The sequence below is a fragment of the Sulfuriferula sp. AH1 genome (assembly GCF_002162035.1).
Classification (GTDB): domain Bacteria; phylum Pseudomonadota; class Gammaproteobacteria; order Burkholderiales; family Sulfuriferulaceae; genus Sulfuriferula.
Window position 1 is genome coordinate 224,998 of the sequence record NZ_CP021138.1, and the last position, 56,230, is coordinate 281,227.

Annotated in this window: 58 protein-coding genes, 2 pseudogenes and 1 riboswitch (2 of these 61 running past the window's edge); of the genes and pseudogenes, 33 read left to right on the forward strand and 27 right to left on the reverse strand. The window is 55.5% G+C overall.

The features are described from left to right. On the reverse strand, positions 1-403 hold the 5' portion of the coding sequence (locus CAP31_RS01220; protein ID WP_087445868.1) for an NAD(P)H-dependent oxidoreductase. Its footprint begins 215 nt before the window's first position; only the first 403 of its 618 coding nucleotides appear in the window; it begins with the start codon at positions 401-403; its stop codon lies beyond the left edge, outside the window. Positions 404-629: 226 nt separating this feature from the next. Next, a riboswitch (S-adenosyl-L-homocysteine riboswitch) is annotated at positions 630-704 on the forward strand. 35 nt (positions 705-739) lie between these two features. Here CAP31_RS01220 and ahcY point away from each other — a divergent pair. Beyond that, on the forward strand, positions 740-2,155 hold the full coding sequence (gene ahcY, locus CAP31_RS01225; protein WP_087445869.1) for an adenosylhomocysteinase: 1,416 nt from the start codon (positions 740-742) through the stop codon (positions 2,153-2,155). 27 nt (positions 2,156-2,182) lie between these two features. Then, complete coding sequence (gene metF / locus CAP31_RS01230; RefSeq protein WP_087445870.1) at positions 2,183-3,013, forward strand: methylenetetrahydrofolate reductase [NAD(P)H]; 831 nt, start codon at positions 2,183-2,185, stop codon at positions 3,011-3,013. Between the two features lie 2 nt (positions 3,014-3,015). Here the strand turns inward: metF and ylqF are convergent, their stop codons facing one another. Further along, positions 3,016-3,942, reverse strand: a complete 927-nt coding sequence (ylqF, locus tag CAP31_RS01235; RefSeq protein ID WP_087445871.1) for a ribosome biogenesis GTPase YlqF — start codon at positions 3,940-3,942, stop codon at positions 3,016-3,018. Between the two features lie 137 nt (positions 3,943-4,079). On the opposite strand from ylqF, the gene CAP31_RS01240 reads away from it, so the two are divergent. From CAP31_RS01240 to CAP31_RS01275, 11 genes and pseudogenes are all read left to right on the forward strand, one after another. After that, on the forward strand, positions 4,080-5,609 hold the full coding sequence (locus tag CAP31_RS01240; protein ID WP_087445872.1) for a class I SAM-dependent DNA methyltransferase: 1,530 nt from the start codon (positions 4,080-4,082) through the stop codon (positions 5,607-5,609). Then, positions 5,606-6,838, forward strand: a complete 1,233-nt coding sequence (locus CAP31_RS01245) for a restriction endonuclease subunit S (protein ID WP_087445873.1) — start codon at positions 5,606-5,608, stop codon at positions 6,836-6,838. Before CAP31_RS01240 ends, CAP31_RS01245 begins: the two co-directional genes overlap by 4 nt. Positions 6,839-6,843: 5 nt before the next feature. Continuing rightward, positions 6,844-7,746: a DUF2971 domain-containing protein gene (locus CAP31_RS01250; protein ID WP_087445874.1), complete on the forward strand. Its 903-nt coding sequence runs from the start codon at positions 6,844-6,846 to the stop codon at positions 7,744-7,746. 2 nt (positions 7,747-7,748) lie between these two features. Then, complete coding sequence (locus CAP31_RS01255; RefSeq protein WP_087445875.1) at positions 7,749-7,928, forward strand: hypothetical protein; 180 nt, start codon at positions 7,749-7,751, stop codon at positions 7,926-7,928. 201 nt (positions 7,929-8,129) lie between these two features. Beyond that, on the forward strand, positions 8,130-9,272 hold the full coding sequence (locus CAP31_RS01260) for a Fic family protein (RefSeq protein WP_087445876.1): 1,143 nt from the start codon (positions 8,130-8,132) through the stop codon (positions 9,270-9,272). Positions 9,273-9,283: 11 nt separating this feature from the next. After that, positions 9,284-9,412 (forward strand): hypothetical protein, encoded by a 129-nt coding sequence (locus CAP31_RS15125; protein WP_255377121.1) that lies wholly within the window; start codon positions 9,284-9,286, stop codon positions 9,410-9,412. Further along, on the forward strand, positions 9,409-10,497 hold the full coding sequence (locus CAP31_RS14930; protein WP_223247318.1) for an ATP-binding protein: 1,089 nt from the start codon (positions 9,409-9,411) through the stop codon (positions 10,495-10,497). Before CAP31_RS15125 ends, CAP31_RS14930 begins: the two co-directional genes overlap by 4 nt. Continuing rightward, positions 10,490-11,077: a hypothetical protein gene (locus CAP31_RS14935; RefSeq protein ID WP_223247319.1), complete on the forward strand. Its 588-nt coding sequence runs from the start codon at positions 10,490-10,492 to the stop codon at positions 11,075-11,077. The genes CAP31_RS14930 and CAP31_RS14935 overlap by 8 nt, the downstream gene beginning before the upstream one ends. A gap of 197 nt (positions 11,078-11,274) precedes the next feature. Then, a pseudogene (locus CAP31_RS15265) lies at positions 11,275-11,841 on the forward strand (type I restriction endonuclease); the annotation flags it as partial. Next, positions 11,827-14,486: pseudogene (locus tag CAP31_RS15270) on the forward strand (type I restriction endonuclease subunit R). The pseudogenes CAP31_RS15265 and CAP31_RS15270, both read left to right, overlap by 15 nt. 74 nt (positions 14,487-14,560) lie before the next feature. Continuing rightward, complete coding sequence (locus CAP31_RS01275; RefSeq protein ID WP_087445877.1) at positions 14,561-16,159, forward strand: NAD(P)/FAD-dependent oxidoreductase; 1,599 nt, start codon at positions 14,561-14,563, stop codon at positions 16,157-16,159. 4 nt (positions 16,160-16,163) lie between these two features. On the opposite strand, the gene CAP31_RS01280 is transcribed toward CAP31_RS01275, so the two are convergent. The 3 genes from CAP31_RS01280 to argH all read right to left on the reverse strand — a co-directional run bounded on the left by CAP31_RS01280 (position 16,164) and on the right by argH (position 19,104). Further along, positions 16,164-17,087, reverse strand: a complete 924-nt coding sequence (locus tag CAP31_RS01280; RefSeq protein WP_087445878.1) for a hypothetical protein — start codon at positions 17,085-17,087, stop codon at positions 16,164-16,166. Between the two features lie 121 nt (positions 17,088-17,208). Further along, positions 17,209-17,706 (reverse strand): M48 family metallopeptidase, encoded by a 498-nt coding sequence (locus CAP31_RS01285; RefSeq protein ID WP_087445879.1) that lies wholly within the window; start codon positions 17,704-17,706, stop codon positions 17,209-17,211. Between the two features lie 6 nt (positions 17,707-17,712). Continuing rightward, positions 17,713-19,104, reverse strand: coding sequence for an argininosuccinate lyase (gene argH / locus CAP31_RS01290; protein ID WP_087445880.1), 1,392 nt, complete (start codon positions 19,102-19,104; stop codon positions 17,713-17,715). A gap of 48 nt (positions 19,105-19,152) precedes the next feature. Between argH and CAP31_RS01295 the strand changes: the two genes are divergently transcribed. The 3 genes from CAP31_RS01295 to CAP31_RS01305 all read left to right on the forward strand — a co-directional run bounded on the left by CAP31_RS01295 (position 19,153) and on the right by CAP31_RS01305 (position 24,089). Further along, the gene (locus CAP31_RS01295; RefSeq protein ID WP_087445881.1) at positions 19,153-20,166 is read left to right on the forward strand and encodes a sensor histidine kinase; all 1,014 of its coding nucleotides are present in this window, start codon (positions 19,153-19,155) and stop codon (positions 20,164-20,166) included. Then, entirely contained in the window at positions 20,163-20,915 is a 753-nt protein-coding gene (locus tag CAP31_RS01300; protein WP_369802425.1) for a LytR/AlgR family response regulator transcription factor, read from the forward strand. Before CAP31_RS01295 ends, CAP31_RS01300 begins: the two co-directional genes overlap by 4 nt. A gap of 201 nt (positions 20,916-21,116) precedes the next feature. Further along, complete coding sequence (locus CAP31_RS01305) at positions 21,117-24,089, forward strand: EAL domain-containing protein (RefSeq protein ID WP_087445883.1); 2,973 nt, start codon at positions 21,117-21,119, stop codon at positions 24,087-24,089. A gap of 295 nt (positions 24,090-24,384) precedes the next feature. Here CAP31_RS01305 and CAP31_RS01310 read toward each other — a convergent pair whose 3' ends face one another. After that, complete coding sequence (locus tag CAP31_RS01310; protein ID WP_087445884.1) at positions 24,385-24,693, reverse strand: hypothetical protein; 309 nt, start codon at positions 24,691-24,693, stop codon at positions 24,385-24,387. A gap of 32 nt (positions 24,694-24,725) precedes the next feature. Here CAP31_RS01310 and CAP31_RS01315 point away from each other — a divergent pair, with 32 nt between their 5' ends. Further along, positions 24,726-25,514, forward strand: a complete 789-nt coding sequence (locus tag CAP31_RS01315; protein ID WP_087445885.1) for a hypothetical protein — start codon at positions 24,726-24,728, stop codon at positions 25,512-25,514. 154 nt (positions 25,515-25,668) lie between these two features. Here the strand turns inward: CAP31_RS01315 and CAP31_RS01320 are convergent, their stop codons facing one another. The 9 genes from CAP31_RS01320 to CAP31_RS01360 form a co-directional block, all read right to left on the reverse strand. Further along, positions 25,669-26,022 (reverse strand): hypothetical protein, encoded by a 354-nt coding sequence (locus tag CAP31_RS01320; protein WP_157662622.1) that lies wholly within the window; start codon positions 26,020-26,022, stop codon positions 25,669-25,671. Positions 26,023-26,051: 29 nt separating this feature from the next. Further along, entirely contained in the window at positions 26,052-26,657 is a 606-nt protein-coding gene (locus CAP31_RS01325; RefSeq protein WP_087445887.1) for a phosphatase PAP2 family protein, read from the reverse strand. 16 nt (positions 26,658-26,673) lie between these two features. Beyond that, positions 26,674-27,240: a DUF4337 domain-containing protein gene (locus tag CAP31_RS01330; protein ID WP_087445888.1), complete on the reverse strand. Its 567-nt coding sequence runs from the start codon at positions 27,238-27,240 to the stop codon at positions 26,674-26,676. A 73-nt stretch (positions 27,241-27,313) separates the two neighbouring features. Then, entirely contained in the window at positions 27,314-28,156 is an 843-nt protein-coding gene (locus CAP31_RS01335) for a tetratricopeptide repeat protein (RefSeq protein WP_087445889.1), read from the reverse strand. 284 nt (positions 28,157-28,440) lie between these two features. Beyond that, positions 28,441-28,884 carry a cyanase gene (gene cynS, locus CAP31_RS01340; protein ID WP_087445890.1) on the reverse strand — a complete coding sequence of 148 codons (444 nt, stop codon included), beginning with the start codon at positions 28,882-28,884 and terminating at the stop codon, positions 28,441-28,443. Between the two features lie 31 nt (positions 28,885-28,915). Continuing rightward, positions 28,916-29,821, reverse strand: a complete 906-nt coding sequence (locus CAP31_RS01345; RefSeq protein ID WP_087445891.1) for an ABC transporter ATP-binding protein — start codon at positions 29,819-29,821, stop codon at positions 28,916-28,918. Between the two features lie 10 nt (positions 29,822-29,831). Next, positions 29,832-30,674, reverse strand: coding sequence for a nitrate ABC transporter permease (gene ntrB / locus CAP31_RS01350; RefSeq protein ID WP_223247320.1), 843 nt, complete (start codon positions 30,672-30,674; stop codon positions 29,832-29,834). Between the two features lie 2 nt (positions 30,675-30,676). Then, positions 30,677-32,026, reverse strand: coding sequence for a CmpA/NrtA family ABC transporter substrate-binding protein (locus CAP31_RS01355; protein WP_087445893.1), 1,350 nt, complete (start codon positions 32,024-32,026; stop codon positions 30,677-30,679). Between the two features lie 57 nt (positions 32,027-32,083). Then, the gene (locus CAP31_RS01360) at positions 32,084-32,941 is read right to left on the reverse strand and encodes a sulfurtransferase (RefSeq protein WP_087445894.1); all 858 of its coding nucleotides are present in this window, start codon (positions 32,939-32,941) and stop codon (positions 32,084-32,086) included. Positions 32,942-33,107: 166 nt separating this feature from the next. Between CAP31_RS01360 and CAP31_RS01365 the strand changes: the two genes are divergently transcribed. The 5 genes from CAP31_RS01365 (at position 33,108) to CAP31_RS01385 (ending at position 37,228) form a co-directional block, all read left to right on the forward strand. Beyond that, positions 33,108-34,691 (forward strand): sigma-54-dependent Fis family transcriptional regulator, encoded by a 1,584-nt coding sequence (locus CAP31_RS01365; RefSeq protein WP_087445895.1) that lies wholly within the window; start codon positions 33,108-33,110, stop codon positions 34,689-34,691. A 197-nt stretch (positions 34,692-34,888) separates the two neighbouring features. After that, positions 34,889-35,431 (forward strand): OsmC family protein, encoded by a 543-nt coding sequence (locus CAP31_RS01370; RefSeq protein WP_087445896.1) that lies wholly within the window; start codon positions 34,889-34,891, stop codon positions 35,429-35,431. A 51-nt stretch (positions 35,432-35,482) separates the two neighbouring features. After that, positions 35,483-36,634, forward strand: coding sequence for an acyl-CoA dehydrogenase family protein (locus tag CAP31_RS01375; protein ID WP_223247321.1), 1,152 nt, complete (start codon positions 35,483-35,485; stop codon positions 36,632-36,634). A 16-nt stretch (positions 36,635-36,650) separates the two neighbouring features. After that, positions 36,651-37,043 (forward strand): DUF302 domain-containing protein, encoded by a 393-nt coding sequence (locus CAP31_RS01380; RefSeq protein WP_087448200.1) that lies wholly within the window; start codon positions 36,651-36,653, stop codon positions 37,041-37,043. After that, complete coding sequence (locus tag CAP31_RS01385; protein ID WP_087445897.1) at positions 37,040-37,228, forward strand: rubredoxin; 189 nt, start codon at positions 37,040-37,042, stop codon at positions 37,226-37,228. The genes CAP31_RS01380 and CAP31_RS01385 overlap by 4 nt, the downstream gene beginning before the upstream one ends. Before the next feature lie 95 nt (positions 37,229-37,323). Here the strand turns inward: CAP31_RS01385 and CAP31_RS14715 are convergent, their stop codons facing one another. The 4 genes from CAP31_RS14715 to CAP31_RS01405 form a co-directional block, all read right to left on the reverse strand. Continuing rightward, positions 37,324-38,049 (reverse strand): hypothetical protein, encoded by a 726-nt coding sequence (locus CAP31_RS14715; RefSeq protein WP_157662623.1) that lies wholly within the window; start codon positions 38,047-38,049, stop codon positions 37,324-37,326. 192 nt (positions 38,050-38,241) lie between these two features. Next, a complete protein-coding gene (locus CAP31_RS01395) occupies positions 38,242-39,273 on the reverse strand; it encodes a hypothetical protein (RefSeq protein ID WP_087445899.1) in 1,032 nt (343 codons plus the stop codon). A 247-nt stretch (positions 39,274-39,520) separates the two neighbouring features. Continuing rightward, positions 39,521-39,748, reverse strand: coding sequence for a DUF6290 family protein (locus tag CAP31_RS01400; protein WP_087445900.1), 228 nt, complete (start codon positions 39,746-39,748; stop codon positions 39,521-39,523). A gap of 129 nt (positions 39,749-39,877) precedes the next feature. Continuing rightward, positions 39,878-40,366, reverse strand: a complete 489-nt coding sequence (locus CAP31_RS01405; RefSeq protein ID WP_087445901.1) for a thioredoxin family protein — start codon at positions 40,364-40,366, stop codon at positions 39,878-39,880. Between the two features lie 88 nt (positions 40,367-40,454). Here CAP31_RS01405 and hemC point away from each other — a divergent pair, with 88 nt between their 5' ends. The 4 genes from hemC to CAP31_RS01425 are packed head-to-tail and all read left to right on the forward strand — an operon-like array spanning position 40,455 to position 43,666. After that, positions 40,455-41,402: a hydroxymethylbilane synthase gene (gene hemC, locus CAP31_RS01410; protein WP_087445902.1), complete on the forward strand. Its 948-nt coding sequence runs from the start codon at positions 40,455-40,457 to the stop codon at positions 41,400-41,402. Continuing rightward, positions 41,399-42,175 carry a uroporphyrinogen-III synthase gene (locus CAP31_RS01415; protein ID WP_087445903.1) on the forward strand — a complete coding sequence of 259 codons (777 nt, stop codon included), beginning with the start codon at positions 41,399-41,401 and terminating at the stop codon, positions 42,173-42,175. The genes hemC and CAP31_RS01415 overlap by 4 nt, the downstream gene beginning before the upstream one ends. Continuing rightward, complete coding sequence (locus CAP31_RS01420) at positions 42,168-43,190, forward strand: uroporphyrinogen-III C-methyltransferase (RefSeq protein WP_087445904.1); 1,023 nt, start codon at positions 42,168-42,170, stop codon at positions 43,188-43,190. The genes CAP31_RS01415 and CAP31_RS01420 overlap by 8 nt, the downstream gene beginning before the upstream one ends. Next, a complete protein-coding gene (locus CAP31_RS01425; RefSeq protein ID WP_087445905.1) occupies positions 43,190-43,666 on the forward strand; it encodes a heme biosynthesis HemY N-terminal domain-containing protein in 477 nt (158 codons plus the stop codon). Before CAP31_RS01420 ends, CAP31_RS01425 begins: the two co-directional genes overlap by 1 nt. A gap of 13 nt (positions 43,667-43,679) precedes the next feature. Here the strand turns inward: CAP31_RS01425 and CAP31_RS01430 are convergent, their stop codons facing one another. Further along, complete coding sequence (locus CAP31_RS01430; protein ID WP_087445906.1) at positions 43,680-45,668, reverse strand: UvrD-helicase domain-containing protein; 1,989 nt, start codon at positions 45,666-45,668, stop codon at positions 43,680-43,682. A 36-nt stretch (positions 45,669-45,704) separates the two neighbouring features. Here CAP31_RS01430 and CAP31_RS01435 point away from each other — a divergent pair, with 36 nt between their 5' ends. Further along, positions 45,705-46,526 carry a symmetrical bis(5'-nucleosyl)-tetraphosphatase gene (locus tag CAP31_RS01435; RefSeq protein WP_087445907.1) on the forward strand — a complete coding sequence of 274 codons (822 nt, stop codon included), beginning with the start codon at positions 45,705-45,707 and terminating at the stop codon, positions 46,524-46,526. Here the strand turns inward: CAP31_RS01435 and CAP31_RS01440 are convergent. The 5 genes from CAP31_RS01440 to rsmI form a co-directional block, all read right to left on the reverse strand. Continuing rightward, positions 46,447-47,283, reverse strand: coding sequence for a 1-acyl-sn-glycerol-3-phosphate acyltransferase (locus CAP31_RS01440; RefSeq protein WP_087445908.1), 837 nt, complete (start codon positions 47,281-47,283; stop codon positions 46,447-46,449). The two genes, CAP31_RS01435 and CAP31_RS01440, sit on opposite strands and share 80 nt — an antisense overlap. Before the next feature lie 142 nt (positions 47,284-47,425). After that, complete coding sequence (locus tag CAP31_RS01445; protein ID WP_087445909.1) at positions 47,426-48,181, reverse strand: GNAT family N-acetyltransferase; 756 nt, start codon at positions 48,179-48,181, stop codon at positions 47,426-47,428. Positions 48,182-48,375: 194 nt separating this feature from the next. Continuing rightward, entirely contained in the window at positions 48,376-49,260 is an 885-nt protein-coding gene (locus CAP31_RS01450) for an NAD(P)H-hydrate dehydratase (RefSeq protein ID WP_369802462.1), read from the reverse strand. A 1-nt stretch (position 49,261) separates the two neighbouring features. Next, positions 49,262-50,299, reverse strand: a complete 1,038-nt coding sequence (pyrC, locus tag CAP31_RS01455) for a dihydroorotase (RefSeq protein ID WP_087445911.1) — start codon at positions 50,297-50,299, stop codon at positions 49,262-49,264. Continuing rightward, entirely contained in the window at positions 50,296-51,165 is an 870-nt protein-coding gene (rsmI, locus tag CAP31_RS01460; RefSeq protein ID WP_087445912.1) for a 16S rRNA (cytidine(1402)-2'-O)-methyltransferase, read from the reverse strand. Before rsmI ends, pyrC begins: the two co-directional genes overlap by 4 nt. A 27-nt stretch (positions 51,166-51,192) precedes the next feature. Here rsmI and CAP31_RS01465 point away from each other — a divergent pair, with 27 nt between their 5' ends. The 6 genes from CAP31_RS01465 to CAP31_RS01490 are packed head-to-tail and all read left to right on the forward strand — an operon-like array spanning position 51,193 to position 54,959. Further along, positions 51,193-51,528: a YraN family protein gene (locus CAP31_RS01465; RefSeq protein WP_087445913.1), complete on the forward strand. Its 336-nt coding sequence runs from the start codon at positions 51,193-51,195 to the stop codon at positions 51,526-51,528. 53 nt (positions 51,529-51,581) lie between these two features. Then, positions 51,582-52,172, forward strand: a complete 591-nt coding sequence (locus tag CAP31_RS01470; RefSeq protein ID WP_087445914.1) for a phosphoheptose isomerase — start codon at positions 51,582-51,584, stop codon at positions 52,170-52,172. Then, positions 52,169-52,765 carry a BON domain-containing protein gene (locus CAP31_RS01475; RefSeq protein WP_223247322.1) on the forward strand — a complete coding sequence of 199 codons (597 nt, stop codon included), beginning with the start codon at positions 52,169-52,171 and terminating at the stop codon, positions 52,763-52,765. Before CAP31_RS01470 ends, CAP31_RS01475 begins: the two co-directional genes overlap by 4 nt. A gap of 12 nt (positions 52,766-52,777) precedes the next feature. Beyond that, complete coding sequence (gene rfaE2, locus CAP31_RS01480; RefSeq protein ID WP_087445915.1) at positions 52,778-53,272, forward strand: D-glycero-beta-D-manno-heptose 1-phosphate adenylyltransferase; 495 nt, start codon at positions 52,778-52,780, stop codon at positions 53,270-53,272. Continuing rightward, positions 53,269-54,732 (forward strand): 4-hydroxy-3-polyprenylbenzoate decarboxylase, encoded by a 1,464-nt coding sequence (gene ubiD, locus CAP31_RS01485; RefSeq protein WP_087445916.1) that lies wholly within the window; start codon positions 53,269-53,271, stop codon positions 54,730-54,732. The genes rfaE2 and ubiD overlap by 4 nt, the downstream gene beginning before the upstream one ends. Before the next feature lie 29 nt (positions 54,733-54,761). After that, positions 54,762-54,959, forward strand: coding sequence for a DUF1289 domain-containing protein (locus CAP31_RS01490; protein ID WP_087445917.1), 198 nt, complete (start codon positions 54,762-54,764; stop codon positions 54,957-54,959). A gap of 39 nt (positions 54,960-54,998) precedes the next feature. Here the strand turns inward: CAP31_RS01490 and CAP31_RS01495 are convergent, their stop codons facing one another. Further along, the gene (locus CAP31_RS01495) at positions 54,999-55,298 is read right to left on the reverse strand and encodes a DUF971 domain-containing protein (protein WP_189836629.1); all 300 of its coding nucleotides are present in this window, start codon (positions 55,296-55,298) and stop codon (positions 54,999-55,001) included. Continuing rightward, on the reverse strand, positions 55,288-56,230 hold the 3' portion of the coding sequence (locus CAP31_RS01500; RefSeq protein WP_087445918.1) for an FAD-dependent oxidoreductase. 2,636 nt of this gene lie beyond the right edge of the window; only the last 943 of its 3,579 coding nucleotides appear in the window; its start codon lies beyond the right edge, outside the window — the gene reads right to left on this strand; the stop codon is at positions 55,288-55,290. The genes CAP31_RS01495 and CAP31_RS01500 overlap by 11 nt, the downstream gene beginning before the upstream one ends.

Genomic DNA, 56,230 nt, shown 5'->3' on the forward strand with positions numbered 1-56,230 from the left:
ACTGGGCGATACTCCAGGCAATGAGATCGGTATCGGAAATCAGCTCCCGGTAGAATTGATGAAGTTGCGCAGTTTGCTCGGGCGTTAACTGCAGGCGTTCGAACTGCGCCTTGACGTAACTGCTGGCAGGCTGCAAATCCGCTTTTCTGGCCAGGATGGCGATGACATCGCTGCTGGAGCCAATCTGCGGCTGGTCAGCGCAAGCGAGCTGCAGTGCCTGTTTCAATTGCGGGGTTTGCACGACGATGAATTTCCAGTGCTCCAGCCCCATCGAAGAAGGCGACAGCCGGCCAGCTTCCAGAATGAAATCCAGATCAGTCTGGGGAATCTTCTTGTCAGCATCGAACAGCTTGCAGGCATGACGAAAATTGAATGCATCCAATATGGCGTTTTTCGTGATCATGGTGTCTCCTGAAGTGGCTGTCGAGGGTACAAGGCCGATCCCGGTATATTTGCACCTGTCCTGGGTGCGCAGTCTGATTCAGTATAGAAGCTTCTGCACGAATATGTGGTGCGCTATCTAATACGTCTGGCTGCAGCCTGTGTTGTACGGCCTTTACGGCGTAGCGGCCGCCAACAATTTGTGCGTTAATCTGTACACCATCCAGCGACTCCGTTAAAATGATGCCTGGTTTGAGGAGCGCTGCGACGGGGATAGCCCTGCCAGGCTCGAACCGGTCTTATTGCAACGGCGCTCACGTCTTACTTTTTTGTCATTACTTACAGAAAGGAGGGCGTGATGAACGCCGTCACCTCTAGCTCTACCCCTGATTACGTTATCGCCGACCTGTCGCTGGCCGACTGGGGCCGCAAAGAACTCAACATCGCTGAAATCGAAATGCCGGGTCTGATGTCCATACGCGAAGAGTTTTCCGTATCGCAGCCGTTGAAAGGCGCGCGCATCACCGGCAGCCTGCACATGACCATCCAGACCGGCGTGCTGATCGAAACGCTGCAGGCGCTGGGCGCCGAAGTGCGCTGGGCCTCGTGCAACATTTTCTCCACCCAGGATCACGCCGCTGCGGCCATCGCTGCCACCGGCACCCCGGTGTTCGCGGTCAAGGGCGAGTCGCTGACCGAATACTGGGATTACACCCACCGTATTTTCGAATGGGCGGACGGCGGCTATTCCAACATGATTCTGGATGATGGCGGCGATGCGACCCTGTTGCTGCATCTGGGCGCGCGCGCCGAAGCCGATATCAGTGTGCTGTCACATCCGACCAGCGAAGAAGAGCGCGTGCTGTACGCCGCGATCAAGGCCAAGCTGGCCGTTGCGCCGAACTGGTATTCCGTCCGTCTCGCGCACATCAAGGGCGTGACCGAGGAAACCACTACCGGCGTGCATCGTTTGTACCAGATGCATGAGCGTGGCGAATTGAAATTCCCTGCGATCAACGTCAACGACTCGGTGACCAAATCCAAATTCGACAACCTGTACGGCTGCCGCGAATCGCTGGTTGACGGCATCAAGCGCGCCACCGACGTGATGGTGGCAGGCAAGATCGCCGTGGTGGCCGGTTATGGCGACGTCGGCAAGGGATCGGCGCAGGCGTTGCGCGCATTGTCGGCGCAGGTGTGGATTACCGAGATCGATCCGATCTGTGCGTTGCAGGCAGCGATGGAAGGTTACCGCGTGGTCACCATGGATTACGCTGCGGACAAGGCCGATATTTTCGTCACCGCGACCGGCAACTATCACGTCATTACCCATGATCACATGGCGAAGATGAAAAACCAGGCCATCGTCTGCAACATTGGCCACTTCGACAACGAAATTGACGTAGCCGGGATTGAAGAATATCAGTGGGAAGAGATCAAGCCGCAAGTCGATCACGTCATTTTCCCCGACGGCAAACGCATCATCCTGCTGGCCAAAGGCCGTCTGGTGAATCTGGGTTGCGCGACCGGCCACCCTTCCTACGTGATGAGCTCATCGTTTGCCAACCAGACCATCGCGCAAATCGAGTTGTTCACCCATACTGCGGATTATCCTGTGGGCGTCTATACCTTGCCCAAGCACCTCGATGAAAAGGTCGCGCGCCTGCAGCTGAAAACGCTGAATGCGCAATTGACCGAGTTGTCGGATCAGCAGGCTGCCTACATCGGCGTGGACAAGAACGGCCCTTACAAATCCAGCCACTACCGTTACTAAGCTTGTAATTACCTGGGGAGTATTTCGATGACTGCACGTACTTACAGTTTTGAGTTTTTTCCGCCTAAAACGCCTGACGGCATGGACAAGCTGCGCATCGTGCGCAGCCAGCTCGCCGAACTGCACCCCAAGTTTTTCTCGGTGACCTTCGGTGCCGGCGGGTCGACGCGTGATCATTCGCTGGCCGCGGTGCTCGACATCCAGCATGCGGGGCTGGAAGCCGCGCCGCACCTGTCCTGCATCGGTTCGACCCGCGACAATATCCGCGCGATACTGGAAGAATACAAGAGCCACAACATCCGTCATATCGTTGCGTTACGCGGTGATCTGCCGTCGGGCATGGCGAGTGCCGGCGAATTCCGTTATGCCAATGAACTGGTTGAATTCATCCGCAGCGAAACCGGCGACTGGTTCAATATCGAGGTGGCGGCGTATCCGGAAGTGCATCCGCAAGCCAGAAGCGCAGCTGACGACCTGACAAACTTCAAGCGCAAAGTCGATGCCGGCGCCAATGCCGCGATCACCCAGTATTTCTTTAACGCCGACGCCTATTTTGCGTTTGTTGATGACTGTCACAAGGTGGGCATTGCGGTGCCGGTGGTGCCGGGGATCATGCCTATCGGCAATTTCTCCCAGCTGGCGCGTTTTTCCGATGCCTGCGGCGCGGAGATCCCGCGCTGGATGCGCAAAAAACTGGAAGGTTACAACGACGACATCGACTCCATCCGCGCCTTCGGTCTGGATGTGGTGACGGATCTATGTCAGCGCTTGCTCGACAACGACGCGCCGGGCCTGCATTTCTACACCATGAATCAATCGGCAGCGACGATGGAAATCTGGCGCCGGCTGGGGTTGTAAATCTAGGTTGGTGATTGATCCAGGTGGTCAATCCCGCCGTCGCTCGTACCTAATGTCGTGGCCACATCAACTCCCGCCGCCAGCATCGCCTGGCGGCTGTCCGGGGTTTCCAGACTGATGCGGCCCAATGCGCCGCTGCGATAGTCCTGCAGCAGCGTCAGCCCGGCCTTTTCAAAATCGGCTTCTCCGCCCTTGATACGGAAACCGCGGCGCAGCGCGATCGCCTCAATTACCGCTACAGCATCCTTATTCTCGACCGGGAAGCCATAGCGCTGCACCAGCAGCTGCGGGTAATTCGCCAGCAAGTTCTCCGCCAGAAAAGTCGCGACTTCCTCGTCGATCACCGCATTGCGGCCGATGGCGTGGCTGGCCGCCAGCATCAGGCCGTCGCTGGGGTGGGCAATGCGCGGCCACATCATGCCGGGGGTGTCGACCAGCGTCATGTGGTCGTTCAGATCAAGTTTCTGCTGGCTTTTGGTGACGGCAGGTTCATCGCCCACCGCCGCCACGCGGCGCTTCAGCAACGCATTCATCAGTGTGGATTTGCCGACGTTGGGGATACCCATGATCATCATGCGCAGCGGCTTCAGGGTCGTGCCGCGATGCGGGGCGAGCTTCAGACACATGGCAGGAATCCTGGCGACGTCGCTGGGTTTCTTGCACGACAGCGCCACCGCCTTGACGCCCTTCTGGCTGTTGTAATACGCCAGCCAGGCTTTGGTCACGGCCGGGTCGGCCAGATCGGCCTTGTTCAGGATTTTCAGACACGGGCGCTGACGGAACGTGCGCAATTCCTCGATCATCGGATTGCTGCTGGCCTCGGGCAGGCGCGCGTCCAGCACCTCGATGACGATGTCGGTTAATGCCATGGTTTCGGCGGCTTTTTTGCGCGCCGAGGTCATGTGTCCGGGGTACCACTGGATTGCCATGTTGTTATCTGCTTTTAATTCAAAGACGTATTTTACATTAAAGCGGTAAGCTACATGATGCTGAATCAAGATGGCAAATGTCAGGTATTAGCGGTTAAACTGTCAGCACGAGAAATTTATCTGATCTGGAAATTTGCATGGCAAAAGAATTGAAAGCAGAGCCGCTGGAAAAGCAGCTCTGGAAAGCCGCAGACAAACTGCGCAAGAACATCGACGCCGCCGAATACAAGCACGTGGTGTTGGGGCTGATCTTCCTCAAATATATTTCTGATTCCTTCGATGAAATGTTCGCCAAGCTGCAACAGGGCGCAGATGACTATGCCGGGGCCGACCCGGAAGACAAGGACGAATACAAGGCCGAAAACATCTTCTTCGTACCGCCCGAAGCGCGCTGGTCATTTCTGCTGGTCAGGGCAAAACAGCCGGACATTGGCAGTGTTGTCGATGCGGCCATGGATGCCATCGAAAAAGAAAACCCCATCCTCAAGGGCGTGCTGCCCAAGGTGTTCGCGCGGCAAAACCTCGACCCCGCCAGTCTCGGCGGGCTGATCGACCTGGTGGGCAACATCGCGCTGGGCGATGCCAAGGCGCGCAGTGCCGACGTGCTGGGCCATGTGTTCGAATACTTCCTCGGTGAATTCGCGCTGGCCGAAGGCAAGCAGGGCGGGCAGTTCTACACGCCGCGCAGTATCGTCGAATTGCTGGTCGCCATGCTGGAGCCGTACAAGGGCCGCGTGTTCGACCCCTGCTGCGGCTCGGGCGGCATGTTCGTGCAATCGGAAAAGTTTGTCGAAGAACACCAGGGCCGTGTCAACGACATCTCCATCTACGGGCAGGAAAGCAACCAGACCACTTGGCGGCTGGCCAAGATGAACCTCGCCATACGCGGCATCGACGCCTCGCAAGTGAAGTGGAACAACGAAGGCTCCTTCCTCAACGACGCGCATAAAGACCTCAAGGCCGATTACATCATCGCCAACCCGCCGTTCAACGTCAGCGACTGGAGCGGCGAACTGCTGCGCAAAGATGGCCGCTGGCAATACGGCGCACCGCCTGCGGGCAACGCCAACTTCGCCTGGTTGCAGCACTTCATCTACCACCTCGCCCCCGCAGGCCGCGCAGGCGTGGTGCTCGCCAAAGGCGCGCTTACCAGCAAAACCAGTGGCGAAGGCGAAATTCGCAAGGCGCTCGTCGCGGATGGCAACCTCATCGACTGCATCGTCAACCTGCCCGCCAAGCTGTTCCTGAATACGCAGATACCGGCCGCGCTCTGGTTCATGAATCGCGCCAGAGCCAACGGCCACCCGCGCAAGGGCGAAATCCTTTTCATCGACGTGCGCAACCTCGGCCACCTCATCAACCGCCGCACCAAAGAGCTTTCGCATGAGGACATCCAGCGGATTACTGCCACGTACCATGCATGGCGTACAGGCGAAGCCGAATATGCAGACGAAAAAGGCTACTGTGCATCCGTGCCGCTGGAGCGTGTGGCAGAACTGGACTACGTGCTTACGCCGGGTCGCTATGTCGGCCTGCCGGACGAAGAGGACGACTTTAACTTTGCCGAACGTTTTGCTGCACTGAAGGTCGAATTCGAAGCGCAGTTGCTGGAAGAGGCGAAGCTGAACAAGGCGATTGCCGAGAATCTGGCGAAGGTGAAGTTATGAGCGCTTGGCAGGAAACTGAGTTTGGAAAAATACCTAGTCATTGGGATTATTTGCGAATTGAAAACACAGACCTGCAAATAGGTGATGGAAACTATTCATCAAAATATCCACGAGCGAGCGAGTTGCTTGCAGAAGGCATCCCTTTTATTTCATCAACTGATTTAAGCAATGGGAAAATATCAGCCGATAACCTCAGATACATATCAACTGAGCACCACAGCAGGCTGTTAAAAGGGCATATAAAGCAGGGTGACGTTTTAATCGTTGTAAGAGGTAATGGTGTCGGGCAGGTAGGTTTAGTAAGCGAAGAATATGAAGATGCGAACCTTAACGCTCAAATGGCTTATCTCGGACGTTCAAATAAAATAGATGGTGCATTCTTATTCTATTTATTATCGAAATATTACTCAGATGGTGTGACGGAAACAGTTGTCTCAGGCTCAGCCCAACCACAAATCACTGTTAGTAGCCTCAAACAATTAAGTTTAATAGTTCCGCCTGTCGATGAACAAAAAGCCATCGCCGCCGTCCTCAGTAGCCTCGACGACAAAATCGACCTGTTGCACCGCCAGAACAAAACCCTCGAAGACATGGCCGAAGCCCTGTTCCGCCAGTGGTTCGTGGAAGAGGCGCAGGAAGATTGGGCGGAAGTTGCCGTAGGTGATTATGTTGAGTTAAACCGAACAAGTATCGACAAAAAATATCCACATCAAACAATCGAATACTTGGATACGGGTTCACTCACAGAAGGCAAAATTGAAAGCATTCAGCCGTTCACCCTAGATGAGGCTCCAAGCAGAGCAAAGCGTCTCGTACAGCATAACGATGTTCTTATTTCAACCGTGCGGCCAGACCAAAAACATTATGGGATTATTAAAAATCCAGTTGATAATTTGGTGGTGTCCACAGGATTCTGTGTTTTAACGTGCACGAAAATTGACCCGCACTTTATCTATTTGCTATTAACCAATGATGAAATGACGGCGTATTTGCATACGCTTGCTGAAGGATCTACATCAACTTATCCATCCTTGAAGCCATCAGATATTGGTGCCATTGTTTTCCAATTGCCGCCAGATGAAAGGCTGAAAGAGTTTTCAGCTATTGCACACAATTTTTTGGAAAAAATCGAAAAGAATCATATTCAAATTCGCACCCTCGAAAAACTCCGTGACACCCTGCTGCCCAAGCTAATGAGCGGCGAGGTGCGGGTTGAAATAAATGGATAAGCAAAATGGCTGACGACTACACCAAGGATATATTGCTTCACTTCACCACACTGAAGTCGGCTGCGTTGATTGTTCATGAGGGTATCTTGAAGCCTGGGACGTTTAGCCGCAGTAATGATTTATACGAGAATTTGCGGCGATTGCATGCCCAGCCTTTTATTATGGAGGGAGTGTCGAAGGAAAATTATTGCGGCCACTCGAAGGAGAAGTCGTCACTGATCGATGGGCTTGGGAATGTTCGCTTCTTATCTTTCTGCAAGGCACAAGCATTTTTTGGTAATAAGTGCGATGGGGGTACTCATTGGTATGTCAGTAACGAGAAGTTGGCATTTCAAAAAATGTGGGGGCAGTACGCAGACAAATTTGGCGGTGTCTGTTTGATCTTTGATAAAGAAAAACTCACACAAGCCGGCGAGAATGGGTGCGCTAATTTTGAACGAAATGCAGCGAATTTTGGTGCGTTTGATGTTGAGTATAAGCAGAAAACGCCTGAAATTAGAACACTCGATCAATTAAGGGCGCTCTCAAATTTTGAAGAATTGCAAAGGTATTTCTCAATCAAACACGCTGACTGGGAGGACGAGCAGGAGTTTCGATTCTTGTTTAGCTCTCCTTCCGATGAAAAATACGTTCCGCCGATTTCTCTTCATGAGAGCTTGATTGGTGTATTGCTGGGCGAAAAGAATGCCCCCAATTTAAGGGAAGATGCCTATGAGTCCGCTGAGCTTGGTTTTGTGAATCTGCTGATTGATAAAATTCAGGCAGATTTACAAAGAGATTTTGCCAATTTCTCTGGACTTGACGCGTATCATTTCCCGGATGGCAGCGCCTACCCTTTGCAATTTAAAGAGTTGAAAAGAGATGGCATGAAAGCCAAGTTGGCTGAGGTTGCACAAGAAGAGGAATAATTTTGACCAAGCTCACCAAATCCGCCATCGAAGACTTCGCCATCAAGCTGTTCAAGCGCCTGGGTTATGACTGCATCCATGTGCCTGACATTGCCCCCCGTTCCAAGTTCCAGGCAATGTCGGGTGACTCATGCGCCTGCTGCAAGCAAATCCGTCACCTCAGGTCCAGAAAAATGTCATGATGTTGCTGCATTTCTGAGCATGGCAAGGGGTGAGCATTCGGCCATGTGATGTTGTTGGCCATTTCCGTACCAGCGGCAGGAAATCGGCACTTTTTCAGAAAGGCTGGATAACTCAAGGTAACATATAAAAACCATTATTTTACTTTTGTCGATAAAAGTAATATAAATGTTTTTGTGTGTTACTTTCCATGTGCAAATAATATGTCGATACAACTTGAACAATATCAATCCGGTCGGTATGAAAAAGGTTATGAATACCGTTATTTTTTGCCATCCGATATCAATGACGAGTGGGTATGGCAAGCGCCGCAGGTAAATCTGTTACTGGAGAAAGCAGCTGTCAGGTTGGGTGAGCTTAACTCGTTTGCCCGGCTGGTTCCGAATATAGATTTGTTCATACAGTTGCATGTGACAAAAGAAGCAGTAGTTTCAAGTCGTATTGAAGGTACGCAAACCAATATGCAGGAGGCGGTGTTGTCTGAGGCTGAAATTCTGCCCGAGCATCGCAATGATTGGCGCGAGGTCCAAAATTATATTCGCGCTCTGAATTCGGCTATTGATGAGTTGAAGACACTGCCTTTGTCTTCCAGGCTTTTGAAACAAACGCACGCTATTTTGCTGCAAGGCGTACGCGGCGAGCATAAGTTGCCGGGTGAGTTTCGCTCCAGTCAGAATTGGATAGGCGGACACAGTCTGGCAGACGCGACCTTTATTCCGCCACATCATCAGCATGTTAATGATTTGATGAGTGATCTTGAGCATTTTTTGCACAATAGCGATATTCACGTTCCAACATTGGTTAGAATTGCGATTGCCCATTATCAATTTGAAACCATACACCCGTTTCTGGATGGTAATGGCCGTATCGGTCGCTTGCTGATCCCGCTGTTTTTGGTGAGTGAGGGGGTGCTGGATAAACCTCTGCTGTATCTTTCCAGTTATTTCGAGAAGAACAAGGGGCTGTATTACGACAATTTGATGGTGGTACGCGATAAAAGTGATATGTTGCAATGGCTTAAGTATTTTTTGGTCGGAATCGAGCAAACGGCTGCTTTGGCGGTGAACACCTTATCCAGCATCATTGCATTGAAAGCAAATCTTGAGAAGGATTTGCAGCTGAAATTCGGGCGCAGGGCTGCGAGTGCACAACGCTTGCTTACTGCGCTGTTCATGCACCCGGCAACCAGCGTTGAAGATGTCCAAAGAATATGCGGTACCAGCTATAAGGCGGCGAATGATCTTGTTGCCTTGATGTGTCAGCATGGGATTTTGCGTGAAATCACAGGGCAGTCCCGGAATCGGATGTTTATTTTTGCCGAGTATTTGACAATTTTTAACGACTGAAAATGTGAATAATGATCAGGCTGACCGAATCCGCTATCGAAGACTTCGCCATCAAGCTGTTCGAGCGTTTGGGCTATACGCGGGTCGTTACATACGATGTGAATAGTGTTTGCTGTAACGAAGAGCGAGTGGCTACATGAAAGGTCATTATATGGATGTTGCGGCGAAACTTGATGCGCTGCTTGGGTTGCCTGCCGAGAACGAGGTGGTGGAGTTCAAGGAGGCGAAGAATGGGTACGATTTCACAAAGCTGGGCAAATATTTTTCCGCATTGAGCAATGAGGCCAATTTGAAACGTCAGTCGGCGGCTTGGCTGGTGTTCGGCGTGAAGGACAACAGGCAGGTGGTTGGTTCAAATTTTCGCTTGTCGCGAAAGGATTTGGACAGTCTGAAAGAAGAAGTCGCCAACAAGACCACCAACCGAATCACCTTTATTGAGATTCACGAAGTGCAGTCCGCCGATGGGCGGGTAGTGCTGTTCGAGATACCCGCTGCGCCCAAGGGCTTGCCCATCGCTTTTGACGGGCATTATTACGGGCGCGATGGCGAGGCGCTGTCGCCTTTGAATCTGGAAGAGATCGAGCGGATTCGTGCGCAGGTGGGTACTGAGGACTGGAGTGCAGTGGTTGTGCCGGAGGCTGGGCTGGATGATCTGGATGAAGAGGCTTTGACCGTGGCACGGCGCAATTTCAAAAGCAAGTTCCCGGACAAGGCCGTCGAGGTGGATGGTTGGAATGATGCGACATTACTGAATAAGGTCAAGCTGACCATCAAGGGGAAAATCACCCGCGCGGCTTTGTTGTTGCTGGGCAAGGAAGAAGCCGAGCATTTTTTGCAACCTGCGGAGGCCAAGGTGCGTTGGTTGCTGAAAGACCATCAAGGCAACGACCGCGACTATGCGTTGTTCGGCATGCCGATGCTGCTTGCGGTGGACAAGGTGTACGCCAAGATTCGCAACCTGAAATACCGCTACATCCGCGAGGGCACGCTGTTCCCGGAAGAGATAGACCAATACGAGCCGTATGCTATCCGTGAGGCGCTGAACAACTGCATCGCGCATCAGGATTACACCATGGCCGGTCGCATCAACGTGATCGAACATGAAGAGAGCCTGACCTTCACTAACTTGGGCAGCTTCGTGCCCGGCGACGTGCGCCGGGTGGTGGATAGAGGATGCGCCGGAGGAGCATTACCGCAACCGTTTCCTGGCGACGGCCATGTTTAATCTGAAGATGGTAGATACGGCGGGCGGCGGCATACGCAAATTGTTCCTGTTCCAGCGCCAGCGCTTTTTCCCGATGCCGGATTACGATCTTTCGAACAACCGGGTGAAGGTGACGCTTACTGGCAAGGTGCTGGACATGGACTATGCCCGGATGTTGGCGCGCGATGGCGGATTGGTGCTGCAAGAGATCATGGCGCTGGATAAGGTGCAAAAGCACCGCCCGCTGGATGCCGATGAGGAAAGGTTGCTGAAAGAAAAGGGATTGATCGAGGGGAGAAAGCCAAATTTTTATATCGCACAGCTCATTGCAGAGAAGATGGGCCAGAAAGCTAGCTACAGTAAGAATCGGGCGTTCGATAAGCAGTATTATCTTGATTTCATCGTCAAGGCGGTTGGGGAGAATGGCTCAATGACGCGCTCCGATTTGGATGAGCTGTTGTGGAACAAGCTGCCTGAGTGGATGACGGACAAGCAGCGGAAGACCAAGGTCGGAAATTTGCTGGGCGAATTGAAGCGTGACGGAAAAATTGCAAATGCCAGTGCGAAAAAAACGTCGTTGTGGGTTCTTGTGAAGAAATAGTGCGCGTAAAAATTTACGAATAAAAACGATGAAATTTACGAACAAAATTTGCGGAAAAATTTTTAATGTATTGTTTTTCAGTGTTTTTTTATTCGTATGAATTTCGATAAAACGAAAACCCGAGAGAAGAATGATGAACTGTCCGACAAAACCGGACGGTTGAAAACGCAGGCTAAAAACTGGAGCCCTCCAAAGCAATGAGCAGACTCACTGAATCCGCCATCGAAGATTTCGCCATCAAGCTATTCGAGCGCTTGGGCTATGACTACATTCATGCGCCGGACATTGCGCCGGATGGCGATAGGCCGGAACGCGGCCGCTACGATGAGGTGTTGTTGACGGGGCGGCTGGAGGCGGCGCTGCAGCGCATTAACTCCAGGCTATCTCCAGCATTGTTGCAGGCGGGCTTGAAGGAAGTGCAGCGCATTCATTCGCCCGAGCTGCTGGCGAACAATGAGGCGTTCCATCGCTTGCTGACCGAGGGTGTGCCGGTATCCGCCCACCAGGATGGTGACGAGCGTGGCGAGCGGGTGTGGCTGATCGATTTTGCCAGGCCGGAAAATAACGAGTTTGTCGTTGCCAACCAGTTTACGGTGATCGAGAGCCACCAGAATAAGCGGCCCGATCTGGTGCTGTTTGTGAACGGCATGCCGCTGGTGGTGATCGAGCTGAAAAATGCTGCCGATGAAAACGCCACGATCAAGGCAGCGTATCAGCAGCTGGAAACCTACAAGCAGGCTATCCCCGGTCTGTTCACCTCCAACGTATTTGTCGTAATTTCCGACGGGCTGGAAGCCAAGGCGGGTTCGCTCTCTGCAGGCTATTCGCGCTTCATGAGCTGGAAGAGCGCAGACGGCAAGGCCGAAGCTTCGCATCTGGTGAGTCAGTTGGAAGTGCTGATCAACGGCATGCTGAACAAGGCGACGCTGCTGGATTTGCTGCGTCACTTCATCGTGTTCGAGAAAAGCAAGAAGGAAGATGCCAAAACCAAAGTGATTACGATCAGCACGGTGAAGAAGCTGGCGGCTTATCATCAATATTATGCGGTGAATGCGGCGGTGGCTTCGACTCTGCGCGCGGCGGGTATGGGGGCTGAACTGCGGATAGCAGAAAACCCGGCCAGTTATGGCCTGCCTGGCGTGGCGCAGCAGCCCGAGGGCGACAAAAAGGCCGGTGTGGTGTGGCATACGCAGGGATCGGGCAAGTCGCTGTCGATGGTGTTCTACACAGGCAAGATCGTGTTGGCGCTGGATAATCCGACAATGCTGGTGATTACTGACCGCAATGATCTGGATGATCAGTTGTTCGATACCTTCGCGGCATCCAAGCAATTGCTGCGGCAGGAGCCAGTGCAGACCGGGAGCCGCGAGCAGTTGAAGGATTTGCTCAAGGTCGCTTCGGGTGGGGTGATCTTTTCCACTATTCAGAAATTCCAGCCGGAAGAGGGCAATGTGTACGAGCTGTTGTCCGACCGGAAAAATATCGTTGTCATCGCCGACGAGGCGCACCGCACGCAATACGGTTTCAGCGCCAAGACGGTGGACGACAAGGATGCCAACGGTGAGGTAATCGGTAAAAAGGTGGTGTACGGCTTTGCCAAATACCTGCGCGATGCGCTGCCGAATGCGACCTATCTGGGCTTTACTGGTACGCCGATTGAAAAGACCGATGTGAACACCCGGCGGTGTTCGGCAACTATGTGGACATCTACGACATCGCGCAAGCGGTGGAGGATGGCGCGACGGTGCGCATTTATTACGAGAGTCGGCTAGCCAAGGTGGGCTTGAGCGACGAAGGCAAGAAGCTGGTCGCCGAGCTGGATGAAGATCTCGACCAGGATGAGCTGACCGAAACCCAAAAAGCCAAGGCAAGGTGGACCCGGATGGAGGCGCTGATCGGCAGCGAGCAGCGCATCAGGAACATCGCCAGCGACATCGTGGCGCACTTCGAGGCAAGGCAAGAGGTGTTTGCGGGCAAGGGTATGGTCGTGAGCATGTCGCGGCGCATTGCTGCCGAGCTGTATGCGGAGATTGTGAAGCTGAAGCCGGAGTGGCACAACGATGACCTGAGCAAGGGTGCGATTAAAGTGGTGATGACGGCCTCATCCAGTGACGGCCCGCTGCTGGCCAAACACCATACCACCAAGGAACAGCGCCGGGCATTGGCCGAGCGCATGAAGAATGACGACGACCCGCTCAAACTGGTGATTGTGCGCGATATGTGGCTGACCGGGTTTGATGCGCCGAGCATGCATACGCTCTACATCGACAAGCCGATGAAAGGGCATAATCTGATGCAGGCGATTGCGCGCGTGAACCGGGTATACAAGGATAAGCCCGGCGGCCTGGTGGTGGACTATCTGGGCATTGCTGCCGATTTGAAAGAAGCGTTGTCATTCTATTCCGATGCGGGCGGCAAGGGCGACCCGACGCTGGCACAGGAACAGGCAGTGAGCCTGATGCTGGAAAAGCTGGAAGTGGTTTCCGCGATGTACAGCGGTTTTGCCTATGAGGATTATTTTGCGGCGGATACCTCGAAGAAATTATCTTTGATCCTGGCGGCAGAGGAGCATATTCTCGGACTGGATGATGGGCGTAAACGTTACATCAACGAGGTGACAGCGCTGTCGCAGGCATTCGCTATTGCCATTCCGCACGATCAGGCGATGGATGCCAAGGATGAGGTCGGTTTCTTCCAAGCGGTGAAGGCGCGGTTGGTCAAGTTTGATGGCACGGGTGAGGGGCGCAGCAATGAAGAAATCGAAACCACTATCCGCCAGGTGATTGATCAGGCGCTGGTATCGGAACAGGTGATTGATGTGTTTGATGCGGCGGGCATCAAGAAGCCGGATATTTCGATTTTGTCGGACGAATTTCTGGCTGAACTGAAAGATTACCAGCACAAGAATGTGGCGCTGGAAGTGCTGAAAAAGCTGCTTAACGACGAGTTGCGTATGCGCGCCAAAAAGAACCTGGTGCAGAGCAAGAGCTTGATGGAGATGCTGGAAAACGCCATCAAGAAATACCACAACAAAGTGCTGACCGCTGCCGAAGTGATGGAAGAGCTGATCAGGATCAGCAAGGAGATCGTCGCTTCAGATGATGAGGCCAAGCACATGGGGCTCAGTGATTTTGAATACGCGTTCTATACAGCAGTAGCGAACAACGACAGCGCAAAACAATTAATGCAGCAGGACAAGCTGCGCGAGCTGGCTGTGGTGCTGACGCAGCGGGTGCGGGAGAATGCCTCAATTGACTGGACGATCAAGGAAAACGTGAAGGCAAAATTGAAGGTGATCGTGAAGCGTACTCTGCGTCAATTCGGTTATCCGCCCGATATGCAATTACTCGCTACGGAAACCGTGTTGAAGCAGGCGGAGCGAATTGCAGAAGAGCTGGTTGCGGGCTGACTGCCAAGAAAATCATTTGGTTACACCCACAAGCGGCGGTAAAATAGCACTTTGCTGTTACCTCCGCTTTTACTATGCTGCGTATTACCGAAATCAAGCTGCCGCTGGATCATCCTCCGGCCGATCTGCCTGCTGCCATTTATAAACGCCTGAATATCACGCCGGATGCGCTGGTCAGTTACAGCGTGTTCCGTCGCGGTCAGGATGCGCGCAAGCGTCCGCATATCCTGTTTGTGTATACCGTTGATGTGGAAGTGAAAAATGAAAAGGCGGTGCTGGCGAAAGTAAAGCACGACAAGCACATCAGCATGGCGCCGGATACGGCATATCACTTTGTTACCGCAGCACCCACTAATTTAAGCAAACGGCCGGTCGTGATCGGGCTGGGGCCTGCCGGCATCTTTGCCGGACTGGTGCTGGCGCAGATGGGCTTCCGCCCGATCATTCTGGAACGCGGCAAGGCGGTGCGCGAACGCACGCAGGACACCTGGGGGCTGTGGCGCAAGCGCAAGCTCGATCCGGAATCCAACGTGCAGTTCGGCGAGGGCGGTGCGGGCACCTTTTCCGATGGTAAGTTGTACAGTCAGATCAAGGACCCCAAGCACTACGGGCGCAAGGTCATAGACGAATTCATCAAGGCCGGTGCGCCGCCGGAAATCGCCTATGTCAGCAAACCGCATATTGGCACCTTCCGGCTGGTGGGCATGGTGGAGAAAATCCGCGCCACCATCGAGTCACTGGGTGGCGAGATCCGCTTTCAGAGCCGGGTGGTGGATATCACTCGCGAACACGATGCTATCACCGGGGTCACGCTGGCGAATGGCGAACATCTGGCCAGCAACCATGTGGTGCTGGCCGTCGGTCACAGCGCGCGCGATACTTTCGAGATGCTGTATGAACGCGGCGTGTATATCGAAGCCAAGCCGTTCTCGATCGGTTTTCGTATCGAGCATCCGCAGCATCTGATCGACCAGTGCCGTTTCGGCGAAACTGCCGGGCATCCCGAACTGGGTGCAGCGGATTACAAACTGGTGCACCATGCCAGCAACGGCCGCGCGGTGTACAGCTTTTGCATGTGTCCGGGCGGCACGGTGGTGGCGGCCACATCTGAAGTCGGCCGTGTCGTTACCAACGGTATGAGCCAGTATTCGCGTAACGAACGCAATGCCAACAGCGGCATGGTGGTGAATGTGAATCCGGAAGATTTCCCCGGCGGTCCGCTGGCCGGGATCGCATTCCAGCGCCAGTGGGAGTCGCGCGCATTTGAACTCGGCGGCGGCAATTACAATGCGCCGGCGCAGCTGGTGGGTGATTTCCTGGTGCAGCGGCCGTCAACGCAACTGGGTTCAGTGCTGCCGTCGTATACGCCGGGGGTGACGCTGGGCGATTTGTCCACGGCACTGCCGGAATACGTGATCACCGCAATGCGCGAGGCGTTGCCCGAGTTCGACAAGCAGATCAAGGGTTTTGCCATGCATGACGCGGTGCTGACCGGGGTGGAAACCCGTACCTCGTCGCCGATCCGCATCAAGCGTGGTGACGATTATCAGAGCCTGAATACCCGCGGCCTGTATCCCACCGGCGAAGGTGCCGGGTACGCTGGCGGTATCCTGTCAGCCGCCATCGACGGCATCAAGGTTGCAGAGGCACTGGCGCTGGATCTGGTGAAGTAAGCGTTTACTTGACCAGCTGGAAATCCAGCAGCTGCATGTTCATCACCAGTCCGGCATCCTGTATCGGCAACACGATCGCATCCTGCTCGGAGTGGTTGTGGTGCGAATGCCACCAGCCCGGCGGGGTGATGAAAGTGGAGCCGGGTGTCCACATGGCCTTGATCGGGTCGATGATGTTGCCGTCGGCGTCGATATCCTTGCCGATCAGGGTGTAGGTGTCGGGTCCGGCCGACACGCAATGGTCGATGGCGATGGAATTGTGCCGGTGCGGCTTCTGCATCACGCCTTTGGGCAGAATGTTGTACAGCGACCACAGGGTGTGGGTCAGCGTCATGGTGGTGGGAAAATGCGGGTTGGACAGCAACACGCCGACGCGGTTGCGATTCTCACCCATGGCGCGCACCTTGTTGAGTTCCTCGGTAATGCGCTGTTGCGTGTACAGCACCGGCTGAAAGCGTTGTTCACTCGGAGTGACGCCGAGATAGCGCAGCAGCGGCGCATCGTTTACCCAGAATAATACCGAGTCTGTCGTGGCCTCATGCAACGCGGATTTGATCGCGGGCAGCGTGAACAGATCGCCGGTGTTCCAGGCGATGATGCCGCTGTCCATGGTGGTGCTGCCGCTGCCGCTGATGACGAAGAACATCTGCGACGCCGCAACGAAATCAGTCTGCAACTGCTCCTGTGCCGAAATGCGCAAATACCCTGCATACAGATTCGGCGTGGTGGCGGCATAGCCGGTTTGCAGGCTTTCCGACAGGTCGAACGGCATCAAGCGCGTGGCGCCATCGGCATGCATGGTATTGGGGAACGCCACCACGTCGATTTTAGGCATCGCCGGATTCACGGCGGACATGTATTCCTTGAATTCCGCCTGGGCTTCCCATAACTGGGGCTGGTCGAATACGGTTTCGGCAACTGCAGACATAACTTCCTCGAACGGGTTGGCGCGGTGAATATGCTCGCGCGGAAAGCTCGCTATTTTACTCGATTATGTCATGCAGCAAAACTGTTCAATGAGCTATGGGTTGCGCGGGGTTATGGGACAGTTAAAGATTGAGGTGGGTCAGATACACGCGCAAGTCGAACTCCAGCTGAGGATAGTCCGGCTCCATGTGCACGCACAGCTGGTAAAAATTCTTGTCGTGGTTGCGTTCTTTCAGGTGCGCCAGCTCATGCACCACGATCATGCGCAAAAAATCCGCCGGTGCGGTTTTGAACAGCGCGGCGATGCGGATTTCCTTCTTGGCTTTGAGCTTACTGCCCTGCACCCGCGAGATCGCGGTATTCAAGCCGAGCGCATGATGCACCACGTCGAGCTTGCTGTCGTAGTGCGTCTTGTCCGGTGACGGCGCGTTGCGCAGATAGCGCTGCTTCAATTCCAGCGCATACTGGTACAGCGCCTTGTCGGTCTGCACTGCATGCTGTTCCGGATACTTCTGCGCCAGATACCCTGCCAGCTTGTCCTGCGCGATCAGCTGCCGTACCTGCTCCTGCAATGCAGCGGGATAATGCTGCAGGTACCTGAGTTCGGTAACGGTCGACACCAGCGATTAGCTGCCGAGGCTGGCGCGGCCGCGTACAATCGCGGCGCGTACTTGTGCGGGAGCGGTGCCGCCGATGTGGTTGCGGCTGTTCATCGAGCCTTCGAGCGACAGTACGTCGTAAATGTCGGCGGCAACCAGGCTGGAGAATTGCTGCAACTCGGCTAACGGCAGGTCGGCGAGATCGCAGCCTTTGCCTTCGGCATGGCGCACGGCGAGCGCAACGGCTTCGTGCGCGTCGCGGAACGGCAGGCCTTTTTTCACCAGATAATCGGCGAGGTCGGTGGCGGTGGCGTAGCCTTGCAATGCCGCACGGCGCATGGCTTCGGGCTTGACGCGGATGCCGGGAAGCATTTCGGCAACGATGGCGAGGGTGTCGATCAGGGTGTCCACGGTGTCGAACAGCGGTTCCTTGTCTTCCTGATTATCCTTGTTGTAGGCCAGCGGCTGGCCTTTCATCAAGGTGAGCAAGCCGACCAGATGACCGTTGATGCGCCCGGTCTTGCCGCGTATCAGTTCGGGCACGTCGGGGTTTTTCTTCTGTGGCATGATTGACGAGCCGGTGCAGAAACGGTCAGCCAGGTCAATGAAACCGAAACGCGGGCTCATCCACAGGATCAGCTCTTCGGACATGCGCGAGAAGTGAGTCATGATCAGGCTGGCGCAGGCGGTGAATTCGATGGCGAAGTCGCGGTCGGACACCGCATCCAGCGAGTTCTCGCAGACGCCGTCGAAGCCCAGTTCGCGCGCGACCATTTCCCGGTCGATCGGATAGCTGGTGCCAGCCAGAGCGGCTGCACCCAGCGGCAGGCGATTGACACGGCGGCGGCAGTCGCTGAGACGCTCGGCGTCGCGCTTGAGCATTTCGAAATAGGCCAGCAGGTGGTGGCCGAACGATACCGGCTGCGCGACTTGCAAATGGGTGAAGCCGGGCATGACCACATCGGCGTTGGCTTCGGCCAGATCGAGCAGCGCGGTTTGCGCAGCGCGGATCAGTTGCAGGATGCCGTCGATGTTGTGGCGCAGGTACAGGCGGATGTCGGTCGCTACCTGATCGTTGCGCGAGCGGCCGGTGTGCAAGCGCTTACCTGCATCACCGACTTTGGCGGTGAGGGCTTTTTCGATATTGAGGTGGACGTCTTCCAGATCGAGCAGCCACTCGAATTTGCCGGCGTGGATTTCGGCGAGAATCTCGCGCATGCCGCGTTCGATATCGGCCAGATCCTGCTGGCTGATGATGGCTTGCTGTGCCAGCATTTTGGCGTGCGCCAGCGAGCCTTGTATGTCGAATTCAGCTAGCCGATAATCGAAGCTGATGGAAGCGGTGTAGCGTTTGACGCGCTCGGACACCGGCTCGTTGAAGCGACCAGACCAGAGTTGCGGCGTAGTGGAATTAGACATGAATATAACCTGATGATATTGAGTTGAGATAGGTAGAATAGCCGAATTATGCCAAAGCCGAGCACCGCCGACTATCCCGATCGCTTACCGGATTTCTGTAATCTGGGCGTCATGCTGCGTATTTTACTCGGTGTCGAGGGTTTGGTGTGGACAACTGCATGGTTACAAAAGCCTTATCTGGCGGAAATGTGGCATTTGTTCGTGGGTTATTCGGTGGTGGTGCAGGCCAGTCTGTTGCTGACGCTGGTGTTGCTGTGTGTGCTGCGCCGGCCATTGCAGCGCCTGCCTTACCATTGGGGAGCAGTTGCCAGTATGGCGGTGGCGCTGATCACGACGGCGCTGGTGATGGACGGCCTCGGGCATTTGTTTGCCGATGCCCATCTGGCGATGACCTGGCGCGAGGCCGTTAACGTGATCGTCGTCAGTGCGCTGCTGCTCGGCTATTTCAACTTGCGCGGCCGTGCGCTGTCGCCCGCGCTGACCGAGGCGCGTCTGCAGGCATTGCAGGCGCGCATCCGGCCGCATTTCCTGTTCAACAGCCTGAATGCGGTGCTCAGTCTGGTGCGCAGTGAGCCGCGCCGAGCCGAGCGCGCACTGGAGAATCTGGCCGACTTGTTCCGCGTGGTGATGGCGGATAATCGCCAGCTCAGTCCGCTCCGGCGCGAGGTGGAGATCAGCCGTCAATATCTGGAGCTGGAGGGCTTGCGCCTGGGCGAGCGCCTGCGCGTGGTGTGGCATATCGACAAGGCGCCCGGCAATGCGCTGGTGCCGCCGTTGCTGTTGCAGCCGTTGCTGGAAAACGCGGTTTATCACGGTATCGAACCCGCTACCCAGCCCGGCGAGATCAGCGTTAATATTTACCGTAGCGATGGTCAATTGCATCTGATCATTCGCAATCCATACCAGCATGACGGTCAGCGCCACAGCGGCAACAAAATGGCGATGGACAATATCAAGAGCCGTCTGATGCTGCATTTCGACGTGGAGGCCAGCTTGCACACGCAGATACACGATGATTATTATCAGGTTCACATTACCTTGCCGTACCGGGCCGCACCATGATGAACGGGCCGCTGCGTATTTTCATTGTCGACGACGAGGCGCCTGCCCGCAACCGTTTGCACGACCTGTTGCAGGATTGCGCCGGGCATATCCCGCTGCAAGTCGTCGGCGAAGCGGAAAACGGCATCCAGGCGCTGCAATTACTGGCACAAATCGGGGCCGACGTGGTGCTGCTGGATATCCACATGCCCGGTTTGGATGGCATGGCAGTCGCGGAACAATTGGTGCAGCGCCAGCATCCGGCGGCAGTGATTTTTACGACGGCCTATGATACTCACGCCTTGCAGGCGTTTGATCTGAATGCCCGCGATTATTTATTGAAACCGGTGCGTGCCGAACGCTTGCTGGCCGCATTGCGCAAGGTGCAGGCCAACGTGCCGTCACGTGTGCCTGTCCGGCAGCATTTGAGCGCGAACGAGCGCGGGCGCGTGCTGCTGGTGCCGGTCGCTGACATTGTCTGCTTGCGTGCTGAGCAGAAATACGTGGCGGCACGCACTGCGACGCATACCTATCTGCTGGAAGACAGTCTGACCAGCCTGGAACAGGAATTTCCGCAACAGTTTATCCGTATCCATCGCAATACCCTCGTTGCGCGCAATGCCATTGCCGGCTTCGCTCTCAAGGATCAGGCTTCGGAAGATGGCGAACACAGCGGCTGGGTAGTGCTGCTCAGGGATTCGGATGAATGCTTGCCGGTAAGCCGCCGTCAATACGCCGTGGTAAAGCAGTTCAAGCAGGGTAATGTTTAAGGTTTTCCACGCGTGAGTACTGTACTGAATATGGCGTATTTCGCAATTCAGTCGAATCTGCTTCCGATATGAATCAACAGTGCTGGCTGATTGTTTTTATATATGTTAACTTTATGATAATTAAAATTTTTTCGATAGGGTGATGCTTTTTCAGAAGAGTGCACGCTCAGCCAGACGCAATTTGTTGCAAGGGGATGGTGGATGCGGAACGATAGCAAATTCAGGCTAATGTTCGAGGCAATGCCGGATGCCTTCCTGGCGCTTGATGCCGATGGCGGCTTTCTTGACGCTAACCGCCAGGCTTGCAGGCGTTTCGGATATGCACGCGAAGAATTCCTGAGCATGACGATCATGGATATCGATCCCGGATTCGATCTTGCTGCCTTCCGGCAGCAGTGGCTGCAGCTGGATCCCGGCGACACACTGGCGTATTCGGGCCAATATCATCATAAGGACGGTACTGTCTTCAATGCGGAAGCACGGTTTGGCGTGGATTTGATCGATGATCGGAAAACGGTACTGTGTCTGCTTCGAGACAACGGGAACGATAAACCGGCAGCGAGCCGGCAGGATAGACTGGGCAAACTTTACAAGGCGCTGAGCGAAGTGAATCAGGCTATCGTGCGCATGGACGACGAGTCTGCCCTGTTCCCGCTGGTATGCAGAATGGCGGTGGATTTCGGTGGCCTGAAAATGGCCTGGGTCGGCCGTCTGCAGCCGGACAGCAATACGATAGCGCTGGCGGCCAGTTATGGCATTGCTGCCGAGCACCTGCATGCCGCCGTTGATGCCATCAACGACACTCTGCCGGGAGGTGAAGGCCCGGAAGCCATTGTGTTGCGCGAATGCAGAAGCGTGATCGTCAATAATGTCGGAATGGGCGCCGGCATCGTACCCTGGTATGACCATGCTGCCATCTATGGACGGGCCACTGTCGGCGTGTTTCCGATTTACCGTATGGGCAAATTATTTGCGATCCTGGTGGTCTGCGATTCACAGCCCGATGCCTTCGATACGGAGATCATCAACCTGCTCAACGAGATGTCAGGCGACATCACTTTTGCGCTGGATAATTTCAATCGGGAAAGAGAACGCAAGCAGGCCGTGGAAGTGCTGCGCATCAGTGAAGAAAAATTCGCAAAGACGTTCCGCAATTCGCCTAATCCCATTTCGATTTCGACCCTTGCCGAAGGCAGGTTAATCGATGTCAACGAAGCCTGGATGCGGATCACCGGATATGGCTATGACGAGGCCATCGGCCATACCACCGAAGAACTGGATATCTGGAAACATCCTGCCGATCGCGAAATATTGGCGGTGGAACTGGTCAACAGGGGCAGGGCAGTCGATTTCGAGTTCGTTTTCAAAACCAGAACAGGCGAAGTGGTTTGCCTGGTTTCCGCGGAGATTGTCGAAATACAGAATGAGCGATGTCTGGTGTTGGTAGCACAGGATATTAGCGGGATTAAGCAGGCCATGACAACGATCAGCGAACAGAAAAATTTCCTGAATGCGATTTTCGAAAGCGAGCCGGAGTGCGTGAAAGTGGTTTCCTGCAACGGTGCCCTGATGCAGATGAATAGTGCAGGCCTTGTCATGCTCGAGGTGGACAGCGTGGAGGAGGCGCAAGCTTCCGGGTTGCTCGATTTCATTCTGCCCGACTACCGCAAGGCCTTTGCTGATCTGCATAAAAGCGTATGCAACGGCAGTAGCGGGGTGCTTGAGTTCCCTATCATCGGCAGGAAAGGTTCACAACGCTGGCTGGAAACCCATGCGACCCCGTTGCGCAACGCGAACGGGGAAATCATCGCCTTGCTGGGGGTGACGCGGGATATTACCGAGAAAAAGCAATCTGATCAGTTGATATGGAAACAGGCCAATTTTGATCTGCTGACCGAGTTGCCCAATCGTTTCATGTTCTATGACCGGCTGAGTCAGGAAATTAAAAAGGTGCAGCGGAAGAATCAAACGCTCGCGCTGCTCTTTATCGATCTCGACCGCTTCAAGGAGGTTAACGATACGCTCGGGCATCAGGTCGGGGATGCGCTACTCGTCGGAGCGGCAAGCCGCATCGTCGGCTGCGTTCGCCAGTCCGACACGGTGGCACGTCTGGGTGGTGACGAGTTTACGGTAGTCTTGTCGCAGTTACCCGACAGCAGCCATGTTGACGAGGTTGCCCGGGCGATCATTGCCAAACTGGCAGAGCCATTTTTATTGAACGGGGAACAGGGACAAATCTACATTTCGGCGAGTATCGGCATCACGCTTTATCCGGCGGATGGGGTAGACGTCGAGCAGCTGTTGCGGAATGCGGATCAGGCGATGTATGTCGCCAAAAACGGCGGGCGTAACCGGTTCAGCTATTTTACTCCTTCGATGCAGGAGCAGGCGCAATTACGTCTGGGTCTGCTCAATGATTTGCGCACAGCGCTGAGTGCCGGCCAGTTCCTGCTTTATTTCCAGCCCATAGTGGAGATGTCGACTGGACGGATCGTCAAGGTCGAAGCGTTGCTGCGCTGGCAGCACCCGAAGCGCGGCCTGGTTAGCCCGATGGACTTCATCCCCCTGGCCGAGGAGACCGGGCTGATCGTCGATATCGGGGACTGGGTGTTCAGGGAAGCGGCGCGCTGGACAAGCCGCTGGGCGCGGCTTTTCGCAAATGGCGTGCAGGTCGGCATCAACATGTCGCCTATTGAATTTCATAGTGAAATGATATGCATCACTTCCCGGCTGGCTTATCTGCAAGAACTCGATTTGGCGGGCTGTAGCATCGTGATAGAGATTACCGAAGGTTTGTTGCTGAACGCGGAACCCGATATTACCGCCAAGCTGATGCAATTCAGGGATGCGGGGGTTCAGGTGGCGATAGACGATTTCGGCACAGGCTATTCGGCGTTATCCTATCTGAATAAATTCGATATCGATTATCTGAAGCTTGACCAGAGTTTTGTCCGCGATCTTGCCACCGATGCCAGCGATATGGTGCTGTCCGAGGCGATTATCGCGATGGCGCATAAGCTCGGGCTCAAGGTGATCGCCGAAGGCGTGAAGACAGCCAGGCAGCGCGACCTGCTGATGAACGCCGATTGCGATTATGCGCAGGGCTATTTGTACTCCAGACCGGTAGTAGCAGAAGAGTTTGAAGCTCTGTTGAGATTTCAACACAAATTATAAACCGTTAATCAGTTGCTTAGTGCCGTTCGTCGACCAGTATGTTGCCATTTTGACACCTATGACGTCAGAATACATCCGGGTTGGTCAAGGTGCTGAAATTTTACCTTGGCTCATCTGTCTTTCTGGGTATTAGATTAATCTGTTAATTGAGGAACGAATTATGTTTAACATAAGCAAAACCCTTTTGGGAGCAAGCGCAATACTGTTGTTGACGAGTTCCGGTCTGGTACATGCAGCCAGTACTACCAGTTCCCCCGCTCTTAATGCAACCCCATCCGGCACCGCCTCAACGACCTCAGGTGGTTCGCTGGGTCAGGCGCTCAACAGTGTTAACAAGAATCTGGATCGGCAAAGCAGTAATGCTGGCCTGAATAACGCCAAGGAGCGCCTGGAAAGAAATCAGGTGAGGCATGAAACGAAGGAGATTGAGCGCGTCGAGAAGGCCGAACGTGTCGAGAAGGCTGAACGTCCAGAAACAGTCGAGCGTCCTGAACGGGTAGAGCGTCCAGAAACGATAGAGCGGCCAGAACGGGTAGAGCGTCCAGAAACGATAGAGCGGCCAGAACGGGTAGAGCGTCCAGAAACGATAGAGCGACCTGAGCACTCATAATCGCAAACTAATACTTGGGAAACTTCATGAACAAAAAAATAGTAAAATCCGTTGTTTCTGCGACCATAGGCATTTTTGTCGCATGTGCTTATCAAATGGCGACGGCTGCGGATAGCAAACCGTTTAGTTTGTCTACGGGGTTCGATTACAGTTCAGGCAAGTATGGTGGTTCGACAAGCACTGACATCCTGTATATTCCTGTGGTCGCGAAGTACGATACCGGTGCGTGGTCGCTCAAACTTACCGTGCCCTATATTAGCATCACCGGGCCTGGAAACGTGGTTAAAGATATCGGAGCGATCAGAACAGTAGGCGGAACTACTCGTACTACTGAATCAGGTCTGGGAGATGTGGTGGCAGCGGCTACTTTTAATGTGCTATCTGGAGGACCTTCAGATTCGATTGTAGATATTACTGGCAAGGTGAAGTTTGGCACAGCCGATTCAAACAAGGGGCTGGGAACCGGTAAGAACGATTATGCTGCCCAAGTGGACATCTACAAGGGCATTGGCCGATTCACTGTATTTGGGTCAGCTGGATATAAGGTGCTCGGTTCCCCGACTGGTATTACCTTGAATAACGTGTTCTATGGCTCACTGGGAGGCGGTTACAAGCTCAACGAGCTGACTAGTGCCGGGCTCATTATGGATCTCCGTGAGAAGGCATCCGCCACTGGTTCCGAGCAAAGGGAGCTCACGGCCTACCTTACCCATAAGTACAGTAATACGTGGAAAGCCCAGGGGTATGTAGTGAAGGGCTTTGCCAATGGTAGTCCGGATTGGGAAATGGGTGGGCTCGCGACATACAGTTTCTAGCAATTTGTATCCCGTCTGTGTCTCATCAGCGCTGGCCAGGGTAGCGGCCAGCGCATTTATTGCTAGCGCCCTGCATTGCCGACAGTCATATATGGAGCGTTTCCACTCAGTGAAAGAATGAGTTGTCTGTGCGACGTAGCGCGCGAGTATGCGGTTATTTGTCGGTGCTGGATGAGGATGCCGATGATTTGTCTATTTTGTTGGTGACGTGGCCGACTGCACGTTTGGTGGCTTCTACGCCGCGATTGATTCCGCGGCCTGCCGCATCGCCACCGCGCTTAAGCCCTTTTCCACTGCGCTCAAGCCCTCTGCCGGCGGCCTGCACGCCGTGTTCGACTCCTGTGGCTGCGGCTTTTGCACCGTGCTCGACGGCTCTCTCCACTTTGGCAACGACGCCAGGTTCGCTATGCGCAGTTGACCCAGTGGCCGGAGTTTCGTCAGCCTGGGCGTGGCTCATCAGCATGAATGCCGAGGAGATCGCTATTGCGGTCTTAAGAAATATATTCATGGTAGCTCCTGTGTCTTGGTTATCGGATTTCATACAGTATAGCCTTTCACTGAGGACAGCTTGTTTTTACTGGAAACGGCGTATCTCACTGCTATTACTATCATCAGGCTGGATAGCCAGCCCGCTAACACGTCGGCCGGGAAATGCGCGCCCAGGCTGACACGCGACATTCCGACCCACACTACGAACAAGGCACCGGCCACCTTTGACCAGCGCCCCAATACAGGCCACATGCTGGCCACGACCAGCATCGCAAAAGAGGAGTGCCCGCTGGGCAGGCTATGATGATATTCCGGCTGGCCGATGATGTGTAAGGTGCCAACCGGTAATGCCAGCGGCGGCCGCGGGAAATCCAGCAACGGTTTAAGCACGCCGAGCAGCCAGCCATCCAGCAGATACGCGATACTGAATACGGCGATCGCGCTTATCCATAGATTGGTGAGTGAACGGTACTGAATGGGATTGGCTACCGGAATTCTGTTGGTGGCAACCACTGCGATCAGGCTTAATGCCGCCAGGTAAATCGGAAACATCTGGTGGTTGCCTAATGCGGTACCCAGCAGCATCATGCTGTCCAGATGCTCAAAACGTACATTGTTAATGAGATGGAACAACCAGACGTTGCCCCATCCCAATCATAAAGCACCGCTTTCATAGCAATGCTGTGATCCACAAACTGACACCGCCTGCCGCGGCTACTGCCGCCAGGGAAAACAGCCATTTCCTGCGCGTGAGCACGGTGATCGAAGCGAGTGAGATGGCGATCTGGATCAGCGTCATGGATTGTGCCAGGCGATGATGCGGATGCATCACCCGCTCGCTGTCGGCATTCGCCTTGGCCGATTCGGCCTCCAGGGCTTCAGCCTTCTGTTTGATGACGGCCTTGTCCTGTTCGTATTTCGCTATCTGTTTTTTATAAAACGCCTGCTTGCTTTCAGGCACCATGTCGGCGGCAAGCTCCATTAAATGGCCTTTGTTGCTCTTTGCCTGATAGAAATTCCACTGGTCTGACGCTTGCGTTTTTTTAAGCACGGCTTCGTTCTTGTACATCATCGCTTCGTTCTGCGTAGCGCCCCCCTGATAACTCACAACCGCGCCTATGGATGCCAGAATCGCTGTGAATATGGCAACGTATTGACCTAATCCACTCCCGCTTTCCGCTTCATGTTCTACTGCATGATCATGTGCACCATGCACATGGAAACCGTGTTCTGACATGTATTTCCCTTAACTGTTTATTATGTAATCAAAAATCAGCAGGCATTCTCGTGCGCCATGCCTGTATCCGATATTACCAGCCATCGCTGCCCGAATCGTCGGAACTGCCGTCGTCCCAGGATGAGCTGTCGGTCAGACCAAAATCAGACCCGCCCATGTCGTATTGCGGCTGGGTGTTATCGTCCTCAACGGGTGGATTATTAATGATCCCGTTATTGTTCGTCGAATTTGAACCATTCGTAAAGTGGTGCATCAACGCTTCGCCCGCCACGATGCCAGCACCGACTGCGGCGCCGGTTGCCAGCCCGGATACAATGTTGCCGCCAATGCCGCTGCCTGTCTGTGCCGGATAAGGCGCACCACCATATCCTGCCGGATTGGCAGGGATGCCGCCATTAGGATAATTCTGGACGGGGCCCGCGCCATACATGCCGGATGATGAAGCATTGCCGGCATTGCGTGAAAAGATTGATTTTAATATCCATACGATGGATATCGCCGCGCCGATACCGATGAGCAACATCATCCACGGGAAGGTCTGCCCGACAGATTGCCCGGATTGCAGAGTGCCGTTATTTGCCGCCTGAACCGGAGAACTGGCTGCAATACGCTGTTTAAGACTTGCTACCGATTGCGGTTTTGCAAAAGGCAAGCCGGGAGCAAGCCGTTCGGCAGTATCCAGCTCATTTTTCGCATTCGCCAATGCGCCTTGTTTCGCCAGTATCTCGGCATTGATGAAATGCGCTTTGGCGCTTTCGGGATGAGCCTGCAACACTTGTTCTATCATGCGATGCGCATCATCCAGTTTGCCGGATTCCGCTGTCTGGTAGATTTGATGAACTGTCGGCAAGTTATCCGCATAGGCAAGGTTGCCGGCCAGAAGTAAAGCAATGAATAACCTGAATGCTGTGTACATGAGTATTACCTTTCCGAGGTAGATGCCCCTGAGACAAGCGGGATCGATTATGGTTCTGCAATGCCCTAATCGCAGTCAGGCAGGTTGTCTTGGATAGCGAACATACCGTCATCCAACGCTTTTGTATATAATTGGCTCTGTTTGGGGCGTAGCCGATTGGGCAAGTGTTGACTCTGCCTTCAATAGTATCCCGTTGGATCCGGCAGGATTTTCCGGCGAATGCCTGTTGCGAGTGTGCCTCCGCATCCATTCAGGACGCGGGCGCGCATAGCTGTAAACGGCCATCAATAAGTCTTGTATGGCAGGAATTTGCCGTTCAATACGATCTTGACGCGATCGCCTTTAGGGTCGGCCACGCGTGAAATATCCATGCTGAAATCGATTGCGCTCATGATGCCGTCGCCGAATTCTTCATGGATCAGTTCCTTGATCGAAGTGCCGTACACGCTGATGAGTTCGTAGAAGCGATAAATCAGCGGGTCGGTCGGCACGGTGGTTGGCAACGAGCCTTTGTAAGGCACGATTTGCAGGGCCGCAATCGCTTCTGCCGGCAAATCCAGCAGCTTGCCTATGGTAGTTGCCTGTGCTGCATCCAGCGTCATTTGCCCGAGCAGGGCGGCGGTCGTCCACTCCTTGCTTAAGTTGATAGCCTGAGCCAGATCGGCCCATTTCATGCCTTTGGCCAGTTTGGCAACAAGTATCAGATCGGTTACATCGGTACGCTTCATGGTACTTCCTTTGTTAGTTAGGGTGAATCAATTAAACCAGATGAATTGCTGCCTGTTTGAGCATGCGCGGCGCTGCATCGTCTTCAGCCTCGCCGGGTCTGACTTCCGGCGGATGGCGCGGGTCATAGCTTGCATCCTGTACTGCCGCCAGTTCGCGCGAACGGCTGACCAGGAAATCCACCAGATGATTGCGGATACGGTAATACTGCGGATCCTTGTGAATGTCGTTGCGAGTGCGGTCGCGCGGCAGCGTGTTGACGACGATTTCGGCTATGCGTGCTCGCGGGCCGTTGGTCATCAGGATGATCTTGTCGGAGAGCAGGATGGCTTCGTCTACGTCATGGGTAATCATGAATACGGTCTGCTGGGTAGCGCCGCAGATTTTCAGCAGTTCGTCCTGGATCACGCCGCGGGTCAGTGCATCCAGTGCGCCGAACGGCTCGTCCAGCAGCAGCATCTTGGGCTGGATCGAGAACGCGCGGGCGATGCCGACACGCTGTTTCATGCCCCCGGACAGCTCCGACGGTTTCTTGTGCTCGGCACCGGTCAACCCCACCAGATCGATGAACTGCTGGCAGTGGCGGCTGATTTTTTCTTTGGACCAGTCTGTCCAGCGCGACTTGACGGCAAATTCGATATTTTTCATTACTGTCAGCCACGGCATCAGCGCGTGACCCTGGAACACTACGCCGCGATCCAGGCTGGGGCCGGATACTTCGCGACCATCCATGATCACCACGCCGGAGCTGGGTTCGTCCAGCCCCGCCAGCACGTTGAGGATGGTGGATTTGCCGCAGCCGGAATGGCCGATGATGCAGACAAATTCGCCTTTGGCGATGCTGAAATGGACGTTTTCAAATACCGGGACTGCCGTCTGTCCACGGTTGGCCGGATAAATCCGGCTAAGTGCTTCTACTTTCAAAAAGTCAGTTTGCATATCCAGCCCCTTAATCGTTATATGCCACCAGGCGTGACAACCAGCCGAATATCATATCCAGCATCATGCCCACTACGCCTATCATGAGCACGGCGAAGATGACATTGGTGAGGCTCAGGTTATTCCATTCATTCCACACGAAGTAGCCGATACCGGTGCCGCCGACCAGCATTTCCGCTGCCACGATCACCAGCCAGGCGATGCCCATGGAAATGCGCATACCGGTCAGAATGGTGGGGGCTGCGGCAGGCAATACCACCAGAAAGGCCTTGCGCAAGGGGCTCACTTCCAGCGTCTTGGCGACGTTCAGCCAGTCGTGCTTGACTGCGGCCACCCCGTAAGCGGTATTAATCAGCATCGGCCACAATGAGCAAATGAAGATGACAAAGATCGCCGAAGCCGAAGAGTCCTTGATGGTGTACAGCGCCAGCGGCATCCACGCTAACGGCGAGATAGGTTTGAGCAACTGGATGTACGGGTCGAGCGCCCGGTGCATAATGGGCGACATCCCTACCAGAAACCCCAGCGGTATCGCCACCAGTGCGGCCAGGCTGAATCCGGCCAGTACCCGCGCCAGTGAATAACCGAGCTGGATGCCGATACCCTTGTCGTTAGGGCCGTGATCGTAGAATGGGTCGGCAAGCTTTTCCCGTAACGTGTGCCCCACTTCAGCCGGTGTCGGCATTCCTGATTTTTTGACGGCGCCGCCGCCCATCAGTGCCGCATATTCGGCATCGGCCTGTGTTGTTACCGCGGTTTGCTGCGGCAACGTCGCCAGATACCAGCCCAGCAACACCATGCCGAAAATCAGCATGGATAGCAGATAAGCACGGAAAGTCAGGGATTTGCTCATGATCATGCCCTGCTGATCTTGAAGGATTTGAGATATTGCTCGGGCTTGGCCGGGTCAAACTCTTTGCCCATGATGGTGTGCTTGCTGTAGTTGCTGGCGGGAGCCGGCAAGCCCATTTCCTTCAGGCGTTTACGCGCATCGGTCGCGAGGAAGACTTCTTCTGCGATTTGCTTGTAATTGATCTCGCCTTTCAGGTAGCCCCAGCGTTTCAGTTGGGTCAGCATCCATACAGCCATCGATTGCCACGGGAACGGATCGAAATCGACGCGATCGGGCACGTTGCGCACTTTGCCCAGGCCGTCGGCAAAGTGTCCGGTCATCACTTGCTCCAGCACCGGGATCGGCTGGTTGAGATAGTTGGCAGGGGCGATGGCCTTGATAATGTCGTTGCGGTTCTCCGGTTTGTGTGCGTATTCGGTAGCGCTGGCAATGGCGCGGAACAGCGCGGCAAAGGTGTTTGGATAATTCTTGGCGAAACCTTCCGATACGCCGAACGCGCAGCAGGGGTGGCCGTCCCAGATATCACGCGACAGGGTGTGGATATAACCGACTTCTTCATATACAGCACGCTGGTTGAACGGCTCGGGTCCGAGGAAGCCGTCGATGTTGCCGGCGCGCAGGTTGGCAACCATATCGGGTGGCGCCATGATGCGCAGTTCCACATCCTTGTCCGGGTCGATGCCGTGTTCGGCGAGGAAGTAGCGCAACAGGAAGTTGTGTATGGAGTAGTCGAACGGGATGCCGAATTTCAAGCCTTTCCACTGTTTCGGATCCAGCTTGTCCTTGTGCTTGACGTGCATGGTAATGGCTTGGCCGTTGATGTTCTCGATGGCGGCCACGTCTACCGGTTGCGCCTGTGAGCCCAATCCCAGGCTGATAGCGAGCGGCATCGGCGAGAGCATGTGCGAAGCATCGTATTCCTTGTTCATCACCTTGTCGCGCACGATGGCCCAACCTGCGGTTTTCAGCAACGACACGTTGAGGCCTTCGCGCGAATAGAATCCCATGGGGCCAGCCATGATGATAGGCGTGGCGCAGGTGATGGGAACGAAGCCGATTTTCAGGTCGGGTTTCTCCAGCGGCGCGCGGTCGGCGGCCAGTGCTTTGGCTGCCGACATCGGGAACAGGGTGGAAATGGCGGCGAAGGCGGTGCTGGCGCCGACGGCGCGGATAAAATTGCGGCGGGTTTCATCATGCGGAAACAGCGCGCGCATCACCGTGGTCTCGACTACCCGGCCGATGCGGGCGTCTTCATCCAGCTGATGTTCGGCCTGGCTGCTGTGGCGGCCGCAACTGCAGCCCTGGCTGGCAAGCTTGACCTTGGGGTCAAATGGATCATCAAAAGCGGACATCGTGTACTCCCTGAGTTAATTAATGTTGCGTATATCTGGTTAACGCCGGTAGTGGCGTCAGCCCAGCGGAAAGCCTTCTTCAATAGGCAAGGCCGGATCGCGCGACCACTCGTTCCATGAACCGAAGTAGATTTTCACGTCGTGGATGCCAGCATCTTTTAATGCCAGGAAGGTATTGGAAGCGCGCGCACCCTTGAAGCAGTAGATATAAACCCGGGAATGCGGCTGGATGCCGACGGTCTGGCATTCCGCAAGCACTTCATCGCGTGCCTTGAATACGCTGCCATCTGCCGCCGGTTTCATCAGCCGGTACCACTCCAGCCATTTGGCGCCGGGGATACGGCCTTTGCGCGGGCAAAAATCCGGTCCGTAAGGCGAAGAACTGGTTGCTATCCACTCATCCACATCGCGCACATCCAGCTTGATGATGGCGGGGTCGTTGACCGCAGCCAGCATCTGGTCTTTGTTGACCATGACCGTGCCTGGTTCGCTGGACAGCGGAAATTGGGCGGGTGTGGGCATGGTGGGCTCGGTAGTGGTGGACAGTCCTGCACCTATCCAGGCCTGGTAGCCGCCGTGCAGCACTTTGGCTTTGGGGTAGCCCAGATACTGGAGCAGGAAATAGCCGCGACAGGATTGGCCGAAGCCGGTATTCATGGTGTCTTCATATACGACAGCGGTCTCGTTGCCGGACAAACCTGCCGCACCAAACGCCTCGGCAAATTTGTGCTGCATGGTTTCCAGGCCTTCATGATCGCTGGTGGAGAGGTAGGTAAATATCTCGCGCAGATTAATTGCACCAGGTATATGCCCCTGGGCATATACGGCTGGATCGCGGGTATCAATCACCACAACAGGCTCGGTCGCCATATCGCGTTGCAGTTGTGCGGGCTCTATCAGTACATGGCTGTTCACAATTTTTCCTTCGATCAAGTTGGTATTGTTTAATTAGCAGCAATCGTGCCAAGCTGACTGATTGCTGATTTCATACGGCTTGCAAAGGTATTGATTATTTTTCACTGATTGGCTCGCCCGATTTTTGCTTACATTGTGTAAACAATTTGTTCAGGAGAAATGTCTGATGGATGCTGTTATCAACCGTACCGAGCCGGAAATTCTGGTGGATGAAGAGTTGCTGGTAATCCGCGAGGCTTCGGCGCTGATGGGCAAAAGCCCGGACCAGCACTATGTCATCCGCGAGATTCTGCATTTGCTGTCCGAGCTGCTCGGGTTGAATCGCGGGCGCGTGGTGTTGCCGGATGCCGAGGGCGGCATGTTGCGCATCGCGCATGCGTACGGTCTGTCGCAGGCGGAGATCAAGCGCGGTCATTTTTTGCCGGGAGAGGGTATTACCGGGCGGGCGATGCAAAGCGGACAGATGGTGATAATCCAGGACATCGACAGCGAGTCCGTATTCCTGTTTCGCACCGTAGCGCGCGAGCAGTTGCCGCATGAAACCGTGTCTTATATTGCAATGCCCATCGAGCAGGGCGGCAAGGTGCTGGGGGTGCTTGGCGTGCACCGTTTGCGTGACCGGCCACGGCCGCTGGCGCGGGATCTGCAAATGCTCAAGATTGCCGCCACGCTGATTGCGCAGGTCATCATGCTCAACCGTTATATCCAGGAGCGCACTGCCCGGCTGGAATCGGAAAATCGCGAGCTGAAATGGGCGCTGAACAAGAACCCGTCCAACCTGGGTTCATTTGGCATCGTCGGCGAATCGATGCCGTTGCGGCGTGCGCTCAAGCAGATCGAGCAGGTTGCGCAAACGGATGCGACCGTGTTGTTATTGGGCGAATCCGGCACCGGAAAGGAGCTGTTTGCGCGTGCTCTGCACCTTTCCAGTGCGCGCCGCGACTTTCCATTCATCAAGGTCAATTGCGGCGCGATTCCGGAAAATCTGTTCGAGTCCGAGCTGTTCGGTTACGAAAAGGGCGCTTTTACCGGTGCCACCACCAGCCGTCCCGGTTACTTCGAGCAGGCGAATAACGGCACTCTGTTCCTGGATGAAATCGGCGACATGCCGCTGGCGATGCAGGTCAAATTGTTGCGGGTATTGCAGGAAAATACCATACAGCGCGTTGGTGCGCGCCGCGAGACCGCGATCAATGTGCGCATCGTCACTGCCACCAATCAGGATTTGCAGCAGTTGGTCAGTCGCGGCAAATTCCGTCTCGACCTGTTCTATCGCATCAACGTGATACCGGTGCGGCTGCCTACCTTGCAGGAACGGCCCGAGGATGTGCGCCATCTGGTGCGCTACTATCTGAACCAGATCAATCAGAGTTATCAGCGCAATGTCAATATCGCACCCGATGCGCTGGAGCAGCTGGCGGCCTACAGCTGGCCTGGCAATGTGCGGCAGTTGCGCAATGTGCTGGAGCGTCTGGCCTTGCTGTCGGAGAACAGATTAATCAGTGCGGCCGAGGCGGCAACGGTGATTGCCAGCGAAAGCGTGAATGGCTCTGCCGGCTATCCGGTTGCCGAACTTGAGGTGCCGTTACCCGGCGGCTTGCGCGCTTACCAGCCGGTACAAAGCAGCGATCGCGCCGGCATTATCCAGACCCTGGCGATATGCAACGGCAATAAATCGCGTGCTGCCCAGCAATTGGGCATGACCTTGCGTCAGCTGAATTACCGTATCCAGCGGTTAGGGATAGTTTGAGTGCGAGTTATGGCTTGTTATACAAATTGTTAACAATCTGTTTGTTTGCAAGCTATGAATAAAACTAGGGTTAATCTAATTTATACATATCAATCATATTGATATATGATTATTATGGTCTTGGCATAGTGCTTGCAATAGTGTCAACGTGTCCAATTGGTCACTTACATTTATTGTCATTGCACAAGGAGCAAATCATGCCGGAAGCCGCCGTACTTAAAATGAATACCGTATTAGCTCCGATCGACAAAGTGGGCCTGGAAGCGCTTGCCGAAAAAGGCAAAGCCAACCCGCAAAATGTCGTCACCCTGAAAACCAAAACCGTATGCGAAGGCAAATTCCGCAATCTGAGCTACGTCCGCAATCTGCCTGCACACGTCATCGATGAACCGCCGCACCTGCTGGGCGACGATACCGCGCCCAACCCTTCCGAAGCCGTATTGGCAACACTTGGCTCCTGCCTGTCGGTTGGCCTGCATGCCAACGCCGTAGCGCGCGGCATCACCCTGAGCAAAATCGAGCTGGAACTGGAAGGCGACATCAACGTGACCGCGGTATGGGGCGTCGGCGATCTGTCCGCCAGCAAAGTGCTCGGCTTTACCGACATCCGCGTCAAGATTCACCTGGAAGGCAATGCCAGCCGCAGCGAACTGGAAGATCTGGTCGCGCACGCCAACCATTGGTCGCCTGTCGCCAATACCATGCGTAATCCGGTCGGTGTCACGGTCGTTTTGGCTTGATTGAGGACGGCTGTCCGCTTGCGGCGGCCTGGCACTGAACAAGGAGTTATCATGCAAGTCGAAATGTTAAAACCAGAGCCGGAAGCCGAAAGTGCAGAATCGCTGCCCGGCATCAACGAGCTGATCCGTACCCATTTGTGTCCGCATGTGGTCAACATCGATCTCAAGGGCGAATACCCCGGCGAGTTCCTGCACCGGCTGGGCGCGATCGGCGGTTTTGGCGCGATGGTTGCGCCGCAATCCGGCGGTACCGGTTATGGCCTCAAGAACGCGATCCGGGTGATCGAGGATGTGTCGCGCGAATGCGTATCCACCGGCTTTCTGGTGTGGGCGCAACAAGCCTGCGCCTGGTATCTGCAGAACAGCAGCAATCTGTCCATCCGCCGCGACGTGCTGCCGCTGATCGCCAAAGGCACTGCGCTCGGCGGCACCGGGCAGTCCAATGCGATGAAATCCTGCGTTGCCATCGAAGACAACCGGCTCACTGCCCAGCGGGTTGAAGGCGGGTATCAGGTGAACGGCACGCTGCCCTGGGTATCCAATATCGGCATCGATCATTATTTCCATGTCGGCATCGACGTCGCAAATGAACCCGGCTTGATGATTGCCTTGGTCAAGGGCAGTCATCCCGGATTGACTCTCAACCAGAACGCGCACTTTATTGCGATGGAAGGCACCAATACCTTCGCCTGCCATTTCAAGGATGTGTTTATCGCCAATGATGCCGTGGTATCACACCCCAGCGAATTCGTGCAGTTCCGTTCACGTACCAAAGCGGCGTTTATCCTGATGCAGATGGGCATGGGGCTGGGCCTGGTCGATGCCTGCGTGAACATGATGAAGCGTTCCAATAAAACGCACGGTCACGTGAACCGGTTTCTCGACGATCAGGCCGAGGATGTTGAAACCGCATTGTTTGAGGCGCGTACGGCGTGCTACCGCCTGGCTGATAAGATCGATGCCATGCCCGAAGCCAATCACGAACGCGAAACGCTCGCCATTCGTCTGGCCGGTAGTGAACTGGCGCTGAAGGCCGCCAACTCCGCCATGCTGCATCTCGGTGCCAAAGGTTATCTGGTCGGCAATGCCGCCCAGCGCCGGGTACGCGAAGCCTATTTTATTGCGATTGTGACGCCGGCGATCAAACACCTGCGCAAGGAATTGCACGATATCGATACCGGCAGCTGCACCTGCAGTGCCTGAACAGGAAGGGAAAGTAATGCTCACGTTTATTGTTAATCTGGATGTAGATACCACAGTCGCCAAACTCAGCGAGGCTATACAGGCCGTACCGATGGGGCTGGTCGCGCATATCAACGGCCAGGCCAATGCCGCCAGGCGTGGCCTGATCGTTCCTGCCGACCAGATCCTGGAGGTATTCCGCCCCGATTTCGCGATCCGCGTGTGGCAGGCCGACAAGCGCGCGGGAATTGACATCCCGTTGCGCATCCACGTGTATGAAGCGGAAGGCAAGACCCGTGTCGCCATGCGCAGCCCGGCCGAGGTGTTTGCGCCGTACGGCAACGCCGGGCTGGACAAACTGGCAGGCGAACTGGCGCCTATTTTCGACACCATTCTAGCCAGTCTCACGCCTTACAAGGAGGCATCATGAATATCTGTACTGAAGTATTAACGCGCAAATGGATCTGCATGATCTGCGATTTTGTTTACGACGAAGCGCTCGGCATCCCCGACGAAGGCATCGCGCCGGGTACGCGCTTTGAAGATATCCCGGAGAGCTGGGTATGCACCGATTGCGGCGTCACCAAAAGTGACTTCGAGCTGATTGGGGAGTGATCGCTCCCGGCTCCTTGCGGCCTGTGGCGGGTGATGCTGTGGGCTGCAAGTAATATGCAAAACCGAATGAAAAGATAGGGTTACCGATAATTTTATTACTTGCTGGCGCATTGCTTGAGTGCATTGCGGGCAGCAGCAATTGTTTTATAGTTGTTAGGATTGCCTAGGCAGCTGTCGTCTTGTTCGATTTGCAACTTGCCGTTTTGGTCGCTAAAACGAAGCAGGAATGTGGTAATAAATTCCGGTGGGGCGTAGCGCGGGTCGGCAGGTTCATTGCTGTCGCTGTAGCCTAATGTGATTAACATGGCATCAGGGATTACTTTGGCAACGGACATGGCTTTGACATTTTGACAAAACGGTTTGCCAATGAGCTGTTCTTTGCGCCGGTTGATATTGAGGGGGGTAACTGTTACCAGCGACAGGTCGGAATTGAACATGAAAAGATGACATACCCAATTACGTTCGCGTATCCAGTCACAGTGGTGATCAAGCGGATTAAGAGGATCCGGTTTGCAATCTTCAAGCGGTGTAGCGTCGGGAACAAAAGATGCGATATTGGATAGATAATTGAGGCTATTAAACGTCCAATTAAAATTGGAACCCTCATAATAGGTAAAGGTTCCCTTTGGGGCGTGGTTGGGAAAAGCTGCTGAATGACTGTTCCCATAAGGCCTAACAATCTTTTCGAATAAGGGTTCCAGTGCGGCATGAGCTGCTTTTGGAGTAACTAATGTATTCAGTGTAAGTTCGGCATGAGCACTCAGCGGCATGAGTATAAACAAGGTGCTGATGTATGAGGCAAAGAGCCATAGTTTTTTCATGATGATATTTCAGTCTCAGGTAAATGCAGCATAAGCCAGCTTTGTATTATTGCGACGGTTAATAACCGGGCTTTTCGCGGATGGGTTTTTCTTGTACTTGGCCAGTTCGCCAGCATTCACGATGTGCGTCACGGCATCAACAGCGCTGTCATTAATGCCGCCATCGGCGGCTTGCCAACATTGATTGACAAGCTAGAACACTACCGCTGAGCGCACGGCATAAGGCATTTCGCTGACTTTGTCAGGGCTGGCGACGAAGTCAACAGACATCCCCCATAATTCCTTGTGGTTGGTTCTGAAGGCATCATAGTTATCTCGACCAGTTATTTGCTTCATCCCACGGCCTCGAAATCTCCATCCATCTCCGGGTTCTGTATTACCTAGATGTTTTGAATCAGGTGGCCCGTAAACTTTGTTGGCAATTGCTTCCTGATTCGCTTTGCGTGTGGGCGACCTTCCATCTTGCAATGCTTCGTTGGGATGATTTTTGTAATAACTGCCGAAGGTCGCTTTTAATCCCTTTGCGTCATAATTCAAGCTCTCAGCTGCACCAGATAATAATGCTCCCGCCTCCTGCTTCACCTGTCCAAAGAAATGTGCTTGACGAACGGGGGTATCCAGCTTGTATTTTGGCAGATCTGTGTTTAGTTCATCAACGACCTCTTGCAAGTGCTGGTCGGTCGAGTTGCCCTTATGGTTTTTAGGGAAGATTTTTCTTAATTTCCCAACTGTAATCTCCTCTGGCACAGGCCGTTTTGGCTTAGCCTGTGGTTGTCCATTTTCATTATTTGTTTGATCTGGCTTAATACCCTGTGGGTCAGTTGGTGATGGCCCGTGGGGCAGTGCAGGCGCGGGTTTATCTGGGCGCCTGTTAGGTTGCGTATTAGGCAACTTGTCCGTCCTGCCGGGTACCTTAAATGTTTTGAGCATCTTGCGTACTAGCTTCTTGCGTCTCGGTTCGGCTACAACGTCGTCTAGTTTTTTATAGGCTTTTGCCTGGCGTGACCAGACGAAGGTCTGAATGGGGTTGAAACTGGTTGGTATCAGTTCAATGCAGTAGTTTTCTGCAGAGGTGACTCCGCTTTTTTCGTGGCTGTCATATTTGATCTTGTACTTGATACCATCCATGCCTTCCAGATACCGGTTCACGAAGCAGATCATGACTGTGCCCGGCTTGTTCGGATGACCGAACACGTCATCCAGAAAATCCTCCCATAAACTCATGCTGCGCCCTCGGGGGTGATCTGGTTGGTAGTTAACGGGGATATATGCTGGAATAGGTCACTGCAGCAATAAACAATTAGTCCGGCTAGCTTACGGCTGCGGATGAAGGAGAAATTAGTCATGGAAATCAATTTGGTATGGTTGTGGGTTAATTGAAACTGTTTTATTGTTATGAATGGATAGTAACGTTGTAGGAATAAAGCTGTCAATTTGCTTGTGCCGCTGCAGCTTGGCTGACTCGGTATAATTAATCGTCCAGGCCAAGGTCTTTCTTTACTTGCTTGGTAGAGTAGACCTTTTCTTCCCCTTTACGGATACGTTCCATCTTTGCATTGGCTAAATAGTAGTCTTCCAGATCAGCAAGAGCATTTGCGATCAGCTCTCGCAGAAAATAGGCTTTGGTGCGGCCGGTTTGTGCGGCCAGATAGTCCAGTCGTTGCTCGGTCGCCGGATCAAGTCTGATTGAAGTGGCCATCTCATGGTCTCCTTGTGAATACTTGTATTCATTGCATCATGCGAAACCGAAATCCGCGTTCGCAATTCATAAAAAAAGCGCCCCGATCCTGTGATCAAGGCGCTCTTTTATTGAACCATGTCGAAATCGTCAATGCGCAGCAGGACGCATCTTCGTCAGTCCGGCATCAATCGCGGCATCCAGATAGCCCCCGTAGTAGTCTTCCGGACCTAGCCCGACCAGCGGGTCGCCGGCGGGCATCCCGTCAGGGGTGAATACGATGATGGTAGGTGTGAGTTTTATTTTCATCAGTGCGGCGTACTGCTGGCTGGTAATCTGTTTGCCGTCAAAACCGATCAGCGGCTTGTCGCTGCTGATTTCAACTCGCCGGATCAGTACTTTCTTGGCGGAATCCGGGTTGTGCTGCATGGGGATGAGGTAATCCTTCATGACGCGTTCGCAATAGCCGCAATCCAGGCTGGTGAAAATAATCAGTACCGGCACGCCTTTTTGTCGCGCAAGTTGCGCGTCGGCATGCAGATTCTTTGCGAAACTGACGATATTCGGGTTCGCCACGGCCAGGCCGGACAACATCCAGATACATAACGCGAATAGACCTGATCGAATATATTTCATCATTACTCCAGAGCGTTGAATGCTTAGCGGTGAAATACGTATTTTAGGTTAAAATACTATCTAAGTACTGATTCTACCGACAGGTTATATTTTGCTAAATAGTCCAAATCTCCCCCTTCCGTCCAAATTGGTCATTGCGTCGCGCGAAAGTGCGCTGGCGATGTGGCAGGCCGAATACATATCTGCTCGTTTGCGCGAGCTTTATCCACAAATGACCGTGCAGATACTGGGCATGACCACGCAGGGCGACCAGATCCTGGACGTGTCGCTGAGCAAGATCGGTGGCAAGGGCCTGTTCGTCAAGGAGCTGGAAACCGCCATGCTGGAAGGGCGCGCCGATATCGCAGTGCATTCGATGAAAGACGTGCCGATGAATCTGCCGCAAGGCTTTACGCTGGCGGCAATCGGCGAGCGCGAGGATCCGCGCGATGCGCTGGTGTCCAATCATTACGACAACCTGGAGGCGTTGCCGCACGGTGCGCGCGTCGGCACTTCCAGCCTGCGCCGCGAAAGCCAGTTGCGCGCGCGTTTCCCGCATCTGGTCATCGAAGCTTTGCGCGGTAATGTGCAGACGCGTTTGCGCAAGCTTGACGAAGGCCAGTACGACGCGATCATTCTGGCTGCAGCCGGCCTGAAACGTCTGGGTCTGGCAGCGCGCATCCGTACCGAGCTGCCGCCGGAACAGAGTCTGCCTGCAGTGGGTCAGGGTGCGTTGGGCATCGAATGCCTGACAACGCGTACCGATCTCATTGCGCTGCTCTCTCCGCTGAACGATGCGGACACTGCCGACTGCGTGCGTGCCGAGCGCGGCATGAGTCGGGCATTGGGTGGCAGCTGCCAGGTGCCGCTGGGCGGTTACGCCGAAATCGTGAATGATGTAATCAGCCTGCGCGGTTTTGTCGCCGAGATCGACGGTAGCCGCATCATCAGCGGCAGCGTCAGCGGTGCGCGCGAACAGGCCGAAGCGCTGGGTACGACGCTGGCCGAGCAGCTTGTTGCGCAAGGTGCAGGCAGGATACTGGCGGAGCTGGCATTATGAGCGGCGGATTAGACGGCAAAGGCATTCTGGTCACGCGTCCGGCGCATCAGGCGGTCGAACTGGCGGAACGCATCATTGCCGCGAATGGCAAGCCGGTGATGTTCCCGGTACTGGAGATTCTGGATACGGCCGATCTGGCGCCGTTGTACGACCTGATCGACCGGCTGGACGAAGTGGACATGGCGATCTTCATCAGCCCCAATGCCGTCAACAAGGCGATGAACCTGATCAAGTCGCGGCGCGAACTGCCTGCGCATCTGCAGATTGCCGCTATCGGCCGCGGCAGCAGCCGCGAACTCAAGCATTTCGGTATCGAGAAGATCGTCGCGCCGACTGCGCGTTTCGATAGCGAGAATCTGCTGGAAATGCCTGAATTGCAGGATGTGGCCGGCAAGCATATCGTGATCTTCCGCGGCGACGGCGGCCGCGAGATACTGGGCGACACGCTCACTGCGCGCGGCGCAAAGATCGAATACGCCGAATGTTACCGGCGCAGCCGCCCCGACGTGAACGCAGGCAATCTGCTGCGCCAATGGTCGCGTAACGAAATCAATGCGGTGACCATCACCAGCTCCGAAGGCTTGCGCAATCTGTATGACATGCTGGGCAAGCTCGGGCGGCAATGGCTCAAATCCACGCCGGTGTTCGTGCCGCATGAGCGCATACTCGGAGTTGCGCAGGAACTGGGGCTGGAACACGGTATTCTGACCGAACCCGGCGATGAAGGCCTGATTGCCGGTATGACTGAGTGGTTTGCGGAACAGCATGAATGAACTCGACGACAAGCCGGATCTGCTCGACAGACTCGGCGATTATCTGAATCCGGCGCTGATTTTCGCGCTGCTGGCATTCGGCTTTGCCGGCTGGCAGTGGTGGCAGACGCGTAATGAGTTCAATGCGATGCGCCAGGAGCTTAGTCAGCGCCTGACTCGCGCCAGCGATGTCGCGCAGGAAAGCCGCGTGCTCAGCCGGCAGACCGCCGACAATAGTCGGGATATGGCGTTACGGCTGGGTGAGATACAGGCCAGGCTTGCCGATTCGCAAAATCAGCAGATGGCGCTGGAAGCGCTCTATCGCGATATGTCCAAAAGCCGGGACGACTGGACTCTGGCCGATATCGAGCAGGTGATATTGACGGCCAACCAGCAGCTGCAGCTTGCCGGTAACGTCAAGGCCGCGATTATCGCCTTGCAAAATGCGGACGCGCGCCTGCAGTCGCTTAACAAGCCGCAGTTCACCGGTTTGCGCCGTGCGCTGAATAATGACATCCAGCGCCTGCAAAGTCTGCCGCAGGTGGATACGGTCGGTATCACGCTGAATCTGGACAACCTGATCGCTCAGGTCGACCAGTTGCCGTTATCCAGCGATCATGAGATTCCGGTCAAAGCGCCGGGCCTGCCCAAGCTGGCGCCAGTCGATGCGGCCGGTCGTTTCAGTCAGGAAATGTGGCAAGATCTCAAAGGGCTGGTGCAAGTCCGTCGCCTTGATACCCCGGATGCGGCATTGCTTGCGCCGGAGCAAAGTTATTTCCTGCGGCAGAATCTGAAATTGCGTTTGCTGACCGCCAGAATCGCATTGCTGGCGCACGATGAGACCAGTTACAAGATGGATCTGGAAGCTGCCAAAACCTGGCTGACCCGTTATTTCAATGTGCGCGATAGCCGTACCGCAAATGCCGTCAAGCAAACCAACAGGCTGATCAATAGTTCGATCAGCATCCAGTTACCGACGCTGACAGAGAGCATCACGGCATTGCAAAAAAGCAGTCGTCTGGGACGGGTGCATTAATGCGCGTGCTGATCTGGATATTGCTGATCTTCACGCTGGCGGTGGGCTTCACGCTAGCTGGCAAATTCGACCCCGGCTATGCCGTGCTGGTTTATCCGCCGTATCGCATCGAATTATCGCTGACCTTGCTGCTGGTGATATTGCTGGGCTTGCTCGTCATCGCCGATATCTTTGTCCGTGTGGCCAATGCTACGCTCAGTTTGCCCCAGCAGGTGCGCGAATTTCGTTTGCAGCAGCGCCAGCAGCATGAACAGGCCGTGTTGATGAAGGCGATTACCGAATATCTGGAACAGCGTTATCCGCAAGCCGAAGCCGCTGCCCAGCAGGCGATCGATTTGAATGCCTCGGTGCATCTGGCGGCACTCATTGCTGCCCGCGCGGCTGAGGCGCAGCACGCCCTCGAGCGCCGCGACAAATATCTGGTCGTGGCAGGTCAGCATAAGACTGCCCTGGTCAAGGTCAAGGCGCTTCCGTAATTCCCCAGCCGGATTATTTTTGCGTCAGCATCGCCTTGATGTTGGCCAGTCGGGCATTGCCCTGCTGGCGCTGTTCTGCCGGGTCGGCATCCTGCCCGGACAGGCGGATATCCTCATTGGAAATTTCGGCAATAAAGCGCGAGGGTTCGCAGCTTTGCAGTTCGCCGGCGCGTTTGCGGCGTTTGCAGTAGCTGATGGTGAGCGAGCGCTGTGCGCGAGTGATGGCGACGTACATCAGGCGGCGTTCTTCTTCCAGCGTGCCGTTCTCTACTGATTCGCGGTGCGGTAAAATATCCTCTTCTGCGCCCACCAGAAATACATGGCCGAATTCCAGCCCTTTCGCGGCATGGATGGTGGACAGGCGCACGGCGTCTATTTCGTCCTCGCTGCGATTTTCCAGCAGCGTGATCAGCGCGATGGTTTGCGTCAGCTCGATCAGGTTCTTGTCGTCAGCCTCGCCTTTCTTGCTCAGCCAGCCGACAAATTCCTGCACGTTGGTCCATTTGGTCTGTGCCGCACGGGTTTCGTCATTGTCGAAGATATACACCTCGTAATCGATGGCTTTGAGCAGATCCGCCATGATTTCGCTGACCGGGGTGTTGCGTACCCTGGCTTCCAGTGCGTTGATGTATTGGCAGAACGTCAGCAGCGGTTCGAGTTGGCGTTCGCTGACGCGGGTCTGGAAGCCGGCTTCGAAGGCGGCCTCGAACAGACTGATCTTGCGCTGGCCGGCGTATTCGCCGAGCTTTTCCAGCGTGGTCGGGCCGATGCCGCGTTTGGGCGTGGTGGCGGCGCGGATGAAAGCCGGGTCGTCGTCGCTGTTGGTGAGCAGGCGCATGTAGGCGATCAGGTCCTTGATCTCGGCCTTGTCGAAGAACGATTGCCCGCCCGACATTACGTATGGCGCTTTTTCGTTGCGCAGCATCTGCTCGAATACACGCGCCTGATGATTGCCGCGATAAAGAATGGCGTAGTCGCCGTAGCGCGTGCGGTGCTCGAATTTGTGCGCGAGCAGGCGCATTACCACGTTCTGCGCTTCCTCGTTTTCGTCTTTCGCCGCGAGCACCTGTAGCGGGTCGCCGTTGCCGTGCTCGCTCCATAATTGCTTGTCGTAGAGGCGGGTGTTGTTGGCGATGACGCTGTTGGCCGCGCGCAGTATGCGTACGGTGGAGCGATAATTCTGTGTCAGCTGGATGACTTTGAGACGCGGATAATCGTCATGTAACTGGTGTAGATTCTTGACATCGGCACCGCGCCAGCCGTAAATGGCCTGATCATCGTCACCTACCGCAGTAAACGCGCCGGACACGCCGCACAGTTGTTTAACGATCTGGTACTGGCAGGCATTGGTATCCTGATATTCGTCGATGAGCAGGTAGCGCAGCTTCTTGCGCCATTTTTCCAGCATCTCGGCGTCAGAGGCGAACAGCTCGGCGGGCAGGCGGATGAGGTCGTCGAAGTCCAGCGCCTGATAGGCTTTGAGCGTGTCCTGATAGCGCTGGTAGATCTTGGCATAAGTGGCGTCGATATCGGTTTCGGCCGTACTGATGGCGGCATCGGGCGACACCAGTGCGTTTTTCCATGCCGAGATGCGCCACTGTACGCGGCGGATCTCCTGTTTGTCAGTGGATTTCAATATCTCGTTGACAATCTGCATGGCATCGGCAGAATCGAGGATGGAAAATTGCGGTTTGTAAGCTAAACGATGCGCTTCCTGGCGCATAATCTGTACGCCGAGCGCGTGAAATGTACAGACAGTCAGGCCCTTGGCCGGTTTGTCCTGCATCAGCTTGCTGACCCGCTCCTGCATTTCGCGTGCGGCCTTGTTGGTAAAGGTGATCGCGGCGATATGGTTGGGCGCGTAGCCGCATTCCTCGATGAGGTAGGTGATCTTTTGGGTAATGACGCGCGTTTTGCCCGAACCTGCACCCGCCAGAACCAGAAGAGGGCCATCGAGATATTTGACAGCTTCGCGTTGCGGGGCGTTAAGATGAGACAGCATAAATAGACGACAGCTAATTTGGATGGATATTTTAACATGAGCACTTACGCCATCGGAGATTTACAGGGATGTTTCGACGCATTGCAAAAACTGCTGGCGCATATTGCGTATGATCCGGCGGTGGACCGGATCTATCTGCTGGGCGATCTGGTGAATCGCGGTGCGGATTCGTTGGCGGTGTTGCGTTGGGCGCGCACGCATGACATTAATGCGATTCTGGGCAATCACGACCTGCATTTGCTGGCGGTGTCGGAAGGTTACGCGACGCCGCATATAGGCGACACGCTGCAAGGCATACTCACCGCACCGGATCGGGAAGAGCTGCTGAGCTGGCTGCGCCACCTGCCTCTGGCGACCAGCGCTGCGGGTTATTTGCTGGTGCATGCAGGCCTATTGCCGCAATGGTCGCCGGCCAAGGCGCTGGCATTGGCGGCCGAGGTGGAAGCCGTCTTGCGTGGCCCGGATTACCGGGATTTCCTGCGCGAGATGTATGGCAACAAGCCCGCCAGCTGGCATGACGATCTGCAAGGTGTCGAGCGGCTGCGGGTGGTTACCAATGCGATGACCCGGCTGCGTTTTTGTACCCCGGAAGGCGAGATGGAATTCAAAGCCAAGGGTGATCCGGCGCATCCGCCAGCGGGATGCTTGCCCTGGTTCCATGTGCCGAATCGGCAAAGCGCTGGCTCACCTATCGTATTCGGGCACTGGTCGGCGCTGGGTTTGCATGTCGAAAGCGACAGTATCGCGCTGGATACCGGCTGTCTGTGGGGTGGGCAGCTTACTGCGCTGCGTCTTGAAGATCGCCAGGTAATTCAGGTGGAATGCGCGGGGCTGGCAGGCACAATGCATTGGCAATAGCGGCTTCGCTGGCGATGGCAAGGTCGCGGCGATGCTGGCCCTGATAGGGAATAGCCGGGCAGAAGTTGACGCTGGCGGTGATGCGTGGCTGTATCATCACATGCCAGATCGAAGACAGAAAACCCATGTCGTCTACCCAGATCGCGGCGCGATGGTCGTAACTCAGGGCAACCGGATAGCAATCAGCCGCCGTGCTTACGGCCACCTGGAACAGGCCAGGTTTGAACGGCAATAATCTTGTGCCGTCGCTGGTGGTCGATTCCGGAAACATGCCCACCGCACTGCCGTCAGTAAGATGCGACACGAATGCCTGAGCGACGTCAGCCAGATCGCGCTGGCGCTCGCGCTTGATGAAGATCGTCCCGGCCTGTGCAGCCAGCCAGCCGAATACCGGCCAGCGCCGGATCTCGGCCTTGGCGACAAAATGCACCGGATAGCACGCGATCAGCAAAAACGGATCCGCCCACGACACATGATTGGCCACTATCAAGGCCGCACCGGTCGGCGGTGTACCAGTGACATGCAGGCGTATGCCCAAAGTGCGCAACATCAGCTTCGACCAGCGTTGAGTGATGCTGCCGCGCTGCCTTTGTCCCAGCCAGGGGAACACGAATGCCAGTGTGGCGAGTCCGCCGATTACGATTGTGAGAAAAGCCAGCGCACGCAACGGGCGCACGCAACAGGCGGTAAAATAACGGGTAAATAGCATGTACCGGATTTTACCGGATTGCGGTGCGGATGCGGCAATATCGTGCATGAGGTTGGTGGTTGGTGAGCGTTATTCTTGGTCCACGAAAAGCACGAAAAACACGAAAATAGCCAGAACCAAAATTAAATGCATTTTTTCGATAATGGAAGTGATTTTTTCGTGCCTTTCGCGTGTTTCGTGAACCTGTCATTTATGCCTTGTTCATGAAATGGCGCGCATAGTGTTCATTCATCTGCTTGACCGACAGCAGCATCATGAAATCGGCGCAGTTGAATTCCGCATCCCAGGCCGGCTCGCCGCAGATGTAAGCGCCTACTCGCAAATAGCCCTTGATCAGCGACGGGGTCATTACTTTCAGGTCGTGTTGCAGACGCTCCAGCGGTAACGGCGTACGCGGGAACACGCGCCATTCGACCGGACTCAATACTTCGCCTGCCAGTTTCCTGTACAGGCTGGCAGCCGTATGGCCGCCATCGCTCATGCTGACGCTGGCGCAGCCGATCAGATAATCGTAATCGCGCTGGCGCAAGTAATCCGCCAGCCCCGACCACAGCAAGGTGATTACCGCGCCGCCGCGATAATCGGGGTGCACGCAGGAGCGGCCGATCTCTACCATGCCCGGGCGCAGATGGGTAAGGCGGGTGAGGTCGAATTCCTGTTCGGAATAATAGCCTCCGATTTGCGCGGCGCGCTCCGGCGGCAGGATGCGGTAAGTACCCACTACCTCGCCAGTGCCAGTATCGCGTACGATGAGGTGATCGCACACCGCGTCAAATTCGTCCTGATCCAGGCCGCTGGCGGCGGATATCAGTTGCGCGCCCATTTCCTCGGCGAATACTTTATAGCGCAAGCGCTGCGCTTCCCGCACTTCGCTATTATCGTGAGCCAGCGTGACTGCCAGGGTATTGCGTGCACGCGGCTGGGCTAAGGCGTGTTGTTCAAGCATGTCGTGCTCCATTGATTTGATGTCTGAAACGTTACAGTAATCAATCAAGGTGACGCGACGATGAAAACTGCGTTACAAATTGGCGACAATGGGTGAGATGCGGGGGCGGTATACAGGAAATAAATCGGGTAAATTGGGGGGCTCAGATTTCAGCAAATTATTTGTATGCTATATAGTGCCGCTGAGTTTGTAACTCAGTAAATCCAACTATTCAATATCTGCCGCGCCGCATCAATTACCTCCGAGGCAGTCAGTCCGATCGGCCCTATCCCTCGCTGCACCAGGTCATCAGCGGCTGCGCCATGCAGATAGACCGCCAGTAGCGTGGCCTGTTGCGGACTTAGTTGCTGGGCGATAAACGCGGCTATCGTGCCTGACAGGACATCCCCCGTCCCGGCGCTGCTTAAGCCGGAGTTGCCGGTGGGGTTGATGAACCAGCGCCTGTCCGGTAACGCACAGACGGTGCCGGCGCCTTTGAGCACGATAATGCTGCGGAAACGCTCGGCCATCATTTGCGCCGCGTCCATCCTGTCATGCTGTATCGCATCGACGCCGTATCCCATGAGCCTGGCAGCTTCGCCCGGATGCGGCGTGAGGATGCTGGGTGCGGGGCGATGGCGTAATTGCTGGCGCAGTTCGTGGTGAATGGCGAGCAGGTTCAGCGCATCGGCATCGAGTATCAGCGGCAGGTCGCTTGCCAGCGCGTGCTGCAGCCAGCGCATGGCGTCATTGGCATGTCCCAGGCCCGGGCCGACGACCACTGCGGACAGATTGGCCAGTTCGAACATTTGCGCCGGCGTGCGCAGCATGAGTTCGGGTTGCTGCAGGTCGACGCTGGGTGCATCGTCCGCCAGCAGCGCGACATAAACCCGGCCTGCGCCGCATTTCAGTGCCGCGCGTCCGGCGAGCAGCGCCGCGCCGATCATACTGGCAGCGCCGCCGAGGATGCCGATGCTGCCGAACATGCCTTTGTGGCAGTCGGGCGGCCGCGGTTTCAGCGGCGCAGTGACGAACTGCTGATTCAGTATGTGGTCTTGCAGAACGGCGGCTTCTATGACGGCACTCCTTGCGTTGGCCAGGCTATGGGTAGGCTAAGCGCCAGGCTATGGCTTCATGCGCCCTGAGCGGAATCAGCTGCTCGTTGCCGATGCTGATATGTGCCGGTGCAATCCAGCTTTCCTTTGCCAGGGTAATGCTTCCGGTATTGCGTGACAGACCGTAGAAATCAGCGCCGAAATGGCTGGCAAAACCTTCCAGTTTGTCGAGCGCGCCGGCGGCTTCAAATGCCTCGGCGTAAAGTTCGATGGCGGCATGTGCGGTATAGATGCCGGCACAGCCGCAGGTGGCTTCCTTGGCGCTGCGGGCATGAGGTGCGCTGTCCGTGCCGAGGAAGAATTTGGGGTTGCCGCTGGTGGCGGCCTGTACCAGCGCCAGCCTGTGCTGTTCGCGTTTGAGGATGGGCAGGCAGTAATAATGCGGGCGGATGCCGCCCTGGAACATGGCGTTGCGGTTGTACAGCAGGTGATGCGCGGTGATGGTGGCGGCGATGTTGGCCGGTGCTGCGCTGACAAAGGCCGCGCCCTGTGCGGTGGTGATGTGTTCGAGCACGATTTTCAGCGCGGGAAAGGCGCGGGTGAGCGGGATCAGATGGCGCTCGATGAAAACCGCTTCGCGGTCGAAGATATCGACGCCGGGGTCGGTGACTTCACCGTGGATCAGCAGCGGCATGCCATGTTTTTCCATCTCGGCGATGACGGCGTAGCCGTTGGTGAGCGCGGTCAGGCCCATGTCGGAATTGGTGGTGGCGCCGGCCGGATAGTATTTCACCGCATGCACGATGCCGCTGGCCTTGGCGCGGGCGATTTCTGCCGGGTCGGTGTTATTGGTCAGATACAGCGTCATCAATGGCTCGAACTGCATGCCTGCAGGCAGCGCGGCGAGGATACGTTCGTAGTAGGCGCGGGCATCGCCGGTCGTGCGTATCGGCGGTCTGAGGTTGGGCATGACGATGGCGCGAGCGAAACGCTGAGCGGTGTCAGGCAGGATGGCTTGCAGAATTTCGCCGTCGCGCAAGTGCAAATGCCAGTCGTCCGGGCGGCTGAGGGTGAGTTGGGTCATGAGACGTCCTTTGCAGCGGTGTCGTCGCGCATGTCCAGCGCGAGCTTGTAGCAGGTGTTTTTCTTGATGCCGGTGAGCCGGGCGGCGATATGCGCGGCCTGTTTCAGCGGCAGTTCTTCCAGCAGTATCGTCAGGGTGTCGCGCAGCTGGCGCTGGTCTTCATCACTTGCCGCGACGCTGGCGCCTTCGACGATGAGCACGAATTCGCCTTTTTGCCGGTTGGGGTCGGCCGCCAGCCAGGCGCCGGCCTTGGCCAGCGGCAGGTTGTGAATGGCCTCGAATAGCTTGGTGAGTTCGCGGGCGAAGGTGATGCGGCGCTCGCCGCCGAGGACCGCAGCCAGGTCTTCGACGCATTCGGTAATGCGGTGCGGCGCTTCATAGAAAATCAGCGCGTAGGGCAGCGCCGCCAGGGTTTGCAGTGCGGTGCGGCGATGGCTGGCCTTGGCCGGAAGAAAACCGTAAAACAGCCAGTGCGGTGCGACGATACCTGCCGCCGATAACGCGCAGATCACCGCGCTGGCGCCGGGTACGGGCACGACACGGATGCCGGCTTCGTGCGCCGCAGCGACCAGCAAGGTGCCGGGGTCGCTGATCGCCGGCGTGCCGGCGTCGGTGATGATGGCGACATTTTTGCCGGATTGCAGGTCGGCGATGAGGCGGGGCGAGGCTTGCAGTTCGTTGTGTTCGTGCAGCGCGACGAATTTGGCGGCGATGCCGAGGCGGGAAAGCAGTTGTCCACTGTGCCGGGTGTCTTCCGCAGCCACCAGATCCACCGATTTCAACACCTCCAGCGCGCGCTGGGTGATATCGCCTAAATTCCCGATGGGCGTGGCGACGACATATAATGAACCGGGTGGCGTATGCATGGTTTCATTTTAGCATAGGAATATAGGATGGTTTCTCGTGGTGCGGCAGCAGAACAGATGGCGGCGGATTATCTTGCAAGGCAGGGCCTGACGCTGGTCGAGCGCAATTTTCGCTGCCGTCTGGGCGAGATCGATCTGATCATGCGCGACGGGCAGACGCTGGTATTCGTCGAAGTGCGCCAGCGCGCGAGCCGGCAGTTTGGCGGCGCTGCTGCCAGCATCGATAGCCGCAAGCAGCAAAAACTGGTGGCGACGGCGCAGCTCTATCTGGCGAAATTAGGCAAAATGCCGCCCTGCCGTTTCGATGCGGTGCTGATGCAAGGCCAGAGCGTACAATGGATACGGGATGCTTTCGGCGCCTAGAGCTATTGCCTTATGGCATAATTGACGTCTTGTCTAATCAAGGATCGGCGGCTATGGATTTAACCCCTCACATTACCGAACTATTCAATGACAGTGCGCGTCTAAAATTGGATGCAGCAACCAGACTGGCGCCGGCAATCGCTGCTGCAGTGGAATTAATGAGTCAGAGCCTGCTGGCCGACGGCAAGATACTTACTTGCGGCAACGGCGGTTCAGCTGCTGATGCGCAGCATTTCGCGTCGGAACTCATCAACCGTTTCGAGATGGAGCGCCCGGGGTTGGCGGCGATCGCACTGACTACGGACAGCTCGATTTTGACTTCGATTGCCAACGACTACGACTACAGTGTGGTTTTTTCCAAGCAAGTCACCGCATTGGGACACGCCGGGGACGTATTGCTGGCGATTTCTACCAGCGGCAATTCGCGTAATGTTGTCGAAGCGGTAGCGGCAGCGCATGGCCGCGATATGCGGGTAGTGGCGTTGACAGGTGACGGCGGCGGTCTGATCGGCGAATTGCTCAACGACGAAGATGTGCATATCTGCGTGCCGTCGATGAGTACGGCGCGGATACAGGAAGTGCATTTACTCACCATACATTGTTTATGTGATGGTATAGACAGAATAATTTTAGGAGTTGAATGATGATGCGTAAAACAGTAGTGATAGCCGCTTTGGGTATGGCGTTGTTGCAGTTGCAGGGTTGCGTGCCGCTGGTGGCGACAGGTGCCGGTGCCGGGGCGTTGATGGCAAATGACCGGCGTACTTCCGGCGCCTATATCGAGGATCAGGAAATCGAATTGCGTACCGCCAACCGGATAGGCGGTGCGTTCCCGTCCGATTACGTGCACGTCAATGTCACCAGTTACAACCGCGCCGTGCTGCTGACCGGTGAAGTGCCGGATGATGTGACCAAGCAGAAGATCACCGACATCGCCAAAACCGTCGGCAATGTCAAAGGCGTGACCAATGAACTGATGGTTGCGCCGCCGGCGCTGCTGTCGGCACGTACCAACGATGCCTATATCACGACGAAAGTGAAAACCCGGTTCATCGATGCCAAGCGTTTCCCGATTACCGCGGTCAAAGTGGTGACGGAGAATGGCGTGGTGTATTTACTGGGGCTGGTCACCCGGCAGGAAGGCAATGACGCTGCCGAGATCGCCAGCACTACTGCCGGTGTAAAGAAGGTCGTGAAGATGTTCGAATACGTCGAGCTGGTGCCTAACGCTAACTAACTGAAGGCCCTGATGTCTGAATATACTCCGCCGGAGTTCGAGGCCAAAGTGGTCATGCCAGCCACGCTGCATGCGCGGCTGGTCGAGTTGTCGCGGCCGCTGGTATTCACCAACGGCTGTTTCGACATCCTGCATCGCGGCCATGCGACTTACCTTGCGCAAGCGCGGGCGCTGGGCGCGGCGCTGGTGGTCGGCGTGAATTCCGATGCTTCGGTGCGGCGCCAGGGCAAAGGCGGGGACAGGCCGATCAACCCGTTGGAAAATCGCATGGCGGTGCTGGCCGCGCTGGCGGCTGTGGACATGGTAGTGGCATTCGACGAGGATACGCCGCTGAATCTGATCCGCTCGATACACCCGGATATTCTGGTCAAGGGCGGCGATTGGGCGGTTAGCGCGATGGTCGGCAGCGACGACGTGCTGGGCTGGGGCGGCAAGGTATATTCCATCCCGTTCCAGCATGCGACCTCGACGACCGCAATGCTGACAAAAATAAGGAAAACGGATTGAAGTATAAGGACCTGCGCGATTTTATCGAGCAACTGGAAAAAATCGGTGAACTGAAACGCATCAAGACTCCGGTCGATCCGGTGCTGGAAATGACGGAAATCTGCGACCGGGTATTGAAGGCCGGAGGCCCCGCGCTGCTGTTCGAGAATCCGGTCGGCCACACCATGCCGGTACTGGCTAACCTGTTCGGCACGCCGCGTCGCGTGGCGCTGGGGATGGGCGAGGACAACGTCGAAGCGCTGCGTGAAGTCGGCAGGCTGCTGGCGTTCCTGAAAGAGCCGGAGCCGCCCAAAGGCCTGAAAGACGCCTGGGACAAGCTGCCGGTGTTCAAGCAGGTGTTGAACATGGCACCGAAAGAAGTCAGTCATGCGCCATGCCAGGATATCGTATGGGAAGGCAAGGACGTCAATCTGGGACGTCTGCCAATCCAGACTTGCTGGCCGGGTGATGCCGGGCCGCTGATCACCTGGGGTCTGGTGGTGACACGCGGGCCGCACAAGAAACGCCAGAATCTGGGCATTTACCGCCAGCAGGTCATCGCGCCGAACAAGGTCATCATGCGCTGGCTCGCACATCGCGGCGGCGCGCTGGATTTCCGCGAATTCCAGCAGCAGAACCCCGGTCAACCTTATCCGGTGGCTGTTGCGCTGGGCGCCGATCCGGCGACGATACTGGGTGCGGTGACGCCGATACCCGATTCGCTGTCTGAATACCAGTTCGCCGGGCTGTTGCGCGGTGCCAAGACCGAAGTGGTGAAATGTCTGGGCAGCGATCTGCAAGTGCCGGCCAGTGCCGAAATCGTGCTCGAGGGCGTGATCCACCCCGGCGAAATGGCGCCGGAAGGGCCGTTTGGTGACCATACCGGTTACTACAACGAAGTTGACAGTTTTCCGGTGTTCACCATCGAGCGCATCACCATGCGCCGCGATCCGATCTATCACAGCACCTATACCGGCAAGCCGCCGGATGAGCCGGCTGTACTTGGCGTAGCGCTGAACGAGGTGTTCGTGCCGCTGCTGCAAAAGCAGTTCACCGAAATCGTCGATTTCTATCTGCCGCCGGAAGGCTGCTCGTACCGGCTGGCAGTGGTCAGTATCAAGAAATCCTACCCCGGCCACGCCAAGCGCGTGATGTTCGGTATCTGGAGTTTCCTGCGCCAGTTCATGTACACCAAATTCATCGTGGTGGTGGACGACGACGTCAACATTCGCGACTGGAAGGAAGTGATCTGGGCGATCACCACGCGCATGGACCCGGTGCGCGACACCTTGCTGGTGGAAAATATGCCGATCGACTACCTTGATTTCGCCAGTCCGGTATCCGGCCTGGGTGGCAAGATGGGCATGGACGCGACTAATAAATGGCCGGGCGAGACCACCCGTGAATGGGGCACGCCTATCGTCATGAGCGATGCAGTGAAACAGCGCATCGATGCGATGTGGCAGGAATTGGGGCTGTAATTGCCGCAGGCCGGTAATCAAGTAATGCCATGAAGCAGGAATCCAGCCGCGTAGCCTCGCCTTGTGTGCGCAATTGCTGTCTCAACGAGGACGATGTCTGTTTGGGATGCTTCCGTTCCCTTGCGGAAATTCTGCAATGGAGCGAAGCCGATGATGAACTGCGGCAGCGGTTTTTACGCAACGCAGCGCAACGGCGCGAGGCTCATGCGGTCACCTGGAAGAGATAATGTGTCGCGGTGCGAGCGCTGAATCACGTACAGGCAACATTACTTCCCGCCTCCTAGTTGTCTCAAATATTCCCATGGAAAAATCCCCCGGTCATGTCCATCGTTAAAGCTAATCTGTATGGCGTAAGATCCTACAGGCACAATCGAGAGGATGCTGATGGCTTCAGGACAGGGGATAGGGAGCATCTTGTCAGTCAGCTGCCGGCAAGTCGTGCAGCGACAGGCACGCCGCAGTTCCGCATCTTTCAAGTGGCTAACCAGCCCGTCGTTCCATTTGATCTCCAATGCGCCGGAAGCCGGGAGTTGCCGTATTTCTGCAGGAGCAAAATCATTTGGCACAGCTGTTCTCCTTGTCCAGTGCCCGCACGATGGTGTGTGCAGTAAGCATGTCGCAAGATTTCCTGCTTGAATCGAGTGCCTGGTCTTCCAGCAGATAAGTTAACCACAGATTGCTCACTTTTTCCTGCACGCTGTTTTGACCCTGGCGGGCCTTGAGATTGTTGAAATCTACCGCAAATAGCGGCTGGTGCTGATTGAAACACGAAAACACCACGCCTGTCGGTAATTTTGTCTCAGGGTCCCGATGCTGACACAGGCACTGCGCGCAGACTTCTTTCATCATGCACTGCATCGGGCTATTCACTGCCACCAGCGCCTTGAGCTGCGGTTTCAGCAGATGGCGGAAGACAGTACGCAAAGCGCTGGAAATGCGTTCCATCGCAGCAGGATGGTCGGATATCAGCAGCGTATCGGTGAGTGGAAGCCAGTCAGAGTGAGCTCCTTGAATTTCCAGACAGGCGCTGATAAAGGCATCTACACCCAGCATAAAGCAGCTGTCCTGGGCGCGCTGACAATGCAGCGGGGTGCCTTCATCGAGTATCCATATGGCCTGATCGGATAGTATCTCCATGGCTGCTTGCACCGCCTGGGCTTGTTGTGCATTGCGAAAATGCCCGATAAAGATGATGCGGTTTCCTGCTGCGCGCCAGGCGGTACTGCCGTCTATCGTGCTGGTTACTGCCGAATGGCCGCCTATCACAGTGATCGTCTGATTGTCTGGCATGGGCAGGCCGGTTCCGGTTGGGCCCATCAGTATCACAGGCTGTCCCGGTGCCAGCTGACTGGCGATACGACTTGAGGCGCCGACTTTGTTAACCAGCAGTTTGATCTCCCCGGTGTGTTTATTTACGTCGATGCCGTCTATGGCCATGCCTTCCATTTGCAGCACTGTCCCGTGCAGCCGATCGGCGTCGGCATGGAAATTTTGCAGC

Excerpts from the sequence above, each read along its gene's own strand:
- ahcY (WP_087445869.1), top strand. The coding sequence starts at position 740 with ATGAACGCCGTCACCTCTAGCTCTACCCCTGATTACGTTATCGCCGAC.
- metF (WP_087445870.1), top strand. The coding sequence starts at position 2,183 with ATGACTGCACGTACTTACAGTTTTGAGTTTTTTCCGCCTAAAACGCCT.
- ylqF (WP_087445871.1), bottom strand. The coding sequence starts at position 3,942 with ATGGCAATCCAGTGGTACCCCGGACACATGACCTCGGCGCGCAAAAAA.
- CAP31_RS01240 (WP_087445872.1), top strand. The coding sequence starts at position 4,080 with ATGGCAAAAGAATTGAAAGCAGAGCCGCTGGAAAAGCAGCTCTGGAAA.
- CAP31_RS01245 (WP_087445873.1), top strand. The coding sequence starts at position 5,606 with ATGAGCGCTTGGCAGGAAACTGAGTTTGGAAAAATACCTAGTCATTGG.
- CAP31_RS01250 (WP_087445874.1), top strand. The coding sequence starts at position 6,844 with ATGGCTGACGACTACACCAAGGATATATTGCTTCACTTCACCACACTG.
- CAP31_RS01260 (WP_087445876.1), top strand. The coding sequence starts at position 8,130 with ATGTCGATACAACTTGAACAATATCAATCCGGTCGGTATGAAAAAGGT.
- CAP31_RS15125 (WP_255377121.1), top strand. The coding sequence starts at position 9,284 with ATGATCAGGCTGACCGAATCCGCTATCGAAGACTTCGCCATCAAGCTG.
- CAP31_RS14930 (WP_223247318.1), top strand. The coding sequence starts at position 9,409 with ATGAAAGGTCATTATATGGATGTTGCGGCGAAACTTGATGCGCTGCTT.
- CAP31_RS14935 (WP_223247319.1), top strand. The coding sequence starts at position 10,490 with ATGTTTAATCTGAAGATGGTAGATACGGCGGGCGGCGGCATACGCAAA.
- CAP31_RS01275 (WP_087445877.1), top strand. The coding sequence starts at position 14,561 with ATGCTGCGTATTACCGAAATCAAGCTGCCGCTGGATCATCCTCCGGCC.
- CAP31_RS01280 (WP_087445878.1), bottom strand. The coding sequence starts at position 17,087 with ATGTCTGCAGTTGCCGAAACCGTATTCGACCAGCCCCAGTTATGGGAA.
- argH (WP_087445880.1), bottom strand. The coding sequence starts at position 19,104 with ATGTCTAATTCCACTACGCCGCAACTCTGGTCTGGTCGCTTCAACGAG.
- CAP31_RS01295 (WP_087445881.1), top strand. The coding sequence starts at position 19,153 with ATGCCAAAGCCGAGCACCGCCGACTATCCCGATCGCTTACCGGATTTC.
- CAP31_RS01300 (WP_369802425.1), top strand. The coding sequence starts at position 20,163 with ATGATGAACGGGCCGCTGCGTATTTTCATTGTCGACGACGAGGCGCCT.
- CAP31_RS01305 (WP_087445883.1), top strand. The coding sequence starts at position 21,117 with ATGCGGAACGATAGCAAATTCAGGCTAATGTTCGAGGCAATGCCGGAT.
- CAP31_RS01315 (WP_087445885.1), top strand. The coding sequence starts at position 24,726 with ATGAACAAAAAAATAGTAAAATCCGTTGTTTCTGCGACCATAGGCATT.
- CAP31_RS01320 (WP_157662622.1), bottom strand. The coding sequence starts at position 26,022 with ATGAATATATTTCTTAAGACCGCAATAGCGATCTCCTCGGCATTCATG.
- CAP31_RS01330 (WP_087445888.1), bottom strand. The coding sequence starts at position 27,240 with ATGTCAGAACACGGTTTCCATGTGCATGGTGCACATGATCATGCAGTA.
- CAP31_RS01335 (WP_087445889.1), bottom strand. The coding sequence starts at position 28,156 with ATGTACACAGCATTCAGGTTATTCATTGCTTTACTTCTGGCCGGCAAC.
- cynS (WP_087445890.1), bottom strand. The coding sequence starts at position 28,884 with ATGAAGCGTACCGATGTAACCGATCTGATACTTGTTGCCAAACTGGCC.
- CAP31_RS01345 (WP_087445891.1), bottom strand. The coding sequence starts at position 29,821 with ATGCAAACTGACTTTTTGAAAGTAGAAGCACTTAGCCGGATTTATCCG.
- ntrB (WP_223247320.1), bottom strand. The coding sequence starts at position 30,674 with ATGAGCAAATCCCTGACTTTCCGTGCTTATCTGCTATCCATGCTGATT.
- CAP31_RS01355 (WP_087445893.1), bottom strand. The coding sequence starts at position 32,026 with ATGTCCGCTTTTGATGATCCATTTGACCCCAAGGTCAAGCTTGCCAGC.
- CAP31_RS01365 (WP_087445895.1), top strand. The coding sequence starts at position 33,108 with ATGGATGCTGTTATCAACCGTACCGAGCCGGAAATTCTGGTGGATGAA.
- CAP31_RS01370 (WP_087445896.1), top strand. The coding sequence starts at position 34,889 with ATGCCGGAAGCCGCCGTACTTAAAATGAATACCGTATTAGCTCCGATC.
- CAP31_RS01375 (WP_223247321.1), top strand. The coding sequence starts at position 35,483 with ATGCAAGTCGAAATGTTAAAACCAGAGCCGGAAGCCGAAAGTGCAGAA.
- CAP31_RS01380 (WP_087448200.1), top strand. The coding sequence starts at position 36,651 with ATGCTCACGTTTATTGTTAATCTGGATGTAGATACCACAGTCGCCAAA.
- CAP31_RS01385 (WP_087445897.1), top strand. The coding sequence starts at position 37,040 with ATGAATATCTGTACTGAAGTATTAACGCGCAAATGGATCTGCATGATC.
- CAP31_RS14715 (WP_157662623.1), bottom strand. The coding sequence starts at position 38,049 with ATGAAAAAACTATGGCTCTTTGCCTCATACATCAGCACCTTGTTTATA.
- CAP31_RS01395 (WP_087445899.1), bottom strand. The coding sequence starts at position 39,273 with ATGAGTTTATGGGAGGATTTTCTGGATGACGTGTTCGGTCATCCGAAC.
- CAP31_RS01400 (WP_087445900.1), bottom strand. The coding sequence starts at position 39,748 with ATGGCCACTTCAATCAGACTTGATCCGGCGACCGAGCAACGACTGGAC.
- CAP31_RS01405 (WP_087445901.1), bottom strand. The coding sequence starts at position 40,366 with ATGATGAAATATATTCGATCAGGTCTATTCGCGTTATGTATCTGGATG.
- CAP31_RS01415 (WP_087445903.1), top strand. The coding sequence starts at position 41,399 with ATGAGCGGCGGATTAGACGGCAAAGGCATTCTGGTCACGCGTCCGGCG.
- CAP31_RS01420 (WP_087445904.1), top strand. The coding sequence starts at position 42,168 with ATGAATGAACTCGACGACAAGCCGGATCTGCTCGACAGACTCGGCGAT.
- CAP31_RS01425 (WP_087445905.1), top strand. The coding sequence starts at position 43,190 with ATGCGCGTGCTGATCTGGATATTGCTGATCTTCACGCTGGCGGTGGGC.
- CAP31_RS01430 (WP_087445906.1), bottom strand. The coding sequence starts at position 45,668 with ATGCTGTCTCATCTTAACGCCCCGCAACGCGAAGCTGTCAAATATCTC.
- CAP31_RS01435 (WP_087445907.1), top strand. The coding sequence starts at position 45,705 with ATGAGCACTTACGCCATCGGAGATTTACAGGGATGTTTCGACGCATTG.
- CAP31_RS01440 (WP_087445908.1), bottom strand. The coding sequence starts at position 47,283 with ATGCACGATATTGCCGCATCCGCACCGCAATCCGGTAAAATCCGGTAC.
- CAP31_RS01445 (WP_087445909.1), bottom strand. The coding sequence starts at position 48,181 with ATGCTTGAACAACACGCCTTAGCCCAGCCGCGTGCACGCAATACCCTG.
- pyrC (WP_087445911.1), bottom strand. The coding sequence starts at position 50,299 with ATGACCCAACTCACCCTCAGCCGCCCGGACGACTGGCATTTGCACTTG.
- rsmI (WP_087445912.1), bottom strand. The coding sequence starts at position 51,165 with ATGCATACGCCACCCGGTTCATTATATGTCGTCGCCACGCCCATCGGG.
- CAP31_RS01465 (WP_087445913.1), top strand. The coding sequence starts at position 51,193 with ATGGTTTCTCGTGGTGCGGCAGCAGAACAGATGGCGGCGGATTATCTT.
- CAP31_RS01470 (WP_087445914.1), top strand. The coding sequence starts at position 51,582 with ATGGATTTAACCCCTCACATTACCGAACTATTCAATGACAGTGCGCGT.
- CAP31_RS01475 (WP_223247322.1), top strand. The coding sequence starts at position 52,169 with ATGATGATGCGTAAAACAGTAGTGATAGCCGCTTTGGGTATGGCGTTG.
- rfaE2 (WP_087445915.1), top strand. The coding sequence starts at position 52,778 with ATGTCTGAATATACTCCGCCGGAGTTCGAGGCCAAAGTGGTCATGCCA.
- CAP31_RS01490 (WP_087445917.1), top strand. The coding sequence starts at position 54,762 with ATGAAGCAGGAATCCAGCCGCGTAGCCTCGCCTTGTGTGCGCAATTGC.